This window comes from Crossiella sp. NPDC003009 (genome assembly GCF_053591555.1).
In genome coordinates, this window is record NZ_JBSFUA010000029.1 from 1 (window position 1) to 55,343 (window position 55,343).

General features: G+C 72.2%; 55 protein-coding genes (1 of these 55 running past the window's edge). 18 read left to right on the forward strand and 37 right to left on the reverse strand.

The genetic code is table 11. The annotated features are described in order from the left end of the window. Positions 1–175: 175 nt before the first annotated feature. Positions 176–1,354 carry an MFS transporter gene (locus ACWDY5_RS26255; RefSeq protein WP_449724830.1) on the reverse strand — a complete coding sequence of 393 codons (1,179 nt, stop codon included), beginning with the start codon at positions 1,352–1,354 and terminating at the stop codon, positions 176–178. A 22-nt stretch (positions 1,355–1,376) separates the two neighbouring features. Continuing rightward, positions 1,377–2,264 (reverse strand): patatin-like phospholipase family protein, encoded by an 888-nt coding sequence (locus ACWDY5_RS26260; RefSeq protein ID WP_449724831.1) that lies wholly within the window; start codon positions 2,262–2,264, stop codon positions 1,377–1,379. A gap of 265 nt (positions 2,265–2,529) precedes the next feature. On the opposite strand from ACWDY5_RS26260, the gene ACWDY5_RS26265 reads away from it, so the two are divergent. Continuing rightward, complete coding sequence (locus ACWDY5_RS26265) at positions 2,530–4,128, forward strand: ABC-F family ATP-binding cassette domain-containing protein (protein WP_449724832.1); 1,599 nt, start codon at positions 2,530–2,532, stop codon at positions 4,126–4,128. 18 nt (positions 4,129–4,146) lie between these two features. Here the strand turns inward: ACWDY5_RS26265 and ACWDY5_RS26270 are convergent, their stop codons facing one another. The 4 genes from ACWDY5_RS26270 to ACWDY5_RS26285 form a co-directional block, all read right to left on the reverse strand. Further along, positions 4,147–6,108 carry a hypothetical protein gene (locus ACWDY5_RS26270; protein ID WP_449724833.1) on the reverse strand — a complete coding sequence of 654 codons (1,962 nt, stop codon included), beginning with the start codon at positions 6,106–6,108 and terminating at the stop codon, positions 4,147–4,149. A gap of 88 nt (positions 6,109–6,196) precedes the next feature. Further along, complete coding sequence (locus tag ACWDY5_RS26275; RefSeq protein WP_449724834.1) at positions 6,197–6,508, reverse strand: hypothetical protein; 312 nt, start codon at positions 6,506–6,508, stop codon at positions 6,197–6,199. A 67-nt stretch (positions 6,509–6,575) separates the two neighbouring features. Further along, positions 6,576–7,361: a M15 family metallopeptidase gene (locus ACWDY5_RS26280; RefSeq protein WP_449724835.1), complete on the reverse strand. Its 786-nt coding sequence runs from the start codon at positions 7,359–7,361 to the stop codon at positions 6,576–6,578. Between the two features lie 12 nt (positions 7,362–7,373). Further along, positions 7,374–8,771: an ATP-binding protein gene (locus ACWDY5_RS26285; RefSeq protein WP_449724924.1), complete on the reverse strand. Its 1,398-nt coding sequence runs from the start codon at positions 8,769–8,771 to the stop codon at positions 7,374–7,376. A 96-nt stretch (positions 8,772–8,867) separates the two neighbouring features. Here ACWDY5_RS26285 and ACWDY5_RS26290 point away from each other — a divergent pair, with 96 nt between their 5' ends. Together ACWDY5_RS26290 and ACWDY5_RS26295 are read left to right on the forward strand one after the other, a co-directional pair. Beyond that, complete coding sequence (locus ACWDY5_RS26290; protein ID WP_449724836.1) at positions 8,868–9,596, forward strand: polysaccharide deacetylase family protein; 729 nt, start codon at positions 8,868–8,870, stop codon at positions 9,594–9,596. Positions 9,597–10,110: 514 nt separating this feature from the next. Next, the gene (locus tag ACWDY5_RS26295; RefSeq protein WP_449724837.1) at positions 10,111–11,208 is read left to right on the forward strand and encodes a DNA glycosylase AlkZ-like family protein; all 1,098 of its coding nucleotides are present in this window, start codon (positions 10,111–10,113) and stop codon (positions 11,206–11,208) included. Positions 11,209–11,249: 41 nt separating this feature from the next. Here the strand turns inward: ACWDY5_RS26295 and ACWDY5_RS26300 are convergent, their stop codons facing one another. Further along, the gene (locus ACWDY5_RS26300) at positions 11,250–12,767 is read right to left on the reverse strand and encodes an FAD-dependent monooxygenase (RefSeq protein ID WP_449724838.1); all 1,518 of its coding nucleotides are present in this window, start codon (positions 12,765–12,767) and stop codon (positions 11,250–11,252) included. A gap of 20 nt (positions 12,768–12,787) precedes the next feature. Next, complete coding sequence (locus tag ACWDY5_RS26305; RefSeq protein ID WP_449724839.1) at positions 12,788–13,384, reverse strand: PadR family transcriptional regulator; 597 nt, start codon at positions 13,382–13,384, stop codon at positions 12,788–12,790. 162 nt (positions 13,385–13,546) lie between these two features. Between ACWDY5_RS26305 and ACWDY5_RS26310 the strand changes: the two genes are divergently transcribed. From ACWDY5_RS26310 to ACWDY5_RS26320, 3 genes are read left to right on the forward strand one after another with little or no spacing between them, the layout of a single operon-like run. Beyond that, positions 13,547–13,867, forward strand: coding sequence for an ArsR/SmtB family transcription factor (locus ACWDY5_RS26310; RefSeq protein ID WP_449724840.1), 321 nt, complete (start codon positions 13,547–13,549; stop codon positions 13,865–13,867). Further along, positions 13,860–14,297 carry an SRPBCC family protein gene (locus tag ACWDY5_RS26315; protein ID WP_449724841.1) on the forward strand — a complete coding sequence of 146 codons (438 nt, stop codon included), beginning with the start codon at positions 13,860–13,862 and terminating at the stop codon, positions 14,295–14,297. The genes ACWDY5_RS26310 and ACWDY5_RS26315 overlap by 8 nt, the downstream gene beginning before the upstream one ends. Before the next feature lie 25 nt (positions 14,298–14,322). Beyond that, positions 14,323–15,456 carry an SWIM zinc finger family protein gene (locus ACWDY5_RS26320; RefSeq protein WP_449724842.1) on the forward strand — a complete coding sequence of 378 codons (1,134 nt, stop codon included), beginning with the start codon at positions 14,323–14,325 and terminating at the stop codon, positions 15,454–15,456. On the opposite strand, the gene ACWDY5_RS26325 is transcribed toward ACWDY5_RS26320, so the two are convergent. The 4 genes from ACWDY5_RS26325 to ACWDY5_RS26340 are packed head-to-tail and all read right to left on the reverse strand — an operon-like array spanning position 15,439 to position 19,247. Next, positions 15,439–16,758 (reverse strand): hypothetical protein, encoded by a 1,320-nt coding sequence (locus ACWDY5_RS26325; protein WP_449724843.1) that lies wholly within the window; start codon positions 16,756–16,758, stop codon positions 15,439–15,441. The genes ACWDY5_RS26320 and ACWDY5_RS26325 overlap by 18 nt on opposite strands. Continuing rightward, a complete protein-coding gene (locus tag ACWDY5_RS26330) occupies positions 16,691–17,833 on the reverse strand; it encodes a DUF6493 family protein (RefSeq protein WP_449724844.1) in 1,143 nt (380 codons plus the stop codon). The genes ACWDY5_RS26325 and ACWDY5_RS26330 overlap by 68 nt, the downstream gene beginning before the upstream one ends. Before the next feature lie 44 nt (positions 17,834–17,877). Further along, positions 17,878–18,672: an SCO1664 family protein gene (locus ACWDY5_RS26335; RefSeq protein ID WP_449724845.1), complete on the reverse strand. Its 795-nt coding sequence runs from the start codon at positions 18,670–18,672 to the stop codon at positions 17,878–17,880. Between the two features lie 8 nt (positions 18,673–18,680). After that, complete coding sequence (locus tag ACWDY5_RS26340; RefSeq protein WP_449724846.1) at positions 18,681–19,247, reverse strand: DUF3090 domain-containing protein; 567 nt, start codon at positions 19,245–19,247, stop codon at positions 18,681–18,683. Positions 19,248–19,390: 143 nt separating this feature from the next. Here ACWDY5_RS26340 and ACWDY5_RS26345 point away from each other — a divergent pair, with 143 nt between their 5' ends. The 3 genes from ACWDY5_RS26345 (at position 19,391) to ACWDY5_RS26355 (ending at position 23,773) form a co-directional block, all read left to right on the forward strand. Then, entirely contained in the window at positions 19,391–21,349 is a 1,959-nt protein-coding gene (locus tag ACWDY5_RS26345; protein WP_449724847.1) for a dipeptidyl-peptidase 5, read from the forward strand. Beyond that, entirely contained in the window at positions 21,346–22,266 is a 921-nt protein-coding gene (locus tag ACWDY5_RS26350) for a S66 peptidase family protein (RefSeq protein WP_449724848.1), read from the forward strand. Before ACWDY5_RS26345 ends, ACWDY5_RS26350 begins: the two co-directional genes overlap by 4 nt. Before the next feature lie 349 nt (positions 22,267–22,615). Then, positions 22,616–23,773: a S8 family serine peptidase gene (locus ACWDY5_RS26355; RefSeq protein WP_449724849.1), complete on the forward strand. Its 1,158-nt coding sequence runs from the start codon at positions 22,616–22,618 to the stop codon at positions 23,771–23,773. 50 nt (positions 23,774–23,823) lie between these two features. On the opposite strand, the gene ACWDY5_RS26360 is transcribed toward ACWDY5_RS26355, so the two are convergent. The 7 genes from ACWDY5_RS26360 to ACWDY5_RS26390 form a co-directional block, all read right to left on the reverse strand. After that, the gene (locus ACWDY5_RS26360) at positions 23,824–24,648 is read right to left on the reverse strand and encodes a serine hydrolase domain-containing protein (RefSeq protein ID WP_449724850.1); all 825 of its coding nucleotides are present in this window, start codon (positions 24,646–24,648) and stop codon (positions 23,824–23,826) included. A 577-nt stretch (positions 24,649–25,225) separates the two neighbouring features. Continuing rightward, a complete protein-coding gene (locus ACWDY5_RS26365) occupies positions 25,226–25,807 on the reverse strand; it encodes a dihydrofolate reductase family protein (RefSeq protein ID WP_449724851.1) in 582 nt (193 codons plus the stop codon). A 65-nt stretch (positions 25,808–25,872) separates the two neighbouring features. Then, positions 25,873–26,694: a helix-turn-helix domain-containing protein gene (locus ACWDY5_RS26370; RefSeq protein WP_449724925.1), complete on the reverse strand. Its 822-nt coding sequence runs from the start codon at positions 26,692–26,694 to the stop codon at positions 25,873–25,875. 594 nt (positions 26,695–27,288) lie between these two features. Beyond that, a complete protein-coding gene (locus ACWDY5_RS26375) occupies positions 27,289–27,978 on the reverse strand; it encodes an aspartate/glutamate racemase family protein (protein ID WP_449724852.1) in 690 nt (229 codons plus the stop codon). Positions 27,979–28,651: 673 nt separating this feature from the next. Beyond that, positions 28,652–29,962 (reverse strand): cytochrome P450, encoded by a 1,311-nt coding sequence (locus ACWDY5_RS26380; protein ID WP_449724853.1) that lies wholly within the window; start codon positions 29,960–29,962, stop codon positions 28,652–28,654. Between the two features lie 7 nt (positions 29,963–29,969). Then, positions 29,970–30,530, reverse strand: a complete 561-nt coding sequence (locus ACWDY5_RS26385) for an EF-hand domain-containing protein (protein WP_252480349.1) — start codon at positions 30,528–30,530, stop codon at positions 29,970–29,972. A 128-nt stretch (positions 30,531–30,658) separates the two neighbouring features. After that, entirely contained in the window at positions 30,659–31,801 is a 1,143-nt protein-coding gene (locus ACWDY5_RS26390) for a glycosyltransferase family 9 protein (protein ID WP_449724854.1), read from the reverse strand. A gap of 67 nt (positions 31,802–31,868) precedes the next feature. On the opposite strand from ACWDY5_RS26390, the gene ACWDY5_RS26395 reads away from it, so the two are divergent. Both ACWDY5_RS26395 and ACWDY5_RS26400 read left to right on the forward strand, forming a co-directional pair. Beyond that, positions 31,869–32,432, forward strand: coding sequence for a DUF1349 domain-containing protein (locus ACWDY5_RS26395; protein ID WP_449724855.1), 564 nt, complete (start codon positions 31,869–31,871; stop codon positions 32,430–32,432). Between the two features lie 86 nt (positions 32,433–32,518). Next, positions 32,519–33,163, forward strand: coding sequence for an L-2-amino-thiazoline-4-carboxylic acid hydrolase (locus tag ACWDY5_RS26400; RefSeq protein ID WP_449724856.1), 645 nt, complete (start codon positions 32,519–32,521; stop codon positions 33,161–33,163). Between the two features lie 52 nt (positions 33,164–33,215). Here the strand turns inward: ACWDY5_RS26400 and ACWDY5_RS26405 are convergent, their stop codons facing one another. The 3 genes from ACWDY5_RS26405 to ACWDY5_RS26415 are packed head-to-tail and all read right to left on the reverse strand — an operon-like array spanning position 33,216 to position 36,118. Then, positions 33,216–34,427, reverse strand: coding sequence for an acyl-CoA dehydrogenase family protein (locus tag ACWDY5_RS26405; RefSeq protein ID WP_449724857.1), 1,212 nt, complete (start codon positions 34,425–34,427; stop codon positions 33,216–33,218). Then, on the reverse strand, positions 34,428–35,459 hold the full coding sequence (locus tag ACWDY5_RS26410; RefSeq protein WP_449724858.1) for a phosphotransferase family protein: 1,032 nt from the start codon (positions 35,457–35,459) through the stop codon (positions 34,428–34,430). Continuing rightward, positions 35,456–36,118: an HAD family hydrolase gene (locus tag ACWDY5_RS26415; RefSeq protein WP_449724859.1), complete on the reverse strand. Its 663-nt coding sequence runs from the start codon at positions 36,116–36,118 to the stop codon at positions 35,456–35,458. The genes ACWDY5_RS26410 and ACWDY5_RS26415 overlap by 4 nt, the downstream gene beginning before the upstream one ends. Before the next feature lie 79 nt (positions 36,119–36,197). Between ACWDY5_RS26415 and ACWDY5_RS26420 the strand changes: the two genes are divergently transcribed. Beyond that, positions 36,198–36,812 carry a TetR/AcrR family transcriptional regulator gene (locus ACWDY5_RS26420; RefSeq protein WP_449724926.1) on the forward strand — a complete coding sequence of 205 codons (615 nt, stop codon included), beginning with the start codon at positions 36,198–36,200 and terminating at the stop codon, positions 36,810–36,812. Here ACWDY5_RS26420 and ACWDY5_RS26425 read toward each other — a convergent pair whose 3' ends face one another. From ACWDY5_RS26425 to ACWDY5_RS26480, 12 genes are all read right to left on the reverse strand, one after another. Further along, entirely contained in the window at positions 36,813–37,625 is an 813-nt protein-coding gene (locus ACWDY5_RS26425; RefSeq protein ID WP_449724860.1) for a helix-turn-helix domain-containing protein, read from the reverse strand. Beyond that, positions 37,612–38,484: an NmrA family NAD(P)-binding protein gene (locus ACWDY5_RS26430; RefSeq protein WP_449724861.1), complete on the reverse strand. Its 873-nt coding sequence runs from the start codon at positions 38,482–38,484 to the stop codon at positions 37,612–37,614. Before ACWDY5_RS26430 ends, ACWDY5_RS26425 begins: the two co-directional genes overlap by 14 nt. A 73-nt stretch (positions 38,485–38,557) precedes the next feature. Then, a complete protein-coding gene (locus tag ACWDY5_RS26435) occupies positions 38,558–38,962 on the reverse strand; it encodes a hypothetical protein (RefSeq protein ID WP_449724862.1) in 405 nt (134 codons plus the stop codon). 107 nt (positions 38,963–39,069) lie between these two features. Further along, positions 39,070–39,627 carry a sugar O-acetyltransferase gene (locus ACWDY5_RS26440; protein ID WP_449724863.1) on the reverse strand — a complete coding sequence of 186 codons (558 nt, stop codon included), beginning with the start codon at positions 39,625–39,627 and terminating at the stop codon, positions 39,070–39,072. A gap of 11 nt (positions 39,628–39,638) precedes the next feature. Then, positions 39,639–40,601: a phosphotransferase gene (locus tag ACWDY5_RS26445; protein WP_449724864.1), complete on the reverse strand. Its 963-nt coding sequence runs from the start codon at positions 40,599–40,601 to the stop codon at positions 39,639–39,641. Between the two features lie 56 nt (positions 40,602–40,657). Next, positions 40,658–41,275, reverse strand: a complete 618-nt coding sequence (locus tag ACWDY5_RS26450) for a pentapeptide repeat-containing protein (protein WP_449724865.1) — start codon at positions 41,273–41,275, stop codon at positions 40,658–40,660. Beyond that, positions 41,268–41,531, reverse strand: coding sequence for a hypothetical protein (locus ACWDY5_RS26455; protein ID WP_449724866.1), 264 nt, complete (start codon positions 41,529–41,531; stop codon positions 41,268–41,270). The genes ACWDY5_RS26450 and ACWDY5_RS26455 overlap by 8 nt, the downstream gene beginning before the upstream one ends. A 26-nt stretch (positions 41,532–41,557) precedes the next feature. Next, the gene (locus ACWDY5_RS26460; RefSeq protein WP_449724867.1) at positions 41,558–42,520 is read right to left on the reverse strand and encodes an ABC transporter ATP-binding protein; all 963 of its coding nucleotides are present in this window, start codon (positions 42,518–42,520) and stop codon (positions 41,558–41,560) included. Further along, positions 42,517–43,506, reverse strand: coding sequence for an ABC transporter ATP-binding protein (locus ACWDY5_RS26465; RefSeq protein ID WP_449724868.1), 990 nt, complete (start codon positions 43,504–43,506; stop codon positions 42,517–42,519). Before ACWDY5_RS26465 ends, ACWDY5_RS26460 begins: the two co-directional genes overlap by 4 nt. Positions 43,507–43,508: 2 nt before the next feature. After that, positions 43,509–44,417, reverse strand: a complete 909-nt coding sequence (locus ACWDY5_RS26470) for an ABC transporter permease (RefSeq protein WP_449724869.1) — start codon at positions 44,415–44,417, stop codon at positions 43,509–43,511. Then, positions 44,414–45,439 carry an ABC transporter permease gene (locus tag ACWDY5_RS26475; RefSeq protein ID WP_449724870.1) on the reverse strand — a complete coding sequence of 342 codons (1,026 nt, stop codon included), beginning with the start codon at positions 45,437–45,439 and terminating at the stop codon, positions 44,414–44,416. Before ACWDY5_RS26475 ends, ACWDY5_RS26470 begins: the two co-directional genes overlap by 4 nt. A gap of 4 nt (positions 45,440–45,443) precedes the next feature. Then, positions 45,444–47,267 (reverse strand): ABC transporter substrate-binding protein, encoded by a 1,824-nt coding sequence (locus ACWDY5_RS26480; protein WP_449724871.1) that lies wholly within the window; start codon positions 47,265–47,267, stop codon positions 45,444–45,446. Positions 47,268–47,366: 99 nt separating this feature from the next. Here ACWDY5_RS26480 and ACWDY5_RS26485 point away from each other — a divergent pair, with 99 nt between their 5' ends. Further along, positions 47,367–48,194, forward strand: coding sequence for a M55 family metallopeptidase (locus ACWDY5_RS26485; RefSeq protein ID WP_449724872.1), 828 nt, complete (start codon positions 47,367–47,369; stop codon positions 48,192–48,194). Between the two features lies 1 nt (position 48,195). Here ACWDY5_RS26485 and ACWDY5_RS26490 read toward each other — a convergent pair whose 3' ends face one another. Continuing rightward, the gene (locus ACWDY5_RS26490) at positions 48,196–49,410 is read right to left on the reverse strand and encodes an FAD-dependent monooxygenase (protein ID WP_449724873.1); all 1,215 of its coding nucleotides are present in this window, start codon (positions 49,408–49,410) and stop codon (positions 48,196–48,198) included. 85 nt (positions 49,411–49,495) lie between these two features. Between ACWDY5_RS26490 and ACWDY5_RS26495 the strand changes: the two genes are divergently transcribed. The 4 genes from ACWDY5_RS26495 to ACWDY5_RS26510 all read left to right on the forward strand — a co-directional run bounded on the left by ACWDY5_RS26495 (position 49,496) and on the right by ACWDY5_RS26510 (position 52,166). Next, positions 49,496–50,074, forward strand: a complete 579-nt coding sequence (locus ACWDY5_RS26495) for a TetR/AcrR family transcriptional regulator (protein WP_252480368.1) — start codon at positions 49,496–49,498, stop codon at positions 50,072–50,074. Next, on the forward strand, positions 50,067–50,600 hold the full coding sequence (locus tag ACWDY5_RS26500) for a GNAT family N-acetyltransferase (RefSeq protein WP_449724874.1): 534 nt from the start codon (positions 50,067–50,069) through the stop codon (positions 50,598–50,600). Before ACWDY5_RS26495 ends, ACWDY5_RS26500 begins: the two co-directional genes overlap by 8 nt. 101 nt (positions 50,601–50,701) lie before the next feature. Continuing rightward, a complete protein-coding gene (locus ACWDY5_RS26505; protein ID WP_449724875.1) occupies positions 50,702–51,229 on the forward strand; it encodes a hypothetical protein in 528 nt (175 codons plus the stop codon). 145 nt (positions 51,230–51,374) lie between these two features. Further along, positions 51,375–52,166, forward strand: coding sequence for a hypothetical protein (locus ACWDY5_RS26510; RefSeq protein ID WP_449724876.1), 792 nt, complete (start codon positions 51,375–51,377; stop codon positions 52,164–52,166). A 22-nt stretch (positions 52,167–52,188) separates the two neighbouring features. Here ACWDY5_RS26510 and ACWDY5_RS26515 read toward each other — a convergent pair whose 3' ends face one another. Next, positions 52,189–53,331 (reverse strand): nucleotide disphospho-sugar-binding domain-containing protein, encoded by a 1,143-nt coding sequence (locus ACWDY5_RS26515; RefSeq protein ID WP_449724877.1) that lies wholly within the window; start codon positions 53,329–53,331, stop codon positions 52,189–52,191. A 43-nt stretch (positions 53,332–53,374) separates the two neighbouring features. On the opposite strand from ACWDY5_RS26515, the gene ACWDY5_RS26520 reads away from it, so the two are divergent. Beyond that, on the forward strand, positions 53,375–54,796 hold the full coding sequence (locus ACWDY5_RS26520; protein WP_449724878.1) for an NAD(P)/FAD-dependent oxidoreductase: 1,422 nt from the start codon (positions 53,375–53,377) through the stop codon (positions 54,794–54,796). Here ACWDY5_RS26520 and ACWDY5_RS26525 read toward each other — a convergent pair. Continuing rightward, positions 54,762–55,343 carry the 3' portion of a GlxA family transcriptional regulator gene (locus ACWDY5_RS26525; protein WP_449724879.1) on the reverse strand. 363 nt of this gene lie beyond the right edge of the window, so 582 of the gene's 945 nt are visible here — the last part of the coding sequence; its start codon lies beyond the right edge, outside the window; its stop codon occupies positions 54,762–54,764. The genes ACWDY5_RS26520 and ACWDY5_RS26525 overlap by 35 nt on opposite strands.

The window sequence follows — 55,343 nt, forward strand, 5'->3', positions numbered from 1 at the left end:
GCGCCTGGGGTGTCCGGGCCGTTGGCGCGCAGCCGCCGGAGCACAGACACACGCGAAGCAAGCTTCGGAGTGTCTGGGTCACGAACGCACGACGCGAAAAAATCAACCCCACCGCCTGGTCAAGAGCCCGCCGTGTCGCTGGCGCGCCACGCCTCTTTCGTGAGCAGTTGTCGCGTCAGCGGTGCACGGCAACCGCGGGCAGGGTGCGGCCCAGCACCGGCAGCGCCGCGGTGGCCGCGGTCAGCACCGCGGCGAGCACCAGCCACGGCAGGACCGGGTGGAACGCGGTCAGGGAGATCACCGCGGGCGCGACCACGTTCGAGACGCCGAAGGAGTACTGGAAGCTGGCCACGTACCGGCCGCGCGCGCCGGGTGGGGCGCTGGCCTCGGCCAGGGCGGTGGAGGTGGGGGCGTGCACCAGGTTGGCCACGCAGTGCACCAGGGTGATCACCAGCAGGTAGGCCAGGTTCCACGGGGCAGGCACCCACAGCGCGGCCGCGGTGGCCAGCGCCCAGGTGATCCACAGCAGGCCCGCCCCTGCCAGCGCCGTGGTGCGCGGGACGTTGCGTAGCCGGTCGACCGTGGCGACCTGGAAGCACAGCCGGAAGACCGTGCTGGTGACGATGACCGCGCCGATCATCCAGGCCGGGGCGCCCAGCACCAGGCGCAGGTAGACCGGGACGCCGAGCACGAACAGGTCCACCGCCAGCGCGAAGGCGAAGTTGACCAGGATCAGGCCCAGGTATGGGCGGTCGCCCAGCAACTGCCGGAAGGCGCCGTCGCCGCGTTCGCTCGGGGTGTGCGGGGCGGGGCGCACGTAGCGGAGCAGGATGGCCGCGCACACCAGGAAGCTGACCGCGTTGCCCGCCGCGACCAGCCGGTACGGCCAGTCCCCCGCCGCCCCGGTGAGCAGCCCGGCCACCCCGGCGCCGGCGCCGAAGCACACCGACATGATCACCCCGGCCAGTGCGAACGGCCGGTCCTTGCTGGTCTCGGCGGACAGGTCGGCGATGAGCACGAACACCGAGCAGTAGAACCCGCGCTGCCCCATGGCCAGCAGCGCCGCCGCCAGGAACGCCTCCGGCACGCTGGTGGCCACCAGGTACATCCCGGCCCCGGCCGCCTGCACCAGCTGGGCGGTGACCAGCACCGTGCGCGGCCCCCACCGGTCCACCAGGTGCCCGGCCAGCGGCGGCACCAGCAGGCCGACCGCGGTGGCCGCCGCGCCGACCAGCCCGGCGGTCGGCAGGTCCAGGCCGATCACGAAGGTCAGGTACAGCACGGTGACCGGCAGGAACACCCCGGTGCCGAAGGAGTCCACCCCGAGCGCGACCAGCAGCGCGTTTCTCCCCATGCCCGCAAGACAACCAGAGTGGTCAGGGTGTGCTGGGCGTCGGCCCGGCGGGATGGCCGTACAGGCCAGGTCCGTCCACCCGCAGCGTGGCGAGGAACTCGGTGGACTCAGCGTAGGAGGTGGCGATCAGCTCGGTGGTGAACCGGAAGTCCAGCGGCGTCACCGGCCGGGCCGGCGCGCCCGGCAGGTAGACGATCGGCGCGGTCTCCGCCCAGCGGGTGGCCTCCAGCACCGCCTGGTTGCGGGTGGCCAGGGTGGCCCAGAACAGCAGCGTCTCCGGCAGCGAGGCGGGCACCCCGGGCAGGTGGCCCGGGAAGGCGCAGTCGAGCACGACCAGTGACTTCGCGCCCATGCTCAGCGCCTGCTGCACCGGCACGTTGGCCAGCACGCCGCCGTCGTAGAGCACCCGCTCGCCGATGCGCACCGGCGGGTAGATGCCGGGGATGGCCGCGCTGGCCAGGATCGCTGGAATCAGCTCGCCCTCGGCCAGCAGCACCGGGGAGGCGGTGACCGCGTCCACCGCGACCGCGCCGAAGGGCAGCACCAGGTCGCTGAACCGGCTCGCGCCGTCCAGGCCCTCAGTGAGCACCTCGGCCAGGCCGGTGTTGCGGAACAGGTGGTTGCGCCCGGCGCGCAGGGTGCGCAGCTGCCGGACCGGGCCGCCCGGGAAGACCCTGGAGCGGGTCATCAGCGCCCACATCCGGGTCAGCCTGCCCGCGGCGTGCTCGGGGTCGAGGGCCAGCAGCGAGCCGTTGACCGAGCCGACCGAGGTGCCGATCACCAGGTCGGGGCGGATGCCGTGTTCGGCCAGCGCGCGGAGCATGCCGACCTGGATGGCGCCCAGGCTGCCGCCGCCACCGAGAACGAAGCCGACCGGGGTCGGCAGACCGTGGTCCCGCACGTCGAGCATCGTCTCATGTGGACGGAGCGAAAATGCGTTGCGGCGCGGTCGCCGGGTGCCTAACGTAGCTGTCGTCCCATTGCCGTCCAGGGGAGCACAGGTTGATCGGCTGAGGTTGCGAGTCACCGCGACGTTGAGGCACGCCCGCCTCCGCCCGTGCTCGGACCCGGCCGCGACTCCCCCGTTGGACGCGCCCCTCTCCTGAGTTCCGTGTCGTCGCTGTGCGCTCGCGTGTCGCCCTCTCTTCTCGCGACGACACCTCAGGAGGTGCGCCATGTCCGCATCCGTCACCTGTTCCGCACTCGGTTTCCGCTGGCCCGACGGCGAGCCGGTGTTCGAGGAGCTGAACCTGCTCATCGGCGCCGGCCGCACCGGGCTGATCGGGGTCAACGGCTCCGGCAAGTCGACGCTGCTGCGCCTGCTCGCCGGTGAGCTGTCCCCGGTGTCCGGGTCGGTCAGCGTCACCGGCGAGATCGGCTACCTGCCGCAGACCATCACATTGGACGCTTCCAGGAGGATTGATGACGTACTCGGTATCTCGGCGCAACGCGCGGCCCTCGCGGCGATCGAGTCCGGCCGGGGCGCCGAAGTCGACTTCGGTGTCCTCGGCGAGGACTGGGACGTCGAGGAACGCACCCGGGCCACCCTCGACCGCCTCGGTCTTGGCCACCTCGGCCTCGACCGCACCGTCGGCGGAGTCTCCGGCGGCGAGTCCGTCCTGCTCGCGCTTGCCGCGCTGCTGGTGCGACGGCCGCCGGTCCTGCTGCTCGACGAGCCCACGAACAACCTGGACCTTCGTGCCCGCCGCCTGGTGCACCGCGCCGTAGCGGAGTGGCCGGGGATCCTGGTGGTGGTCTCGCACGACCGGGAGCTGCTGGACCTGATGGACCGGATCGCGGACCTGCGTGACGGCGAGGTGCGCTACTACGGCGGCAACTTCACCGACTACCAGGCCGCGGTGGCCGCCGAGCAGGAGACCGCGCTGCGGCTGGTGCGCGCGGCCGAGCAGGACCTGCGGCGGCAGCAGCGGGAGCTCATCGACGCGCGGGTCAAGCTGGACCGGCGGCTGCGCTACGGGCAGAAGATGTGGGACCAGAAGCGGGAGCCCAAGGTGGTGATGGGCAACCGGAAACGGGCCGCGGAGGTCTCCGCGGGCAAGCACCGCACCATGCACCTGGACAAGCTGGCCGAGGCCAAGGACCGGGTGCAGGAGGCCGAGGAGGCGGTGCGCGCGGACGGGCAGATCCGGGTGGAGCTGCCGCACACCGAGGTGCCGCCGGGCCGGGAGGTGCTCCGACTGTCCACAGTGGAGCTTCGCTGCGGACCGGTGGTGGACCTCGATGTGCGCGGCCCGGAACGGATCGCGCTGGTCGGGGCCAACGGCTCCGGCAAGACCACGCTGCTGCGCACCATCACCGGCGCGCTGGCGCCGGTCTCCGGTTCGGTGTCGCTGAAGGTGCCGATGCGGTGGCTGCCGCAACGGCTGGACGTGCTCGACGACGGGTTGTCCGCCATCGGCAACGTGGCCAAGGCCGCGCCGGAGGCCGGTCACCAGCGGATCAGGGCGCAGCTGGCCCGGTTCCTGCTGCGCGGCCGCAAGGCCGAGCAGGCCGCGGGCACGCTCTCCGGCGGGGAGCGGTTCCGGGCCTCGCTGGCCACGCTGCTGCTCGCCGAGCCCGCCCCGCAGCTGTTCCTGCTGGACGAGCCGACGAACAACCTGGACCTGGCCAGCGTGGCCCAGCTGACCCAGGCCCTGTCGGCCTACGCGGGCGCGCTCGTGGTCGCCAGCCACGACCTGCCGTTCCTGCGCACCCTCGGCATCACCCGCTGGCTGCTGCTCACCGACACCCTCACGGAGGTGGATCCCCTGTGAGCTGCCGAACCGGTGGCGCTACCGCGAGCGCCGGTTGCGCAGGTAGTCCGAGACCACCGCCGCGCCAAGCCCGTCCAGGTCCGGCGCGACCACGCGGCCGTTGCTGCGCCGGGCCATCAGGTCCACGAACCGGGTGAGCCGGGGATCCTCGCCGAGCCGGAACACGGTCAGGTTGCTGCCCAGCCTGGCCAGCGCGTCCAGCTCGGCGAGGGTCCGGGCCAGGGTCTCCGGCCGGGGCGGGTAGTCGAAGACCGCCTCGCCGTCGGGCTCCAGGTGCGCGGTGGGCTCGCCGTCGGTGACCACCAGCACCACCGGCTGGGCGTCGGGGTGGCGGCGCAGGTGCCGTCCGGCCAGCAGCAGCGCGTGGTGCAGGTTGGTGCCCTGCTCCCACGCGCCCTCCAGCGCGGTCAGCTCGCCGATGTCCATCGTGGCCGCTTCCCGGCCGAAGGTGATGACCTGCAAGGCATCCGCGCGGAACCGGGTGCTGATCAGGTGGTGCAGGGCCAGCGCGGTGCGCTTCATCGGCAGCCAGCGCCCGTCCTGCACCATCGACCAGGAGGTGTCCACGCACAGCGCGACCGCGGCCCTGGACCGGTGCTCGGTCTCGGCCACCTCGACATCGGCCACGTCCAGGCGCACCGCCCGCTCCCGCTGCCCCGCGGCGCGCAGCACGGCGTTGCGCACGGTCCGCCCGACGTCCCACGGTTCGGTGTCGCCGAACTGCCACGGCCTGGTGGCTCCGCTGAGTTCGCCCGCCGCGCCGGCGGCCTGGTTGTCCCGGTCGCCGCGCCGGGTGCGGACCTGGTCGAGCACGTCGCGCAGCGCGGTGTCACCGAGCTGCCGCATGGCCTTGGGTGTCAGCCGCAGCTCCCCGTCGGGGGCGCGTTCGAGCAGGCCGCGTTCGCGCAGCTGGCGTTCCAGCTCGGCCAGCCGCCGCATGTCCACAGTGGACTCCCGGCCGAGCTGGCGGGCCAGCGTGTCCAGGTCGATGTCCTCCAGCCGCGCGCCGGGGTAGGACTGGGCGAGCTGTTCGGCGAGCTGGTCCAGCTCGGCCAGGTCCTGTAACGCGGCCGCGCCCTCGGCCATGCCGAGCGGGGTGTCGCCGCGGAACCGGCCGCGCCCGGTCCAGTCCTGGCCGGGCCGCAGCTGCCGCAGCTGGTTGTCCAGCTGTTGCAGGGCCTGGGCGAGCCGGGGGTCGCCGAAGGCCTGCTGGGACAGCTGGGCGAGCTCCTGGCGCTGCTGCTGGGACAACGAGTTGAGCAGTCGCTGCGCCGCCGCGGCCCGCGCGGCCAGCAGGTCGACCAGCTCGTCCACGGTGCGCGGGTGCTCCGGGAAGAACTCGCCGTGCCTGGCCATGAACTCGGCGAACTTGGCCTCGATGTCCGGGTCGCCCTGGGCGCGCTGGCCGAGCAGCGCGGAGAGGTCCTCCAGCATCTCCCGCACCCGGGCCACGTCCTCGGGCGTGGTCGCCTTGAGCGCCTCGCTCATGCCGCGGAAGCGCTGTTCCAGGGCCTCCTGGCCGAGCATCCGCTGGATCTCCTGGTAGGCCTCGCGGGCCTCGCCGGAGCGCCAGTCGTACTCGGTGAGCTCGCGGACCGCCCCGGCCGGGCTGGCCGGCAGCGCGTCGAGCTGGAACTCCTGGAAGCGGGCGTTGTCGTCGAGGTCGCGGGCCAGGGCCTGGCGTTCCTTGGTCAGCGCCCGCTGGAGCAGCTCCTTGACCTGCTCCAGGGTGCCGTCCAGGCGGTGCCGCCGCTGCAGCTCGCTGCGCTTGCGCCACAGCCGCTGGGTGAGGTCGTCGAGCCCGTGCTGGCCGGGCAGGCCGCGGCGGAGCAGCTCGCGCAGCGCGGCATCGGGTGAGCGGCCCTCCATCACGTCCCGGCCGATCTCCTCCAGCGCGGCCCGCAGGTCAGGCGGTGGCGCCAGCGGGTCGGGCCCGCCGGAGAAGCGCCCGTACCGGTAGCGCCGAACCGGATCGCTCATGTCCGCCACCCTACGCCTGCCGATCTCGGCCCGGCACCGCAAAACGGCAGGCCACCGGAGGGATGGTGGCCTGCCGTCGGCGGCTTGGTCAGCAGGCGGTGAGCCTGGCGAAGCTCACCGGCTTGGCCCTGGACTCGGTGTGGCTCCAGCGGGGCGGGACCGTGGTGCAGGCGCCTGCCGGACCGGGCTCGTAGTTGACCTGCACCCGCACCGGGAAGTCACAGTTGTTGCGCACCACCACGGTCAGCGTGGTGGCGCCGTCCTGGACCAGGCTCTGCACGCAGCTGGGCACCGCGGCGGGCTCGGCGGCGACCGCGGGCGTGCTGACGGCCAGTGCCGCGCCCCCGGCCAGCGCCAGGCTCGCCCCGGTCACGACGAACTTCTTCATCGACTCGCGCATGCCGGCCACGTAACCAGGGCCACGACGATCTTGGCACCGGATTCGGCCATAACTGAACAACGCCGGTTCAGGGCCGTGCGCGGCGGGCCACCGGGAAGTCGAAGTAGGTGCCGGGGAACGGCTCGTCGTTCAGGGTGAAGTGCCACCACTCCTCGGCCAGGTTGCGGAAACCGGCCGAGGCCAGGGTGCCGCGCAGCAGGTCGCGGTGGACGCGGGCCGGGCCGGTGATGGCCGGGTTGTCGGTGTGGGACAACGGGTCGAAGCAGTCGTAGCCGGTGCCCATGTCCACGGTGTTGTCCGGGAACCGGGTGCCCACCGGCGCGAAGCACGGCGTGAGCGGCTCACCCGGCCGGTACGGGCGCTGCGCGCGGACCGGCAGCTTGACCAGGGTGAGGTCCACGGTGCTGCCGCGGCTGTGCCCGGACTTCTCCGCGATGTAGCCGTCGGCGAAGAGCCGGTCCTTGGCCACGTTGGGGTAGAACTCGGCCTTCATCCGCTCGTCGGCGAGGTCCTTGGCCCAGCGCACGAAGTGGTCCACCGCGCGCTGCGGCCGGTAGCAGTCGTAGACCTTGAGCGTGTAGCCCTGCCGCAGCAGCGCGCGCTGGGCGGTGCGCAGCGCGGTCGCGGCCTGGCGGGTGAGCACGCACAGCGGCCGCCGGTAGCCGTCGATGCGGTCGCCGACGAAGTTGTGCCGCCCGAAGTAGCGGATGTCGTGCCGGATGGTGGGGTCGACGTCGGAGAGCACCACGAACCCCGGCGGCAGCCCGCCCCCGGCCGCGGTGGCCGGGGGCGTGAGCGTGCCGATCGCGGCGACCGCGAGCAGGAGCGAGCCGAGAACTGAGCGCAGGGACATCGCCCTGTTCTATCAGCCCCCGTAGACCGCGTCCCCCGACTCGACGTCCTTGGCCAGGTTCCGCGACAGGTACAGCGACTCCAGTGCCAGCTCGACCACCGCGGCGATCCGGCCGGGCGGGTCGGCCGGTGTCACGCCGAAGCGGGCGGCGACCTCGTGCAGCACCGGCAGCTCCGGCAGCGCGCCCAGCACCTCGGCGGCCCGCACCCTCGGCCCGGTGCGCACCGGGTGCCCCTCGGCCACGGCCTCCACCAGCGAGCGCAGGTCGATCCCGGCCAGCGAGGTGCGGGCGGTCTCGGCCAGCGAACGCCGCAGCAGGTGGGTGAGCAGCTCCCCGGCCTCTTCCTCCAGGCCGGCGTGGAACTCCAGCTTGCCGCGCAGCACCGGGGTCACCGCGTCCAGGTCCACCGGCCGCGCCACCGCGGGCCACTCCCCGGTGCGCGCGGCGCGTTGCAGGGCCGCGGCGGCCACGGTCTCGGCGGCGGCCACCGCGAACCGGGCGGAGACGCCGGAGCGCTGGTCCACCGCGCTGGACTCGCGCAGGTGCCCGACAAACCGGGCCAGCACCTCCAGCAGTGGGTCGCCGACCTCGGCCACCAGTTCGGCTTCCTGGCGGATGAGGTTGATCTCGTCGTCGAGGTCGCTGAGGTAGTGGGTGCGGATCTCCGCGCCGAAGCGGTCCTTGAGCGGGGTGATGATCCGGCCGCGGTTGGTGTAGTCCTCCGGGTTGGCGGTGGCCACCAGCAGCAGGTCCAGCGGCAGCCGCAGGGTGTAGCCGCGGACCTGGATGTCGCGTTCCTCCATCACGTTGAGCAGCGCGACCTGGATCCGCTCGGCCAGGTCGGGCAGCTCGTTGATGGCCACGATGCCGCGGTGGGCGCGCGGGATGAGCCCGAAGTGGATGGTCTCCGGGTCGCCGAGGCTGCGGCCCTCGGCGACCTTGACCGGGTCGACGTCGCCGACCAGGTCACCCACGGAGGTGTCGGGGGTGGCGAGCTTCTCGGCGTAGCGCTGCGAGCGGTGCAGCCAGGCCACCGGCAGGTCCTCGCCCAGTTCGGCGGCGCGACGGCGGGAAGCCGGCGTGATCGGGTCCAGGGGGTGTTCGGCGAGCTCGGACCCCTCGATCACCGGCGTCCACTCGTCCAGCAGGCCGGCCAGGGTCCGGGCGAGCCTGGTCTTGCCCTGGCCGCGTTCGCCGAGCAGCACCAGGTGGTGCCCGGCCAGCAACGCGCGTTCCAGCTGCGGCAGCACGGTCTCGTCGAAGCCGACGATGCCGCGCCACACCGGGCGCCCGTCACCGAGGGCGGCCAGCAGGTTGGTCCGGATCTCCTCGGCCACGCTGCGCGGCTGGTGCCCGGCGGCGCGCAGGGCGCCCACGGTGCGCGGCAGGTCGGCGGGAGCCGTTGGCACACTGGTGTTCACCCGCGCGACGGTACGCCTGTCCGCTGGCTGCCCGCCGCCGGACATCGATGATCAACCGGAGAGCCGCTGATGCGTCTTGGGAACATGCGGAGATTTCGGCCTCGCCGGTGGCTGGTCTGGACCCTGGTGCCGGTGCTGGTGCTGCTCACCTCGCTGTGGGGGACCTGGCAGGTGAGCGACTCGCGGACCTTCCAGTTCTACGGCGGGCTCACCGACCGGGTGGACACCGGGGACAAGGTGGTCGCGCTGACCTTCGACGACGGCCCCACCGAAGGCACCCCCGAGGTGCTCAAGGCGCTGGCCGAGGCCCAGGTGAAGGCCACCTTCTTCGTCACCGGCCGGGAGCTGGCCGCCCACCCCGAACACGGGAAGGCGATCGTGCGGGCCGGGCACGAGCTGGGCAACCACACCTACTCCCACCAGCGGATGGTGCTGGTGGGCGGGGACTTCGTGCGCACCGAGGTCGAGCGCACCGACGCGCTGATCAGGGCGGCCGGGCACACCGGGGAGATCCACTTCCGGCCGCCGAACGGGAAGAAGCTGCTCAGCCTGCCCCGCTACCTGGCCGAGCACCGGCGTCAGACGATCATGTGGGACGTGGAGCCGGAGTCCGACGGCACCGATGCCGCCGATCCGGCCGCGATCACCAGGGCGGTGCTGGAGAAGACCCGCCCTGGGTCGATCGTCCTGCTGCACGTCATGTACCCGGTGCGCCAGCCCTCCCTGACCGCCGTGCCGGGGCTGGTCGCCGGGCTGAAGGAACGCGGCTACCGCTTCGTGACGGTCTCGGAGCTCTTGGCCCTGCGCCGCTGACCGGGCGGCAGCGCCACCGAGACCTGGCCCTCCACCACCCGGCCGCGCTGGGCCGCCGGCTGCTTCCACCAGCCCGAGCACCCCTGGGTGCACGGGTGGGACAGCTCGGCGAACCGGAAGCTTCCGTCCGCCTGCGGCACTGGCTGGCTCCAGGTGATGAACCCGGTGTCCGAACACCAGTGACAGCGCGGCACTAAGTCGGGGTCACTGCTTCGGGATGTCTCCGGTTCCACCACATCTCCCACACGGGCCGTAGTCGTTGTCCACGTCCACTCCGGACCCCGCACACTGGGGGCAGGTCTCGAACTCGAACCGCATCCTCTCACCCACATCCGCCTCGGAGCCGTTGCCGCGCAATCACGATCGGGTCGAAAACACGACTCAGCCCACACCACGTTTCGTGGATGAGACGAGGTCCTTTCCGGCGGATGACGACCACGACCGGGTGAACCGTGAACGACCAGAGTGGACCGCACGGCCGCGGAATGTCGGACCGGCACGGCATGCTGTCGCCATGGCCACCACGGTGACTCGAGCCCAGGCCCTGGCGTACCGGATGGCCGCGCAGGGCCTGCACCGCGCGCACCGGCACGCCCGCGACCTGGACGTGCTCGCCCTCGGCGTGCAGGACACCAGGGGCTCGGCTCAGCTGGCCCTGGCCGCCCGCCTGCCGGCGCCGCCGGAGCTGACCGAGGACCTGGCCCTGCTGTGGTCGGTGCGCGGCGCCCCGCACCTGCACCGCCGCCGCGACCTGACCGCCCTGGCCCGCCACCTGTGGCCGAGGGACGACAAGGACGCCTTCGCCCGCCTGGGCTCGGAACGCAAACCCCTCAAGGCAGCCGGAATCTCATCCCTGGATGCCTTCCGCGCCGCCTCGACCGCCCTCCGCGAAGCCGTGCCGGCCCCGATGCCCAGGGGCGAGGTCAGCGCCGCGGTCACCCGCCTGCTTCCCCCGGCGTACTCCTACGACTGCCGCACCTGCCAGTCCCACCACATCTACGGCAGCCTGTTCCAGACCATCGGCCTGTTCGCCGGCCTGCGCCACGACCTCACCGGCCCCACCCTGCTGCTGCGCCCCCTGGAAGACCGCCCACCCATCCCGGAAACATCGGCGGGCGCCACCCCGCTGATCCTGGACTACCTGCGCCTGCACGGCCCCGCCACCCGGGCCGAGGCCGCCGCCTACCTCGGCACCTCCCAGTCCGCCCTCGCCCCGGTCTGGCCCACCGACCTGGCCGAGGTCACCCTCGACGGCGCCCAGACCTGGCTCCCCGCCGACGCCCTCCCCCAGCTCCGCACCCCGCCGAAGACCCAGGTCGTGCGGCTGCTCCCGCCACTGGACCCCTACCTCCAGGCCAGGGACCGGGAGCGACTGGTGCCGGAAGCGGCCCGCCGCAAGGAGATCTGGAAGATCATCGGCAACCCGGGAGCACTGCTGGTCAACGGCGAGCTGGCCGGGACCTGGCGCCCCAAGAGCACGGCCAAGCGGCTGGAGCTGACGGTCACCGCATTCGAACCGCTGACCAAGTCCCAGCAGCAGGAGCTCCAGCGCGAGGCGGAACTGGTGGCCACGGTCCGCGGCCTGCCCGAGGTACGGCTCATCCACACCTGACCAAGCCCACCGCCGGATGTGTGCAGCGCCCAGGTGTGTCCCTACGTGACGGTGGCGGTGGAACCGGCTTGCTTGCCCAGTCCGGGTGGGGAGAGTGCCGGGGCACTGAACCAGGTGGACCAGGCGGTGGTGAAGGTGCCGGCGGGTTGTGGGTCGGTGGTGGTGGAGATCCAGGCGGTGTGTCCGTCGGGGCGGAGCAGCAGACCGTCGAGTTCGGGGTGTTCGGGACAGTGGGCGCGGTAGGTGTCCACGTTGCCGTCCGTGCTGGTGTCGGTGTCGACTGGCCAGGCACGGTCGCCGAGGTGGAGAAGTACCGGGCGTGCGGGCCGGAGCAGTTCGGCGACGCTGGTGTGCTTGTCGCCGATGGTCAGTTTCAAGTTCGGGGCGAGTTTGCCCAGCCAGGGATGGTCGCCGGGGATCTTGGGGTCGTACCGGGTGCTTACGCCGGTGGTGAGTTCGGCCAGGTAGGTGCTGACCGGTGGCAGGTCGGTGAGTTCGTTGAACAGGTCTCGGACCGGATCGAGGTCCGGTCGACGTCGTCCGAGGATCATCTGGGCGCGGGTGGTTCGCAGCACGCGTGCCCCGGCCTCGTGCCGCTCGTGGTGGTAGCTGTCCAGCAGCCCGTCCGGTGCGTGGCCGAGCGCGGTGGCGGCCAGCTTCCAGCCGAGGTTGACCGCGTCGGCCAACGCCACGTTCACCCCCACTGCTCCTGCCGGCGGGTGGATGTGTGCGGCGTCGCCGGCCAGCACGACCCGGCCGGCGACGTAGCGATCCGCCTGCCTGGCCGCGTCGGAGAACCGGGTGAGCCAGCGCGGGTTGCGGAGTTCCACCGGGCGGCCGAGCGTCTCGTTCAGGATCTGCTGGAAGTAGGCCGGCCGCACCGGTTCGTCGCGGTCGGCGGGTGGGGTCGGCTCGTCGAGCACGATCCGCAGGTAGCCGGGTCGCGGGATCACGAACACCGTGCCGTGCTCGCCGTCGGTCATCCCGAACGGCAGGTCGGCGGGGTCGGCCAGCTCCACATCCGCGAGCAGGCCGAAGGTGGTGGCCGCGGTGCCCGGGAAGCCGATCCCGGCGAGTTTCCGCACGACACTGCGGCTGCCGTCGCAGCCGGCGAGGTAGTCGACCCGCCGGTGCTGGTGCTGACCGCCGACCCGGAGGGTCACGTCCACCCCGTCATCGTCCTGACCGAGGCCGATCACCTCGTGCCCCCAGGACACCGCCACACCCAGCTCGGCCAGCCACTGCTCGAGGAGTTCTTCGACCCGGGTCTGCGCGATCCCGAGCACGTAGGGGTGGTCGGTGTCCATCGCGCCCAGGTCCAGGGGGTGGCTCGGATCGGCGAACATGCCGTAGGGCACCGTCGGGCCCTCGGCCAGGAAGCGGTCGGCGATGCCGCGCCGGTCCAGCAACTCCAGGCTGCGGGCGTTGAGGGTGAAGCCGCGGCAGAACGGCGACCGCTCCGGCAGCCGGTCCACCACCGCCACCTCGGCCCCGCCCAGCGCGAGCTCCGCCGCCAGCATCAACCCGGCCGGTCCCGCCCCGGCCACCATGACCTTCATCGAACCTCCACTCCCGGTCGTCATCGGGTCTCGTTCTGGACGCGGACCCAGCCGGTCACCGGTTCCGGCCAGGCCAGCCGACCGGTCGTGATATCGCCGGTGATCTCCTCGAGCCAGCCCAGCTCGGCCTCCAGCATCCGCACCGCGTACTCGGCCTCCACCACGAACAGGCGCGGCACCTCACCGGCCTCCAGCACCTCGCGGTGCCCCTGCCGGATCTCCGCCAGCGACGCGCGGATCCGCTCGGCCCGCTCCCGCAACGCCGCCACCGCGCCCTCCGGCCCGAGCGCGCCGAGATAGCTGACCGCTGACAAGAACTTCGGGTACTCCTCGGCCGGGACGCGGATCAGCTCCTCCACCCAGCGCACGAACTCCTGCCACCCCAGCGGCGTGTGCTGATAGATCGTCCGTTCCGGTCGGGCACCGACCCTGACCGTCTCCCGCGCCGCTATCCACCCGGCCCGTTCCAGTGCTCGGACCACGTCGTACAGGGAGCCGGTGGTCACCTTGAACGCCCGGTCCATGCCCCGTTCCCGCAGGGTGGCGGCCATGGCATGGGGATGCGTCGGCGACTCCATCAGCAACCCCAGCACCGCCAGCCCGAGCGGGTTGGACACCACCCGTCTGCTACTCGAACTCAATCGCTCGCCTCCAATCAGTCGGCACCGAGTATTTGGTGGCGACTGTTAGTTGTCAAGATATGGCCTTGACAGGCAACCCCTCGGTTGCCTATTTTCTCCTCGAAAGGCAGCCAAACAGTTGCCATTGGAGGGTGCCTCATGGACTACGACGCGGTGTTCAAGGCCCTGGCCGACCCCACCCGCCGCCGCCTGCTGGACGCCCTGCACGCCCACAACGGCCAGCGCCTGCACGAGCTCTGCGCGGGCACCGACCTCACCCGCCAGGCGGTGACCAAGCACCTGGCCATCCTCGAAGCGGCCAACCTGGTCGCCACCACCCGCTCCGGCCGGGAAAAGCTGCACTACCTCAACCCGGCCCCGCTCAACGACATCAGCGCCCGCTGGCTCGCCAAGTACGACCAGCGGCAGCTCAACGCCCTGGCCACCCTCAAACAGGCCCTGGAGGACGACCGTGAGTGACCTCGACTTCATCTACGTCACCTACATCCGGACCACCCCGGAACAGCTGTGGACCGCGCTGACCAACGGCGAGTTCACCGAGCAGTACTACGGCGTGCACCTGGTCTCGGACTGGCAGCCCGGCTCGCTCATCCACTGGCGCAACGAGGACGGCACCCTGGGCACCTCCGGCGAGACCGTGCTGGCGGCCGACCCGCCGTACCTGCTCAGCTACACCTTCAAGGTCGGCGCGGACTACCCGGACCTGCACGCCGAGGACGCCTCCCGGGTCACCTTCACCCTGGAACGCGACGGCGAGACGGTGAAGCTCACCCTCACCCACGACCGGTTCGACCCGCGCGGCCAGGTGCGCGAGTCGGTCTCGCACGGCTGGCCCGCGATCCTCTCCGGCCTGAAGACCCTGCTGGAAACCGGCGAGCGCCTGCCCTGACAGGGGTCGCGGCTAGGGTGTCGGCGTGCTGACCGAAGTCCTGCTCACCCCGCCTGACCAGGCCGTTGACACCGCGACGATCGTGGACGGCCTGCTGGAGCCGGGTGCGCAGGCCGCGCAGGCGCTGCTGGTGCTGGGCAAGATCGCCCGCACCCGGTTCTGGGTGCACCCGTCGATGCTGAGCAGGCTGCTCGCCGAGTCCGACCCGGTGTTCACCGCCGACGGCGCCACCCTGCGCGCCGAGTCCTTCTCCCCGTGCTGCGGGGTGCACGCCCGCCTCGACCTCCGGCCGGTCGGCACGGTCGGCCGCGGCTGCACCAACGTGGACCTCTCCGCCGACACCCGCGCGGTGCTGGCCGGGGTGGCCGGCGAGGAACCGCTGCACCTGCGGGTGCGTGGGGACGGCATCCGGTTGCGCACCCTCGACGGCGATGGCGCCGAGGACAGGGTGCCGCTGCCAGAGCGGTGGGTGGCCGGGTTCGCCGAGATCGCCGCGGTCACCGCGGGCGCGACCCGGCGGGCCGAGCTCGACCAGGCCGCGGCCCGCTCCTTCCTGCGGCAGCTGCCCGCCCAGGACACCGCCTCCTGGGTGGTCCCCTCCGGCCGGGGCCTGCGCCTGACCGCCCGGCGCACCGCCGAGGCGATCCCGGCGGCCGGGCTGCACCGGCTGCGGGTGGCCGACCCGCTGGTGCGCTTCACCCGCGGCCTGTCCGTCTACGCCGCGCCCGGCGCGGAGACCGCCAGCTGGGTGCTGCACCTGGACCGGGCCCGGCTGACCGTCACCCTGTCCCCCGCGCCCTCCCGAGGCTTCTCCGGCGAAGGCGGCTGGCTGACCACCCTGGTCGGCGGGGCCGCGGACCCGGACCTGGTCACCGGCCGCCGCGGCCACGACGTGGTGGACGGCGTGTGGTTCGACCGCCCGCTGCCCAGCGGCCGCGCCCCGGCCAACGGCCGCCTGACCAAGGCCAGGACCCTGGTCGCGGCGGGCGCGGTCCGCGCGCTGCCCGGGGGCGGCTACGAGATCGCGCACGGCTCCTCGGTGCAGCGGGTCCGGCTGTCCCCGGACGGCTGCACCTGCGCCTGGTGGGCCGAGCACCAGGACCGCAGGGGACCGTGCTCGCACGTGCTGGCGGCCCGGCTGTCAGCGGAGCAGTCGTAAGGCCGCCTTCGCCGCCTTCGAGGACCCGGTCAGCCCGGCCAGCCAGTCCCTGGTCGCCGGACTGACCTGTCCCGCGCCGCGCTCGGCCAGGTCCACGGCCAGCTCCAGCAACGCCGACAGCCCGCGCGCCGACCGGTCCAGCAACGGCAGCAAAGCGTCCACTGTGGACAGAACGGCGGCCGGGTGCTCCCCTGCCAGCACGGACAACCGCTTGGTCAGCCGGGTCAGCGTCAGCTCGCCGCCGAAGACGCCCAGTGCCTCGCCGAGCGCCTTGGGGCCGAGCAGCCGGGCGTCCAGCAGGGACAGCGCGGCGTCCACCCCGAGCTGAGCGCCCGAGGCGCGCTGGGTGTTCAACGCGGCCGCGATCATCAGCAGGCCCGGGTAGGACGGCACGGCCGGGCGGTCCAGGAACGGACTCAGCCCGTACACCTCGCTGGGGTAGCCGACCTCAATGTCGTTCTCGAACAGGTCCCTGGCCACCTCGGCCTCGTGCACCGCCCGGTCGTACGGTGCGCCGACGACCTCGTGCGGGCTGGTGAACCCCTCCCACCCGGTGTCCACGGTCGGCGTGTTCAGCGTGCCCAGCCACGGCGTGTCCGGCTCGGTCTCCGCCGGTGTCCTGGTGAACTCCAGCCTGATCAGGTCGAAGCTCCCGGTCACCAGCCGCGCCGACCAGCCGAACGGCTCGTCCGGCTCGCCACGCAGCACCGCGACCGGGTCGGCGGCCTCCGGGTGCCGGGCCTTCGCCGCCGCCAGTCCCAGCCAGTCCTCCGCCGGTGTCTCCGGTCCGCCGAGGGCGAAGCGCACCGCCACCGCGTACGGCCCGGTCAGCTCCGCCGCGAGCTCGAGGGCCTCGGCCCTGGTGTCCGGGGCCAGCCGCAGCAACCCGTCCACCACGTCGTCCAGGGCCGCCCCGGGGTGCCGGAGCAACCGCCGCACGAACACCACTGGATCCAGCCAGCCGCCCAGGTGCGTGGCCGCCGACACCGGCGTCGCGTTCCCGGCCAGCAGCGCTCGCATCCGGTGCCGCAGCGGCCTCGACCACCCGTTGACCAGCTCCGGCGGTTCGACCTCCCGCCCGGCCAGCCCGCGCACCAGCACGCTGAGCAGCTTGGGCATCAGCTGCGCGTGTTCGGTGTCCGCCTTGATCGCCCGCTTGACCAGGGGCTTGAGTGCGTCCCGCAGCTCGTCTCCGGCGACGCGGCGCGCCCCGTCGAGCGCGGCCAGCAGCAGATCACCCTGGTAGTGGTCGGCCAGCAGCGCGGAGAACGCCTCGGCCACCGCCGCGGGCGAGTCCGGCACCTCCAGCGGCCAGCAGCAGCCGCCGCTCGGCGAAGGGCGGCAGCACCGGCTCCGGGTAGGCCACCGGCTCCACCCGGGCAGGCGTCTCCACCCGCGTGCCCAGCCGCGCGGCCGCGAGTTCGCGCACCTCGGCCGACTCGTGCGTGGCCGCCGCCGCGAACACCTCCCCGGCCAGCCCCGCTGCGGCCTGCCCGGCCTGGGCCGCCAGCCGCACCGCGAGCTTGGCCGTGCCGGCCCCGCGGCCGGCGGCCGCGGCGGGCAGGTGCCGCAGCGCCACCTCGGCGTCGAGCAGCCCGGCCTGCTGCACCGCGGCCAGGGCCTTCACCGCGAAACCCACCGTGCTGGGCACCCCGCTGCCGCACAGCCGCGCGTACCCGTGCTGCCATGCGGCCCGCTCCGCCGGACTCGGCGTCAGCGCCTCGTGCAGCGCCGCGTGCCACCGGGCCCGGAACGCGGCGAAGTCCCTGGCCAGCACCTCCAGCGTGGTGCGCAGTAACCGCGCCCGGTCCAGCTCGCCGGTGCGGCTCAGTTCGACCAGGGCGGTCGAGAACTGGCAGTCCACCGGCACGTACTTGTCGAAGGCGGCGAAGCTCGCGTCCCCGGTCCCCTCGACCGGCAGCAGCTCCCACACCTCGTCCAGGGCCCCCGGTTCGGCTCGCAGCCGCTCGGCCAGTGGTGTGGTCAGGTCTCGCCGCGACCACCGGAACCAGCCCGCGAAGTACTCCGGCGTGCGCACCGGTGCCAGCTCGCCCGCGCGCACCAGCTCCCGGACCGCGTCCCACCCGCTCTGCCACTCCACCAGCCGGCCGGCCAGCGCGACCCGTTCCCGTGGTGGCCGCGCCAGCACGATCCGCTTGGTCAGCTCGGGTTCGGGTGGCCGGAGCTCGCGCAGCAGCGGATCGCGCGGGGGCACTGTGGCCAGCAACGCGACCGCGGCCCGCTCGGCCGGCTCCAAGCCGTCTCGCATGATCGCGGCCAGCTCCGGCACGAAGCCGCGCCGCTGCTCGCCGGGGAGCCCGAGCACCCTGGTCAGCACGTCGCCGGGGGTCCCGGCCAGCAGTTCGGTCACCAACACGGGGCCAACCTAACCCGGGCCGCCGACAGCGTTCGGCAGGCGAACTAGAACGCGGGCCAGGGGATCGGCGGCCAGTCCCCGGTCGGGGCCGGGAACACTCCCGCGCCCAGCAGCTTGTCGGTGCGTTCGGTGAGCATCCGGACCTCGGTGATGGTCAGGTGCTCGTGCAGCGCCTCGCCGAACTGTCCGTCCAGCCCCGCGCGCAGCCGCCGCAGCCCCTCGGCCGCCTCCTCGCCCAGCGGCTCGCCGAGCCAGCCCCACAGCACGGTGCGCAGCTTGTCCTCGGCGTTGAGGCAGATCCCGTGGTCCACCCCGTACACCGCGCCGCCGAGGGCGTGCAGCACGTGCCCGCCCTTGCGGTCGGCGTTGTTGACCACCACGTCCAGGGCCGCGAGCAGCCGCATCCGCGGGTGGTCGGCGTGCGCCAGCGCCGCAGGGTCGCCGAAGCGGTCGTGCGCCCTGAGCACTTCTTTCCAGCCCTGCGGCACGTCATCGGGCGGCAGCAGGTCGACCAGGTCGGCCTCGGGCTCGGTGTCCACCCACAGCTGCACCATGCCCTCGCCGAAAGGGCCTGGCCGCAGCACCGTGGGCGGCACCAGTCCAAAACCGGCCGCCTCCGACACCAGGTAGGTGGCCACCTCCCGCCCGGCCAGGGTGCCGTCCGGGAAGTCCCACAGCGGGCGCTCGCCGCGCACCGGCTTGTACACGCACTCGGCCTGCACACCCTCGTGCTCGATGCCGCAGAACAGCGTCGCGTTGGAGGCGTCGACCAGCCGTCCCCGCACGTCGAGCGTGCCGTGGGTGAGCAGTTCGATCGCGCCGTCGTCCCCAGGGCGCACCGGCGTGCTCAGCTCGGCTCGCCGCGACGGTAGCCGTTCTGCCGCGGGCACACGTGGCCCTCGGCGTCCAGCGGCTCGTTGCACAGCGGACAGGGTTTGCGACCAGCGCTGACCACCCGTTCGGCGCGCTGGGCGAACGCCCTGGCCTGCACCGGGGTGAGGAAGACGCGGACGGCGTCGGGCCCCTCCTCGGTGTCGTCGAGGACGACCGACTCGTCGATCTCCTCCTCGGTGGCGGCGAGCAGCTCGACGACGACGGCGCTGGAGTCGGCGTCCCAGCCGAGCCCCATGGTGCCGACCCGGAACTCCTCCTCGAGGGGCACCTCGAGGGGTTCGGTGTCGACGGCGTCCTCAGGCGCGTCGGGCGGCACCTCGGCGCCGAAGCGCCGGTGCACCTCCTCGAGCAGCGCGCCCAGCCGTTCGGCCAGCACCGACACCTGCTGCTTCTCCAGCAGCACGCTGACGGTACGGCCGTTTTCGCTGGCCTGGAGGTAGAACGAGCGGTCGCCTGGTTGCCCGACGGTTCCGGCTACGAACCGTTCGGGCTGGCGGAAGAGGTGAATGACACGTGCCATGGCACCACTGACCCTAGGCCACGCCCGCGCGGACGGCAGAGGCATCCCCGACATCCGGGATCGAGGACGTGAATTCACCTGCCGGCGATCTTTGTGGTGATCTTCTGTCGGCCCGTCGGCGGTGGCCGGTTACCCTCGGCTTCGTGGTCACCGTACTGGGGTATGGCAACTGGACATCGCCGATCAGCGCCGCCGACGCGAGCGCCGTCACCGCGCCGCCGCACTGGGTGCGCGCGCACGGTGGCTTCACCTACTGGACCGAGGGCAGGCCCACCGAGGGCGGCCGGGTCACGCTGCTGCGCGGCAAGGCTGGCGAGGCGGCGCGGGAGGTGCTGGCCGCGCCGTGGAGCGCGCGCAACCGGCTGCACGAGTACGGCGGCGCGCCCTACACCGTGCTGGCCACCCCGGACGGTGACCGGGTGGCCTTCACGCACTGGGCCGACCAGCGGATCCACCTGCTCGAGGCCTCCGGTGGCGAGCCGGTGCCGCTGACCCCGGCCCCGGACCGCGAGCACGGCCTGCGCTACGGCGACCTGCACCCCAGCGCGGACGGCACCGAGATCTGGTGCGTGCGCGAGCGGATCACCGGCGACCGCCGCACCGACCTGGTCCGCGAGCTGGTGGCCGTCCCGGTCTCCGGGGCCGCGGCCGCTGATCCGGCCGCGATCCGGGTGCTGGCGGCCAGCCACCGGTTCATGAGCGCGCCCAAGGCCAGCCCGGACGGCCGCCACCTGGCCTGGATCGGCTGGGAGCACCCCGCGATGCCCTGGGACGGCACCGAGCTGTGCGTGGCCGAGCTCGTCGGCGGCACCGCCGGGCCGCACCGGGTGGTGGCGGGCGGGGCGGCCGAGTCGGTCTGCCAGTTCGAGTGGGCCGACGACGACTCGCTGTACGCGATGACCGACCCGGACGGCTGGTGGAACCTCCACCGGGTGAACCTGGACGGCACTCAGCGAGCCCTGCACCGGGCCGAGGCCGACTACGGCGGTCCACTGTGGACACTCGGCGCGACCTGGTTCGTCCCGCTCGGCGGCGGACGGCACCTGCTGCGCGGCAGGCTCGGCCTGTCCCTGCTGGCCGAGGACACCGGCGAGCTGACCCCACTGGACCTGCCGCTGCCGGTGTGGCGCACCACCTTCGCCCACGACGGCGACCTGGTCACCGGGGTCGCCGCCGGGCCGGCCGCCGCGCCCGCGGTGGCCCAGGTCGACCTGCGCACCGGGCAGCTGAGCACGCTCACCGCCCAGCCCGCCGGGCTGCCCGACCCGGCCTACCTGCCGCCGGTGGTCGAGCGGGTGTTCACCGGCCAGGACGGGGTCGGCATCCCCGCCTACGTCTACCTGCCGCACAACCCGGACTTCACCGCCCCCGAGGGCGAGCGGCCGCCGTTCCTGGTGCACGTGCACGGCGGCCCCACCGGCGAGGTCTCCCCCGTCCTGAGCGCCGACTTCGCCTACTTCACCAGCCGGGGCATCGGCGTGGTCGCGGTCAACTACGGCGGCTCCAGCGGCTACGGCCGCACCTTCCGGGACCGGCTGCGCGAGGCCTGGGGCGTGGTCGACGTGCAGGACTGCGCCACCGTGGCCGAGGCGCTGGCCGCCGAGGGCACCGCGGACGCGCTGCGGCTGGGCATCAGGGGCGGCAGCGCGGGCGGCTGGACCACCGCGGCCTCGCTGACCTCGGTGGCCACCTACCGCGGCGGCGCCGCCTACTTCCCGGTGCTGGACCTGCTCTCCTTCGCCGCGGGCGGCACCCACGACTTCGAGTCCCGCTACCTCGACGGCCTGGTCGGCGCGCTGCCCGCGGCCGAGTCCCGCTACCGCGAACGGTCCCCGGCCAACCGGGTCGACCAGCTGGCCGGGCCGATCCTGCTGCTGCAAGGCCTTGAGGACCAGGTGTGCCCGCCGGAGCAGTGCGAGAAGTTCCTGGAAGCGTTGTCCGGCAAGGGCATCCCGCACGCCTACCGCTCGTTCGAGGGTGAGCAGCACGGGTTCCGGCGGGCGGAGAACATCCAGGCCGCACTGGAGGCGGAGTTGTCCTTCTTCGGCCAGACCCTGGGCTTCAGCCCGGCCGGGGTGCCCGCGCTGGAGCTGCGCTCATGAGCGGGCTGCGCCGCCCGCCCAGGGTGCCCCGGCACGGCCACGTCGCGGTGATCGCCCCCGCCGGGCCGGTGTCCCCCGCCCAGCTGGACATCGGGATCGAGCAGCTGCGGTCCTGGGGGCTGACCGTCTCCGAGGGCGCGCACGTCCGGGACAAGCACCCGGAGATGCGGTATCTGGCCGGTCAGGACGCCGACCGGGCGGCGGACTTCGTGTGGGCGTGGACGCGGCCGGAGTTCGACGCGGTGCTGTGCGCCCGCGGCGGCTACGGTTGTCAGCGGATGGTGGACCTGGTGCCGTGGGCGGAGCTGAAAGGCTTGCCGCCCAAGGTGTTCGCCGGATCCAGTGACGTCACCGCGCTGCACACCCGGATCGCGGGCGAGCTGGGTCAGGTCACGCTGTTCGCGCCGATGACCGGCAGCGCGATGTTCACCGACGACCTGCCGGCCCGCGAGCACCTGCGCTACTCGCTGCTGGACCCGGCCTCGGTGACCAAGCTCGGCCGCGGCGCCGAACCAATCACCGGCGGCCAGGCGCGAGGGGTCACCGTCGGCGGCACGCTGAGCCTGCTCGCCGCCGAGGTGGGCCTGGGCCGGTGGCGGCCGCCGGCGGGGTCGCTGGCGGTGCTGGAGGATGTCACCGAGGACCCGTACCGCCTCGACGGCTTGCTCACCCACCTGCTGCGCGCGGGCTGGTTCGACGGGGTCACCGGCATCGCGCTGGGCTCCTGGACCTCCTGCGGCCCGATCGAGCAGGTGCGGACGGTGCTGGCCGACCGGTTGGGCGGGCTCGGGGTGCCGATCGCCTGGGAGGTCGGGTTCGGGCACTGCGCCAACCAGCTCACCGTGCCGCTGGGGGTCGCCGCGCTGCTGGACGCCGACGCGGGCACCCTGGTGCTGGAGGAGCCCGCGCTGACCTAGAGACGAACCGGGTGGTTGCGCCACGTGAGCGGGGCTGCCGCCGACCGGCTCAACCGGGTGGTGACCCAAGGTCAGCGACGTCGGTTCCCGCGGTCTCCCCGGCCGCGTGAACCCTCTCGGCTAAACCTGCCTTTCCGTGCGACCACCGCCGCGAGTTCCCCGCACCGGGTGACCACGCCTCCCTCGGCCGTCATCCGGTGCGGTGGTCTTCTCCGCACGCTCCGCGATGAACACCGGTGTTGCGTTACTCCGCGTCCTACCCCGCTCCGTCGGGGAATGCCCAGTTCGCCCCGGCGAGACCACGCTCAGTGGTGGGTGAAAGCCCTACCGCCGATCGATCGGGGAAGTCATGAAACGCACGGCCCGGATACTCGCCGCCGCCGCGCTGCTGATCGCCGCCACCACCGGCACCGCGACCGCGTTACCCGCCACACCAGCCGTCGACGGCCAGTTCATCGTCTCCCTGACCAAGGGCGGCACCGCGGACACCGTGCTGAAGCTGGTCAACCGGTTCAACATCGACGTCAAGTTCAGCTTCGGCTCCCTGTTCGTCGGCTTCGCCGCCAAGCTCAACCCCCTGGTCGTCAGCGCCCTGAAGTTGCTCCCGGAGATCGAGTCGGTGGTCCCCGACGCGGAGGTCAAGCTCGAGCTCCCCGGCTCCACCGGCGGCTCGCCCCGCGCCGTCGGCTCCTGGGGCCTGGACCGCATCAACCAGCGCGCCCTCCCGCTGGACGGCTCCTACACCCCCAGCCACACCGGCGCGGGCGTCACCGCCTACATCGTCGACACCGGCATCCAGTTCAGCCATCCCGAGTTCGGCGGGCGGGCCAGGCCAGGGTTCGACGCGATCGGCGACGGCCGCAACGGCGAGGACTGCAACGGCCACGGCACGCACGTCGCGGGCACCGTCGGCGGCACCCAGTTCGGCGTGGCCAAGGCGACCAGGCTGGTGGCGGTGCGCGTGCTCGGCTGCGACGGCCGGGGCTCCTGGTCCGGCATCATCGCCGGCCTGGACTGGATCGGCGCGAACGCGGTCCGCCCGGCCGTGGCCAACCTGTCCCTCGGCGGCACCCCCGGCATCGCCCAGGTCGACGAGGCGGCGAACCGGTTGTCCGACCGGGGCGTGTTCGTCGCGGTGGCCGGCGGCAACGCCACCGACGACGCGTGCAAGTACAGCCCGGCCCGCGCCGCCCGCCCGATCACCATCGGCGCGACCACCCGCACCGACGGCTTCGCCACCTACAGCAACCGCGGCAGTTGCGTGCAGCTGCTGGCGCCCGGCACCGACATCACCTCGGCCTGGCCGGGCAGCCGGGTCAACACGATCAGCGGCACCAGCATGGCCACCCCGCACGTGGCGGGTGTGGCGGCGCTGTTCACACAGGCCCACGGCGACCAGCCCCAGAAAATGATCATGAACTGGCTCTGGCAGACGGGCACCCCGGACCGGATCTCCGGCATGCCGGCGGACACGCCCAACCGACTGCTCTACACCGGCGGCCTGTGATCAGGCGCGGCGCCGGGGCGGAGGCGCGACCACCCGCGCCTCCGCCCCCCTCACCGTCCCAGCTCCGCTAGCACCCCGTCGTTGAACGGCGTCCACGCCTGCACCGCCCACGGCCCGAAGTCCCGATCCGCCAGCGCCGCGCACGCGACCCCGGCCTCGGGATCAACCCACAGGAAGGTCCCGGACTGCCCGAAGTGCCCGTAGGTCCGCGCCGAGTTCCGCGTGCCGGTCCAGTGCGGCGACTTCTCCCCCCGGATCTCGAACCCCAGCCCCCAGTCACAGGGCTTCTGCATGCCATACCCCGGCACCACCCCGTTGAGCCCGGGAAAAGCCACCGAAGTCGCCTCGGCCACGGTCGCCGCGGACACCAAGGTCGGCCGCTGCAACTCCGCCGCAAACCGCACCAGATCCGCGCAGGTCGACACAGCCCCCGACCCAGCCGACCCGGTCAACGCCGACCCGGTCATCCCCAACGGCGCGAAAACGGCTTCGTGCAGGTAGTCCGCGAACCCGATCCCGGAACTCTTCTCCAGCGTCTCGGCCAGCACCTCGAACCCGGTGTTGGAGTAGATCCGCCGGCTTCCCGGCGCCGCCTGCACCGCCGCGGAGTCAAAAGCCAGCCCCGAGGTGTGCGCCGCCAGGTGCCGCACGGTCGCCCCGTCCGGCCCCGCAGGCTGATCCCACTCCAGCGCCCCCTCCTCCACCGCGACCAGCACGGCATAGGCGGTCAGCGGCTTGGTCACCGAAGCCAGCCGAAACGCCCGCTCCTGCTCCCCGGCCACACCGAGCACGGCCCCATCCGCGCGAACCACAGCCGCCGCGGCATGATCCACCGGCCACTGCGCAAGGACACCCAGGCTCGTCAGGCTGCTCATACCCCTCAACCTAGGCAAGCCGCTCCGCCCACGCCCGCCCGGGGTCAGCGCGGTCGCCCGGCACCGTGGACAACCCGGTCCGTGATCGGCCTCGGACTGGGCGCCGCTGCTGGCCCCGGGGGCGCATCGAACCGCTGAGCTCCTGCGGGCGGACACCGTGGTGTCGGTGCCGATCGCTGGCGGCGGCGACGAAATCACGGACGGGATCCGCGCACGCGGGGCACTGGCCGAGAACCTGAGGCTGACCGGCGAAGCGCTGGCGGAGATCGATGACTTCACGATCACCGTGGGCGGTGACTGCGGGGTGGACATCGCACCGATCGCCGCCGCACGTCAGCGTTACGGCGACCAGCGACCTCTGGCTCCAGCACAGGTGGTTCTCGCCGGGGTCAGGGCCGGCGGCGCCAGCGAACGTGAGTACCTCCGCAAGACCGGCCTCCGTGTGCACGGCGTCGACCAACTGGGGCAGGCCTTCGACGGACTCTCACGCCCCGGCCGGCGACAACCCCGGCGAAGCCGACATCATCCGACGCCTTGGCGCCGCCCTTCATCGGTGCGGCCGACCCGCTCAGATCGGTCAACGGCGCACCCGATAGCGCAGGTGAAGCACCCGGTTGCCCTGAATCACCACGTCAGGGTCTGCCAACAGGTGTTGCGCGTCGACCGACCCGAAGTAGCGCTTGCCGGACCCGAACACCACGGGCACGACGTCCATGCGCACCTCGTCGACCAGGCCCGCGGCAAGCACCTGGCCACCGACGTCGCCGGCGGCGACCTCGACCATGCGGTCCCCCGCGAGCTCCTGCGCCTTGGCCACGGCTGCCTCGATGCCGTCGACGAAGTGAAACGGCGCTTCGGGGTCCCAGCCCTCGGGCTCCGGCCGGTGTGTCACGACGACCACGTGGTCGATCCCGCTCGGCGGCTTCCCGTCCCAGCCGTCCGTCAGGTCGAAGACGTGGCGGCCGGCGATGGTCACCCCGATCTGGTCCCAGTACGGCCGGGTGTAGTCGTAGGAGGTCTGCGACACCTTCAACCCGCCGCTGTCGTCCAACGGGACGTCACCGCTGGACAACCAGTCGAACAGTGGCCCGGGCTGGTCATTCTCGTCCGCGATGAAGCCGTCCACCGACACCGAGCTGTACATGACCACCTTGCCCACGGGGCTCTCCTCTGCGTTGGGGTGCCCCAAGTTAGCGCGTGGTGAGCTGTCGCTCTTGTAAGAAATCAATCGGCCGGCAGCGGCCAGCTGTCCAGCACGTGGCCGGGATGTTCGCGCAGGAACCGCCGACGGACTTCGACGTACCGGGTCGGCGTGAGCCCGGTGAACGCCCGGAACTCGTGGCCGAAGTGGGCCTGGTCGAAGTAGCCCGCGCCACCGGCGAGCTCGCCCCAGTCGACCGGTCCGGCGGGGTTGATCGCGAACACGGTGGCGGTGAAGCGGTAGGTGCGGGCCAGCCGCTTCGGCGTGACGCCGATGAGCTCCTTGAACCGCTGTGCCAGATGAGTGCTGCTGACACCGGCTGCCACACTCAGGTCGCCGATCGCCACCGCCCCGCTGGCCGCCGCGATGACGCTGCTCGTATGGCGGACCAGCCCCAGGCCGGCGGTCTCGCACAGCCGTCGCATCAGCTCCTCCTCGAGCAGCGTCAGCATCTCGTGCGGTCCGTCCGCCGTGGCCAGCCGGTCCCGCAGCTCCGCAATGGCGGGCCGGCCCCAAACCTGCTCCACCGTCACTGGCCGGTCACACAGCTCGGCCGCGGGCATCGGCAGGAACGGCGCCAGCCCCCACGGCTTGAAGTGCACGCCGACGGACCGGGTCCGGAGTGGGTAGCCGAACTCCAATGCGCGGGTGCGCATGGTGACCACGCATCCGTCGGCGTACTCGGCCGTCTCGATGTCGGTGCCGGCGCGGATGCGGAACGGCGCCCCGAGGTTGACGATCAGCAACGCCGACGGCGCCGGCGGCAGCGTCAGCCGGGCGTACGGCGACGCGCCCTCCAGGTAGTAGAGGTCGTCGATCAGCCCGTCCAGCGGCGGTCGCGGCACTCTGGACACGTACTCCACGCGCACAGCATCGCCGACGCCCCGCCGGCATCGCGCGCGGGGATGCGGCGCCACACCGCGTGAACAGCTTCGTGGCATCGACAACAAGAGCTCCGCACTCCAGAACGCCCGGTCGCGCAGCTCTTGGTCGATGCTTCCTCTTGCGACAGAAGGAAGTTCGACTCAAGGGCCGCGGGGGTTGGTGTGCATGATGGCGGGCGCGAAGGCGCGCTCGGGGAACTGGCGGCGTTTCGTCAGGAGTTGTGTCACTGCCTCACCGCGGGCGGATGCGTTGTTCGAGCCGCCGAGGCGGTGCTGTGCACCGACGGCCCGGTCCGGTCGCTGGCCGGGTTGTCGCTGCCGCCCGAGCACCGGCGCGGACATGGCGATCTCTACGACGCGGTGCACTGCGGCCGGATCGATCTCGCCCGGCTACGGACTGCGCTCGCGGGTTTGTCGCTGCCCGCGCCGCTGATGGCTGGTTGGTCCTCGCTGTCGATGTGTCACCGTGGCTGCGGCCAGACGGTGCTACCTGCCCGGATCGCTCGTTCCGTCATGCCTGAGGTCGGGGCCCAGGCGAAAGGTTTGATGACAAGCTCAGCGCAACGCCTCCGCGACCGCCGCCACCGCGTGCAGCCGCGTGGTCGGGAACTGCGGCAGCTCCGAGTCCCCGTCCCCCACCAGCATCTCGATCTCGGTGCACCCCAGGATGATCCCCTCCGCCCCAGCCGACGCCAGCCGAGCCATGACCTCCCGGTAGCCCGCCCGCGACTCCTCCCGCACAACCCCCTGGCACAACTCGTCGTAGATCACCCGGTGCACCAGCTCCCGGTCCGCCGCCCCCGGCACGATCACCTCAAGCCCATGCCCCGCCAACCGATCCCGGTAGAACTCCTGCTCCATCGTGAACGCGGTCCCCAGCAACCCCACCCGCCGCACCCCGCGGGCGAGCACGGCCGCCGCGGTGGTGTCGCCCAGGTGCAGCAACGGGATGTCCACCGCGCCGGCGACCTGGTCGGCCACCTTGTGCATCGTGTTGGTGCACAACACCAAGAACTCCGCCCCAGCCTGGTGCAGCGCCTTCGCCGCCTGCGCCAACCGCACCCCCGCGGCATGCCAGTCCTGGGCGCGCTGCAACTCCTCGATCTCGGCGAAGTCCACCGAGTACAACACGCAGCTGGCCGAGTGCAGGCCACCGAGCCGCGCCCGGACCTCCTCGTTGATCAGCCGGTAGTAGATCGCCGAGGACTCCCAGCTCATGCCGCCAAGCAGGCCGATGGTGCGCATGGCTCCACGTTAGCCGCGGCGCCGCACGCGAGGGACGCTCCGCGCGTCATGCGCCGGTCGCCCGGCGAGCGGTGTGCCCCGAGGCGCGGCACCCCGCGGCCTCACGGGCACACCTCACGGGCACGCCGCACGCGACACTCGCCGCACCGCGCGGCGCGGGCACCCCGCTCAAGGCGCGGGCGCTCCGCACGCGGTGCGGTGCTCTGCGCACGCGGTGCTCTGCGCGCGCCCAGCGCCTGCCGTACCGCGCACCTCGGGCGCGCGAGGCCCGGGCACTACGCGTGCTGCCGCCCATGCCGACAGCCATGCCTGCGCGTCAAGCCCCGCGCTGCGGCTCCCCGCGGCGGCTTCGGGCTTGCCGGGCAGGCTTGGTGCCTCGGCTCGCCTGCAGCCGGAGTCGCTCGCCAGCACCGGGAGCCCGCTCGTCGCGCACATCGGCCGGAAGCCACTCGCCACCGCCACTCGCACCGGGCACCGGGCGGATGCCACTCGTCGCGCACACCGGGCGGAAGTCACTCGCCGGCGCGTGGGCCTGGCTGTGTCCGATCCGTGCCTCCGGCCCTCCGCCCCGCCACCGCTCTCTAGCGGAACGCTCAAACCCCCGTTTTGGTTGCCTTCGCGTTTTAGCTGCCCACCCCATCGGGTGATCCGCCCCGCCCTCGCCACGCCTGGCTCACCGCTTTTCGATGATCATCGGCAGTGAAACCGGGTGGTGGGTGGCGTAGGCGACTGAGCGGACCCGGTAGCCGGGCAGTGCGCGCAGGCGCCATTGGCTGGCGATTGTCGCTGTGGCGATCATCATTTCCGCGATCGCGAAGCGTTCGCCGACGCAGCGGTGTCTGCCTCCGCCGAAGGGCAGGTAGGTGCCGGGGGCGGGTGGGGTTGTCCAGCGGTCTGGGTCGAAGTGCAGGGGGCGGGGGTGGTGGCGCGGGTCGCGGTGCAGGGCCAGGGGGCTGTAGACGACCTCGGTGCCGGGGTGGGCTGTGGCTGGGCCTAGGCGGATGGTCGTTTGGGAGGCACGCATGGACATGGGGACGGGGTTGTGCAGGCGGAGGATTTCGTCGATCACTTGGCGCAGGTAGGGCAGGTTGGGTAAGTCGGCGAAGGTCACCGGGCGGCCGGCCAGGGTGGTGTCCAGTTCGGTGTGCAGGCGGGCTTCCACGGCGGGGTGGCGGGACAGTTCGTGGAACAGCCAGGACAGGGTGACCGCGGCGGTTTCGGTGCCTGCCACCAGCAGCGTCATGATCTCGTCGCGGACCTGTTGGCGGCTCATGCCCTCGCCGGTGTCCTCGTGGCGGGCGGTGAGCAGCATGGACAGCAGGTCGCCTCGGTCGGTCTCGTCGTGGGCGTAGCTGGCCAGGATGCGGTCGATGATCGCGTCGAGCCGCCGGCCCGCTTGGTCGTAGCGGCGGGACAGCACAGCGGGCAGCCAGGGCAGGGGGTTGAGTGAGCGGGTCACCGCGCCGCGCAGCATCAGCGGCAGGGAGCGGTGGATCTCCGTGGCGGCCTCCTCGCCGAGGTCGCTGTGGAACAGGGTTTTGGCGATGATGTGCGGGGTGACCGCGTACATCGCCTTCTCCCAGGCGATGCGCTGGCCCGGCGCCCAGCGCGCGGTCATCCGCTCCACCTCGGCGCGCATCACCTCGCCGTAGCCGGCCAGCCGCCGCTGGTGGAAGGCCGGACTCATCAGGCGCCGCTGCCGCAGGTGGAACTCGCCGTCGGAGGTGGCCACCCCGTTGCCGAAGAACGGCCGGGTGTTGCGGAAGATCCGGCCCTTGGTGAACTTGTCCGCATCGGTGACCAGCACCTGGTGGATGAGCGCGGGATCGGTCAGCAGCAAGGCTTCCATCGGGCCGAAGTAGATGCGCACCACCGGTCCGAGCTCGCGCACCGAGGAGTAGAAGCCGATCTGGTCGCGGGCCAGGTAGGGCAGGTGGCCGAGGCCGGGCAGGCGGCCGGGGGCGACGGGAAGCGTGCTGGTCATGGCGGATTCAGGTCTGGGCCAGCCAGTTCTGCGCGAGGGTGCTCGCGCCGACGCCTGCCGGATCGTCGCCGACGTAGGTCTCCCGGCTGGCGGCCAGCCACTCCTGGCGGCTGATCTTGCCGTCGCCGTCGGTGTCGATCTGCTGGAACAACGCGATCGCGCCTTCCTTGGGCAGACCGCTGGCCACGTAGAGCGTGACGAGCTCCTCCTCGTCCAGCACTTCGTCACCGTCCGTGTCCGCCGCGTCGAAGGCGGTCAGGCCGACCGAGAGCACCCGGTCCAGGTAGCCCGGCTCGGCCATCATGCCCTTCTCGAAGGCGGAGATGAACGAGGGCCGGTCCACCCAGCCGATGTCCCCGTGCCCGGCGTCGTGCTGCAGCTGCGCCCACCACCGCCGGTAAGCCTGCAGGTAGAGCACGCACTTGGGGTCCTCGGTGGTCATCCCGAGGCGAGCGATCACGGTCAGCGCGATGCGCTCCATGTCCGCCCACTCGATGCGGCCGAGGCCGCTGTGGTCGAACACGTCGAACAGCGCGCCGATGTTCTCGCGCTGCAACGCACTGAGCATGGTCGTCTCCTGAAGCCGTGGCGAAGTGGTCACGCAGAGATACAGCATGCCAAGACTCAGTGACGTGTTCGAGCGCTGAGCGGGTCAACCGCGGCATCCGCCCGCATCAGGTGAACATGGGTCCACGATCAGCTTAGGAACGGCTGGTGCGCGCCATCCAGGGAGAAGAACCACGTGCTCCAGTCGGGAAAACGGCAGCTCAGACGTCGGAAGTGGTCACTGAGCGCATCTGGATAGGGCCAGTCGCCGAGCAGCAGCCCGGCTCCGGTCAGGATTTCCGGCAGGTCGGCGACGAACCGGGCGTGGCTCATGCTGGGCGCGCGCGGCCCGCCGGGCTCGGTCACCAGCTCCGGATCGGCCTCGAACAGGGTGTAGCAGGGGAACCTGGCCGGGTCGGGCAGCACCGAGTAGAACGGGACGCCGTTGAAGTAGTACTCGGGCCAGCGGTTGCCCGACAGGGCCAGCCACGGCACGCCGAGGGTGGAGGCGGTCAAGGCGAACCCGGAGTGCGGGGCCACCAGCAGGTCGCAGGCGGCCAGCGCGGCGAGCTGTTCGACCACCGGCACGTCGACCGCGGCGACGCTGGGGAAGGCGGTGCGCAGCCGGTCGAGCTCGCCGGGGCCGAAGCTGGTGCCGGTGCGGCCGTCGCTGCTGTCGAGCTTGCCCAGGAAGCAGAACCGCGTGCCGGGGAACTTTTCCGCGAGCGCGCCGAGGATCAGCTCCCAGGACTCGGTGGCGGGGTAGAGCTCGCGCGGCGCGCTGCCGCCGGGCAGCACCGCGATGGTCACCGGCGCGTCCCCCACCAGCGACTTGCCCCGCGCGGCCTCGGCGGGCGGCAGGGTCAGGCGCAGCTGCTGGTGCGGCTGGTAGGCGGGTCCGACCTTGGTCAGCCCGGCGAAGCCGATGCCCTTGGCCGGGCGGAAATGCGTGGCAGCAGCGTCGTAGTAGTGGGCCAGCCCGGGAAACAGCTGCCGCTGCAAGTCCTGGGTGAAGCGGACGTCGCCGACCACCCAGTCCCAGTCCCGGGGGATCCCGGCCAGCGCGGCCGCGGCGTCGAAACCGCCGTCGAAGAGGTCCACCTCGACCGGGTACACCTCGTCCACGCAGTCGCAGAGCGCGGCCAGCTCCACCGGCGTGTTCTTGTTCAGCGCCACCGCGATCCGGCGATCCGGCCCGGCCAGGTGGTAGCCGTGCGCGTAGTGCAGCGCCTCGATCGCGTGGCCGACGTTGTGCGCGTAGACGTAGTTCACCAGAACCGACTCGGTAGCCATCGCCGCCGATCATGCTCCCGCCGTCCGGCCGGAGCCAACCGAGTTTTCGCGGACCTAGGATCGCGGGATGAGTGCGGCGGACTTCGGCAGCAGTGACTGGGCCTGGCTCAACGAGCCGCCCAAGTGGAGCGTCTCGGACGGCCGGCTGACCGTGCGCGCCGCACCGGACACCGACTTCTGGCGGGTCACCCACTACGGTTTCATCCGCGACACCGGGCACTTTCTGGGCCGCCGGATGCCGGGTGACTTCACCGCTTCGGTGACCTTCCGCGCCGACTATCACGACCGCTACGACCAGGCCGGGCTGATGATCCGCCTGGACGAGCGGAACTGGATCAAGACCGGTATCGAGCTGGACGGCAGGCTGTGGCTCAGCGCTGTGGCGACCAGGGAGTTCTCCGACTGGTCGGTGCTGCCCGCGCCCGCCGGGCTGCGTGCGGTGCGGCTGTCGGTGCAGCGCGCCGGCGACGCGGTGACCATCCGCTACGGCGTCGACGGCGCGGCCCCGGAGACCATGCTGCGGCTGGCCTACCTGCCGCCGAAGCGCCCGGCCTGGATCGGCCCGATGTGCGCCTCTCCGGACGGCACGGGTTTCACCGCCACCTTCACCGATTTCACCCTGACGACCTGACCGCTGTGCCATAGTGGTCGCCGTCAACCATTAGTCAGCGCCAGGTCGGTTGGTGGAGCGCGCTGGGACCTTGAGAGAGGACCAGTATGTCCACCAACCAGTTCGAACCGCTCGACGCCGCCTACGTGCCGGATCCGGCGAGCGAGATTCCCCCGCTGATCGACGGTTTCCTCACCAGGCTCGCCGAGCTGGTCCCCGGCTTCGACACCGCCGCAGCCAGGACGACAGGCGCGGAGCTGGCCGCCGAGCAGGCCCACCGGATCGTCGACGAGGCGGCCCGGCACAACCTGGCCCTGGTCACCGTGCTGGTGGCCGCGTTCCGGGCGCTGCCTGCCGATGCCGACCGCCACACGCTGTTGCGGCGGGCGCTGACCGAGCCGTTCGCCGAGCAGGTCGCCCAGGGCACGAGGTACGCCCTGGACTACGCCGAGGACGCCTTCGCCACCATGGTCGCGATCAGCAAGGCCCGGGAGGAACACGCCTTCGGCGCGGGTTTCACCTTCCACCGCGCGGCCGACGACGACCGCGCCTACCTGCTGGAAGTGCGGCGGTGCTTCTACCACGACGTGCTCGTCGCGCACGAGGCCGCCGAGCTGACGCCGGTGATGTGCGCGTGGGATGAGAGCTGGATCGGCGCGATCGATCCGGACCGGCACGGCCTGAGCTTCGAGCGGCCGACCACGCTGGGCCTGGGCGGCACGCACTGCCCGTTCTCGTTCCGGCGCGGCTGACCACGTGACCGGGAGCGGTGTGTCCACTGTGGACGCACCGCTCCCGGCTCGGCTAGCCCTGGTACTTCTTCAGTTCCCGCCGTGCCAGCGAGGCCAGGTGCACCTCGTCCGGCCCGTCGGCCAGCCGCAGCGTCCGGCCCTGCGCCCACAGGTGCGCCAGCGGCGTGTCCTGGCTGACTCCCCCGGCGCCGTGTGCCTGGATCGCCTTGTCCACCACCCATTCGGTCATCCGCGGGGTGGCGATCTTGATCGCCTGGATCTCGGTGTGCGCGCCCTTGTTGCCGACGTTGTCCATCAGCCACGCGGTCTTGAGCACCAGCAGGCGGGTCTGCTCGATGCGCACCCGGGACTCGGCGATCCACTCCCGCACCACGCCCTGCTCGGCCAGTGGCTTGCCGAAGGCCACCCGGTCCCAGGCCCGGCGGCACATCAGTTCCAGGGCCCGCTCGGCCATGCCGACCAGGCGCATGCAGTGGTGGATCCGGCCGGGCCCGAGCCGGGCCTGCGCGATGGCGAACCCGTCGCCCTCACCGGCGACCAGGTTCTCCACCGGCACCCGGACGTCGGTGAAGACGACCTCGGCGTGCCCGCCGTGCGCGCCGTCGGTGTAGCCGAAGACGTGCATGCCGCGCTTGATGTCCACCCCCGGCGTGTCCGCGGGCACGATGATCATGCTCTGCTGGCGGTGCCGGTCCGCGGCCGGATCGGTCTTGCCCATGACGATGAGCACCGCGCAGTCCGGGCTCATCGCCCCGGAGGCGTACCACTTGCGGCCGTTGACGACGTAGTGGTCGCCGTCGCGTTCGATCCGGGTGGCGATGTTGCTCGCGTCGGAGGAGGCCACGTCCGGTTCGGTCATGCAGAACGCGGAGCGGATCTGCCCGCCCAGCAACGGTTCCAGCCACCGCCGCTGCTGCGCCTCGGAGCCGAACTCGGCCAGCAGCTCCATGTTGCCGGTGTCCGGCGCGGCGCAGTTGAGCGCTTCGGGGGCCAGCGCGGGGCTGCGCCCGGTGACCTCGGCCAGCGGCGCGTACTGCAGGTTGGTCAGCCCCGCCCCGTGCGCGCCGGGCAGGAAGAGGTTCCACAGACCCCGTTTGCGCGCCTCTTCCTTGAGGTCCTCCATCACCGAGGGCCGGTCCCACTCCGCGCCGGGCGCCGGCTCGGCGCCGAGCAGTTCGCGTTCGGCCGGGTAGATGTGGGAGTCCATGAACGCCAGCAGCTTCTCCCGCAGCTCCAGGGTGCGCTCGTCGAGGGCGAAGTCCATCTAGCTCTCCTCTGCCAGTGCGGTCAACCCGCTGCTCACCAGCAGGGGCGTGAGTTTGCCGATCTTGTCGAAGCCCGCGCCGACGGTCTGGCCGGCCACGAACCGGAAGTGGATGCCCTCCACGATCACCGCGAGCTTGAAGAAGCTCAGCGCCACGTACCAGTTCAGCCGCCCGACGCCCCGGCCGCTGCGCTGGGCGTAGTGCGCGATCAGCTCCTCGGTGGCGGCCAGTCCCGGCACGGAGTTGCTGCCGGAGATCTCCTCCCCCGCGGCGCCGAGGTCGTGGTTGTAGACCGCCAGCAGGCCCAGGTCGGTCAGCGGATCGCCCAGGGTGGACATCTCCCAGTCCAGCACCCCGGTGATGCGCACCGGATCCTTGCCCACCAGCACGTTGCCCAGCCGGTAGTCCCCGTGCAGGATGGCGGGCGGCCCGGAGTCCGGGATCCGTGCCCCCAGCTGGGCGTGCAGCTCGTCGATGCCGTCCAGTTCTCGGCTGCGCGAGGCGTCCAGCTGCTTCTTCCACCGGTTGACCTGCCGGGTCAGGAACCCTTCCGGCCGCCCGAAGTCGCCAAGCCCCACCGATTCCGGGGCCACGGCGTGCAGGTCGGCCAGCACCTCCACCAGCTCCAGCGACAACGCGCGCGCCTGCTCCGGCCGCAACCACGCCGCGTCGCCCCGGGTCCGCAGCACCTGCCCCGGCGTGCGTTCCATGAGGTAGAACGGCGCGCCCAGCACCTCGGGGTCGGCGCAGAGCAGCACGGTGGTCGGCACCGGCACCGCGGTGTCCCGCAACGCGGTGATCACCCGGTGCTCCCGGCCCATGTCGTGCGCGGTGGCCAGCACATGTCCCAGCGGCGGCCGCCGCAGCACCCACTCGTGCACCCCGTCGGTGACGGCGTAGGTCAGGTTCGAGCGTCCGCCCGCGATCAGCTCGGCCCGCAGCTCTCCGGCCCGCAACCCGGGCCGCTGCTCATCGAGGTAGTCCCGGAACCGCCCAAGGTCAAGCCCTGGCAACTCCTCCGCGCCGCTCATACCGCTCCTCCCGCCAGTCCGGGCGCCAGCGCGGCCACCGCCGCGATGGTGCTCTCCGCGTCGGTGTGCCACACCGCGTGCATGCCCACCGCTCGCGCGCCGAGCACGTTGGGCTCGGCGTCGTCGACGAAGACGCACCGATCCGCGGGCAGTCCCAGCAGCCGCACGGTGTGCTGGTAGATCGCCGCGTCCGGCTTGCGCAGCCCGACCTCGCCGCTGATCACGATCACCTCGCACAGCTCCCGCAACCGCGCCATCGGGTAGCCGCCGCCCCAGCTGTTGGACAGCAGCGCGGTCCGCAGCCCGGCCTGGCGGGCAGCCCGCAGCAGGCCGAGCATCGCCTCATCCGGCCGCACCCGGGCGAACATGCGCCGGATCAGCCCGTCCGGCTCGATGGCCCGCCCGTCCACCGTCTCCAGCCGGGCGGCCAGGTGCCGCTCGAACTCGCCGGTGTCCAGTTCGCCGGTCTCCAGCAGGTGGATCGGGTTGCCGGCCTCGGCCCGCGCGCCGAGCCAGTCGCCGAGCAGCCCGCGCAGGCTGTCCTGGGTGATGCCGTCGGCCGCGCACCAGTCGCGGAAGGACGAGCGGATCGAGGTGGTCAGCACCCCGCCGTAGTCCACCACCAGGGCGTCGACCTCTCGGGTGTCCGTCAGTGCCACCTCACGGAGGTTACCGACCAGTTGGAATGTCGGCAATGCCGCTCATCGGGTGCAGCCAATCGGCTGCTTTGCTGGCATTATCAGCACTGTGTCCGCACGATCCGCACCCGAACCTACCGACCGGTTTGTGCCGGAGCGGCTGGTCGAGGCCGCCACCCGCCTGTTCGCCGAGAAGGGTTACCCGGCCACCTCGGTGCAGGAGATCTCCGATGCCGCCGGCGTGACCAAGGGCGGCCTGTACCACTACTTCAAGTCCAAGGCCGAGCTGCTGCACGAGGTCTACCGGCGCCTGCTGTTCCGCCAGACCTACCGCCTGGAAGAGATTGCCACCAGCGCCGGCTCCCCTGCCCAGCGCTTGCGCGCGGCCGCCGAGGACGTGGTGACCAGCAGTGCGGGCAGCCTGCGCGAGGTGACGGTCTTCTTCCGGGAGATGCACCACCTGCCGCCGACCACCCTGGCCACGGTCCGCGCCGAGCGCCGCCGCTACCACGAGCGCTTCCGCGGCCTGGTCGAGGAAGGCCAGCGCACCGGCGAGTTCCGCCCGGACATCTCGGCGGACCTGGTGACGCACTCCTTCTTCGGCGCCATCCACCACATGGCGGTGTGGTACCGCCCGAGCGGCCCGAAGAGCGCGGCGGAGATCGGCGCGGACTTCACCGAGCTGCTGCTCAGCTCACTGCGCCCGACCTCCTGACTACCCGCGCAGCGCGGCCGCGGTCGCCGCGTCGGCGGGGAAGAAGGACTCGATCGCCAGTTCGGAGACGGTGATGTCGGCCGGGGTGCCGAAGGTGGCGACCATGCTGAAGAAGGTCAGCTCCCGGCCCTGGTGGCGCACCCGCAGCGGCACCACGACCTCGCCCGGCCCTGGCAGCTCGACCTCCGGTTCCGGCTCGGCGCACGGATAGCCGGACAGCTCGGCGTACAGCTCGGTCAGCACCGGATCGGCGGTCATCGCCACCTGCCGCCGCAACCTGCCCAGCAGGTGCGCCCGCCACTCCCCCAGGTTCGCGATCCGGGGCGCGAGCCCGTCGGGGTGCAGGCTGGCCCGCAGCACGTTCACCGGTGGCGTGAGCAGGTCGGGCCGCACGCCCTCGGTGAGCACGCCGATGCTGGCGTTGGCCTCCACCATGGTCCAGGCCCGGTCGATGACGACCGCCGGGTAGGGCTCGTGGGCGGTGAGGATCTGCCGCACCGCGGTCCGCACCGCGGCCATGTGCGGGGCGTCCAGCTGCGATTCGGCGTAGACCGGGGCGTAGCCGGCGGCGAAGAGCAGGTGGTTGCGTTCCCGCAGCGGCAGGTCCAGCTGCTCGGCCAGGTGCAGCAGCATGTCCCGGCTGGGCTTGGACCGCCCGGTCTCGACGAAGCTGAGGTGCCGGGTGGAGATGTCGGCCTGCACCGCCAGCTCCAGCTGGCTGAGCCGCCTGCGGTCCCGCCACCCGCGGAGCAGTTCGCCGACCGGCCGGGTGGCCCGGTCACCGGCGTAGGTCCTCGGCTTACCGGAAGTCATCTGCATGATCGGCGGCCCATCGCGCGTAGGGGTGAGCGGGGCGTCCCAGCACCCGCTCGACGTCATCGGTCAACTCCGCGGCCCCGGCAAAATCCGACTCGGCGAACGGGGCGTCCTCGGGTCCCAGCATCCAGTCGATGAACGCCGGGTCGTGGCCCTGAGCCTGCCAGTTCGCCCGCGCCTGGGCCGGGCTGATCGCCTCGAACCGCAGCTCCCGGCCGATCGCCGCGGCGATCGCGGCGACCTGTTCCGGCGGGGTGACCAGCTCTGATCCGGTGAGCACGTACTTGGCTCCGTGGTGCCCGTCCTGGGTCAGCGCGGCGACCGCGACCGCGGCGATGTCGGCCTCGTGCACCATACCGCTGGCGATCTTGCCGAAGGGCGAGCTCACCACGCCGGTGGTGCGGATGGCGTGCGCCCAGTCCAGGGTGTTGGCCATGAACTCCCCGGCCCGCACGTGCGTCCACTCGACCCCGGCGGCCTCCACCGCCCGTTCCACGGTCACCTCGGCGGCGTGGTGGTAGCCGGCGTCGTCGACCCCGGGTTCGTCGTCGACCACCGCGCCCGAGGACAGCGTCACGATCCGCCGCACCCCGGCGTTGGTCGCGGCGGCCACGACCTGCGCCGCCGTGCTCGTCAGCGCGAAGGCGGGGGCCAGGAACATCCGGTCCACGCCGGTGAACAGCCCGGTGAGGCTGTCCGGCTCGGCCAGGTTCCCGGCGACCACCTCGGCGGCTTCGGGCAGGCCGGCCCGGGCCGGGTCGCGGGTGAGCGCCCGCACCGGGTGCCCGGCGGCGAGCAGCTGCCGGAGCACCTCGCCGCCGATGGTCCCGCTGGCTCCGGTGACCAGAATCCGCATGACGTCCCCCGTTACTCAAGTTTGAATGGAGCGCCACTGTATCCAGCACCGGAGCCTTCGGCAAGTCACCGGGCTAGCGGGCGGCGCGGCGCAGCCCGACCACCTGGAGCTCGGCGAACACGGCCACCGTGGCTGCCTGGACCAGCACGAACGCCAGGCCCAGGCCAGTCATGGACACCGTCGCGGCGACCGCGAGGCTGGCGATCACCCACAGCGCGTTGATCACCACGATCTCCCAGGCGCCGACCCGGCTGAGTCGCCGCCGCATACCCACGGTGGCCACACCGGCGGCGAAGACGACCAGCACCGCGCCCGCGCCGAGCAGCAGTCCGGCGGGCAGGCCCAGCAGCTCGGTGAGGAAGGAGCTGCCCAGCAGCAGGAGCAGGCCCATCCCGCCGGAGGCCACCGCGTCCAGGCGCAGCGCCAGGCGGAGCAGGCCGTGCGGGTTGGCAGCGGTGGCGGTGGTCTGAGTGGTCATCGTGACTCCTCGGTCGGAAGATCGTCGTTCGTGCTTGCCGGCATGACGATCTCCCGACCGGGGTCACGCTGTCGATTACCCCAGAGGTAATGCCCCAGGTCAGCGCCTCACAGGTTTCTGATCACCCGGCAGGGGTTGCCCACGGCCAGAACCCGCTCGGGCAGGTCCCTGGTCACCACGCTGCCCGCGCCGACCACGGTGTTCGCGCCGATGGTGACGCCGGGGCAGACGATGACGCCGCCGCCGAGCCAGGCGTTGTCGCCGATGGTGATCGGCGCGGCGGTCTCCCAGCGCTGGCGCCGGAGCTCGTGGTCCTCGATCGGGTGCAGCGAGGTGAGCAGCTGGGCCCGTGGCCCGATGGAGACGTCGTTGCCGATGGTGATCGGCGCGCAGTCCATCAGGATCGCGTCGTAGTTGATGAAACTGTTGTCCCCCAGGCGAATGAGGTAGCCGTAGTCGCACTGCAACCGCGGCATGATCCACGATCCCGTGCCGATGCCGCCCAGCAGCTCGGCGAGGATCCGCTGCCGTTGTTCGTCTTCACCGGAGCGGGTCGCGTTGAACTCATCGACCAGGCGCTGGCAGTGCCGGCGTTCGGCGAGGAGCACCGGGTCGTTGTCCCGGTACAGCTCGCCGCGCAGCATGCGTTCCTTCTGCTCGCTCATGATCACCCACCCTAGCCATCGCCCAGCTCGGCCAGGGTGCCGGTGAGGCCGGTCCAGGCCTGTTCGGTGTCGGCGGTGCGGGTGTGCGGGGCGCGGAACCAGGTGAGGAAGGCGGCGACGTCCTCCAGCGCCCAGCGCAGCCGGTACAGCTCCAGGGCCGAGTGGTCGACCGGGCGGCCGCTGATTTCGGTGTAGCGAGCCAGGTCCTCTGCGTCCCGGGCGAGCAGCCACAGGTCGCGTTCGGGCACGGCCAGGGCGACGGTGTCCCAGTCGAGCAGGTAGCGGCGGTGCTGGGCGCGGAGCAGGTTGCCGGGGTGGGGTTCGCCGTGGGTGAGGACCGGTCGGCCGCGCAGGGCGGCGGCCCGGTGGTCGAACTCTTGGAGCCGGCGCTGGAGGGTGGCGGCGTGCCGGGTGAGCAGGTCGCGGGCGGGTTCGGCGAAGGGGCCGCCGGCCCAGGGGTCGCGGAGGGTCTTGAGGGCGGAGTTGAGGTGGGACCGGGAGGGGAGGTCGGGGCGGTGGTGCGGAGTGGTTGGCGGGGGCGGGGTGTGGTGGAGGCTGGCCAGCAGGTCGAGGAGTTCGGCGCGGTCGTCGGGGGTGACGGGGTCGCCGAAGTCGCCGGTGGTGCCGTCCAGGTAAGGGAAGACGCTGATGGCGTAGTGGGGTTCGAGGCGGCGCAGGGTGTGGCCGTCGGGGGTGCGGAGCGGGGCGGCCACGAAGTCCAGGGGCAGGGCGGCGGCGGTGGCCATGGCCTGGTGGAGGCCGTGCCAGGCGCGCTCGGGGGTGGGGCCGCAGTGTGGTTTGCCGGTCAGGTCGGCGACGGTGATGAACCAGCGGCGGGTGTGGTTGTCGGTGGCGGTCCAGTGGTGGTCGCCGAAGCCGACGGGGGCGTGCGTGAGGGTGGTGGGGGTGATGTGCCAGGCGTGCAGGGCTTCGCGCAGGACCTCATCGGTCAGGGTGGGTGGCCGGTCCTTCATGGCGGGCAAGCTAGCCGCTGCGGGTGTGACCGGTCGCGGGATTTCCGGCGGGCGGGTCAGCCGACGCGCAGGCCGAGCGCGGTGACCAGCACCAGGGCCTGGTCCGGGTCGATCCGCGCGCCCTGGAGCTCGGCGTTGCGGGGATCGAGCGCGGTCAGGTCGGTGCCGCGGAGGTCGGCCTGGGTCAGGTCGACCCGGTGCAGCAGCGCATCGGTGAGGTCGACGCGGTGCAGGGTGGCCTTGCGCAGGCGGGCGGCGGTGAGGTCGGCCTCGCGCAGGCGGGTGCCGGTGAAGGTGGCGCGGCTGAGGTTGGCGCCGGGCAGGCCCACGTAGGACCAGTCGCCGCCGGTGACGGTGAACAGCTCGTAGGTGCAGCCGTCGAACATGCTGCCGGTGAGCTTGCAGTCGAGGAAGCGGGTGTCGAAGAAGCGGCAGCGGGTGAAGGTGCAGTTGAGGAAGGCGCTGCCGGTGTGTTCGCTGGCGTTGAACCGGCACTGCCGGAAGGTGCAGTCGGTGAAGGTGGCCTGGCGGCTGGACATCTCCGAGAGGTCCACGTCGAGGAAGGCGACGCGGGTGAAGCTCTGGCCGGAGAGGTCCTGCTCGACGTCCCAGTCCCGGTTGTGCACGGTGGTGTCGGTGGCGGGCGCGGGTCTGCCGCCCAGGCGCTCAGCCATGGGCGTGGACGACCCGCAGGCCGGTGGGGCTGTCGGTGAGCGCGGTCAGCGGGTCCGGGGTGGCCAGGGTGAGGTTGTACTCGGCCAGGGACCGGAGCAGGCGTTCGGCGGCGTTGCGGCGGCCCGCGGGGCTGACCGCCATCACCAGGCTCACGGTCACCCCATCGGGGGTGGACTCCAGCCGGTAGGTGCCCGCGCGCATGGCGCGCAGCGCGTGCTGGACCAGTTCGACGGGGATGGCGGGTTCGGCTGGCACGGGTTCAGCATGCCCTTCCCGGCTCGTCAGCGGTGCACGGGGGCGGTGGCCAGGTGGCAGGCGACCTCGGTTCCGGTGTCGGCGGTGAGCACGGGCAGGTCGATCCGGCGGCAGGCCTGGGCCACCGGCGCCGCGGCTCCACCGGCCAGGGCGGGGCAGCGGGGGTGGAAGCGGCAGCCGCCCGGGATGCGCGTGGGGTCGGGGGCCTCGCCGGTCAGCACGGTGCGGTTCTCCCCGAGCACGGACAGCAGCGCCTGGGTGTAGGGGTGCCGGGGGCTGGTGAGGACCTGTTCGACCGGGCCCGCTTCCACGATGCGGCCCAGATACATCACGGCGACCCGGTCGGCGATGTTCCAGGCCAGGCCGAGGTCGTGGGTGACGACCAGGGCGGCCAGGTCGAGGTCGGCGCGGAGCTTGAGCAGCAGGGCCAGGATCTCGCCGCGGACCGAGGCGTCCAGGGAGGCCACCGGTTCGTCGGCGATGAGCAGCCTGGGGTGCAGGGCCAGCGCGCCGGCGATGACCACACGCTGGCGCTGGCCGCCGGAGAGCTCGTGCGGGAAGACCCGGAAGAAGCGTTCCGGCGGGCGGAGCCCGGCCCGGGACAGGGCGTCGGCGACCTGCTCGGCCTCGTTGCCGGGGGTGCGGTGGATGCGCAGGCCCTCGGCGACGGCCTCGTAGACGGTGTGGCGCGGGTTGAGCGCGCCGGTGGGGTCCTGCAGGATGAGCTGCACCTGGCGGCGGTAGGCGCGCAACCCCTTGGTGGAGCGCGGCAGCGGCGTTCCTTCGAAGCTGACCTGGCCGCGGGTGGGGCGTTCCAGGCCGAGCAGGGTGCGGGCCAGGGTGGTCTTGCCGCAGCCGGACTCCCCGACCAGTGCGGTGATCTCCCCGGCGTTGACGGTCAGGTTGACCCCGTCCACGGCGCGGGCGGTGGCGCCTGCGCGGGAGCGGAAGTGCACGGCGAGGTCCTCGGCGCGCAGCAGCGGGCTCATCGGGCGGCCTCCGGGACGTGGGCGTGCACGCAGGCCGCGGCGTGGTCGTCACCGGCGGGCCGCAGCTGGAGATCGGTGGTGGCGCATTCCGGTTGGGAGACACCACATCTGGGGTGGAACGGGCAGCCGCCGGGCAGGTCGGCCGGGTCGGGCGGGTCGCCGGGCAGGCCGCGCGGGGCCATCCGGGAGGCCGGGTCGCCCACGGTCGGGAAGGCCGCGGACAGTGCGGCGCTGTAGGGGTGCACCGGCGCGGTGGTGACCTGCTGGGCGGGGCCGAGCTCGACGATCCGCCCGGCGTACATGATCGCCAGCCGCTGGCAGGTCTGGGCCAGCACGGACAGGTCGTGGCTGATCATCATCAGGCCGATGCCGCGTTCGGCGACCAGTTCGGCCAGCAGGTCCAGCACCTGGGCCTGCACCATGACATCCAGCGCGGTGGTCGGTTCGTCGGCGATGACCAGTCGCGGTGAGCAGGCCAGCGCGAGGGCGATCATCACGCGCTGCTTCTGCCCGCCGGAGAGCTCGTGCGGGTAGGCGCGGGCGTGCCGGGCGGGCAGTCCGACGCGTTCCAGCAGCTCGGCGACGGCTCTGTCCACATCGGACTGCCGGCTGGAGGCCGCGCCCGCGCCCTTGTGCACCAGGATGGGTTCGGCGATCTGCTCGCCGATGCGGCGCACCGGGTTGAGCGCGTGCATGGCGCCCTGGAAGATCACCGAGGCCGCGGCCCAGCGCACCGCGCGCAGCCGGCCCCAGGACATGCCGGTGACGTCCTCGCCGTCGAGCAGGATCTGCCCGCTGATGGTCGCGCTGCGCGGCAGCAGCCGCAGGATGGACATGGCCACGGTGGACTTGCCACAGCCGGACTCCCCCGCCATGCCGAGGGTCTGCCCGGCGTCCAGGGACAGGTTCACCCCGCGCACCGCGGGCACCGGGCCGCGTGCGGAGGCGTAGGTGATGGTGAGGTCGCGCAGTTCCAGCAGGGTCATCTCTAGCGTCCCCCCGGGTTGCGCAGCCGTGGGTTGAGCACGGCTTCCAAGGCCCGTCCGCACAGGGTGAAGGCGAGCACGACGAGCATGATGCCGATGCCGGGTGGCAGCACGTACCACCAGGCCCCGGCGGAGACCGCGCCGCTGTTGAGGGCGGCGCGCAGCATCGATCCCCAGGTGACCACGGTGGGGTCGCCCAGGCCGAGGAAGGACAGCGTGGACTCCGCCACGATCGCGCTGGCCACCTGCAGCGTGGTGTCGGCGAAGACCAGTGGCGCGGTGGAGGGCAGCACGTGCCGCAGGATCAGGTGGCGGTGGCCGCCGCCGAGGGCGCGGGCGCGTTCGATGTAGGGCCTGGCCTCCACCGCGAGGGTCTGGGCGCGGACCAGGCGGGCGGCGCTGGGCCAGGAGGTCAGGCCGATGGCCACCACGATGGTGAGCAGGCTGCGGTCGAGCACGCTGCTCAGCGCGATGGCCAGCACCAGGGAGGGCAGCACCAGGAAGAAGTCGGTGAAGCGCATCAGCACCGCGGCCACCCAGCCGCCGAAGTGCCCGGCCAGCAACCCGACCAGGGTGCCGATGACCATGGTCAGCACCGCCGCGGCCAGGCCGACGGTCAGCGAGACGCGCGCGCCCCACCAGACCAGCAGCAGCACCGAGCGGCCGGTCTCGTCGGTGCCGAGCAGGTAGTCCGCGCTGGGGCCCTGCAACGGCCGTCCGGTGGTCTTGGTGACATCGAGCTGGGTGGCGTCGGTGACCAGCGGGGCCAGCAGCGCCAGCAGCGTGATCAGGATCAGCCCGCACAGCCCGGCCAGGCCGCCGCGGTCGAGCCGGAACTGCCGCCAGGCGCGGCCGGCGGCCTCGCGACGGCGGGCCCAGGCCAGGGAACGGGGCGAGACGGGGGCGCTCATGCCGCACGCACCCTGGGGTCGAAGACCCGGTAGAGCAGGTCGGCCACGACGTTCATCGCCACCACGCTGCCGGCCAGCACGGTGAAGACTCCTTGCAGCAGCGGCAGATCGGGCACGCTGAGCCCTTCGTAGAGCAACAGCCCGAGACCGGGCCAGGTGAACACGGTCTCCACGGTCACCGCGCCCTGCACCACCAGGCCCAGGCGCAGGAAGATCAGGGTGATGGTGGGCAGCATCGCGTTGGGCACGGCGTGGCGGCGGCGGACCTCGTCGTCGGTGAGGCCCTTGGCGCGGGCGGTGGTGAGGTAGTCCGCGCCGGTCTCCTCCAGCAGCGCCGAGCGCATCACCAGCTGGTACTGGGCGAAGACCACCGCGACGAAGGTCAGGCAGGGCAGGGCCAGGTGGTGGGCGATGTCCAGCAGCTTGGGGAAGAACTCGTTCGGCACCGAAGGGTCTTCCATGCCGCCGGAGGGGAACAGCTTGCCGGAGGCCATCATCAGGATCAGGCCGAGCCAGGCGGTGTGCGCCGACCACAGGGTCAGCGCGCTGCCGGTGGCCAGCTTGTCGAAGCGGCTGCCGTGCTTCCACGCGCTGCGCACGCCCAGCCACAGCCCGATCAGCACCGCGATCAGCGTGCCGGTGCCCACCAGCAGCAGGGTGGGCCCGAGCCGGTCCAGGATCAGCTCGCCCACCGGCCGCCGGTAGGTGTAGGACACGCCCAGCTCGCCCTGGAACAGTCCGCCGAAGTAGTCCAGGAACTGCATCCACAGTGGACGGTCCAGGCCGAACTCGATGCGCAGCTGGGCCAGCTGCTCGGCCCCGACCGGGCGGCCGCGGGTCATGGTCTGCACGGGGTCGCCGGGGATGACCCGGAACAGCAGGAACCCGAGCACGATCACGAACAGCACGCTGATCAGCGCGCCGCCGAGCTTGCCGAGCACGTAGCGCAGGGTGCCGGTGGACTTCCTACCGGTCTTGCCCGCTGGTTCCAGCTGCTCGGCCGGGGCGAGCAGGTCGGTCACGAACTCACTCCCGATCGTCGGCGGAGGCCTTGCGGCGACGGGCGAGGAGCACCACGGCGATGCCGCCGACCACGACCACGGCGATCACGATGCCGATGATCAGCCCGGTGTTGCCGCCGGAGCCGGTGTCGCCTGCCACGCCGACGGGGGTGGCGCTGTAGTAGCCCCACATGCCGTTCTGCTCGCGGATCACGCCACCCTCGCTGGGCTGGGTGGTGAAGGCGGCGAACTTGTCGCTGCGGTAGGCCTCCATCGCGTTCTCGTAGTACAGGACCACGCTGGCGGCCCGGTCCACCGCGACCTTCTGCATCTGCTTGACCAGCTCGCCGCGCTTGGCCCGGTCGAACTCGCCCAGCTGCGCCTTGTACAGCCGGTCGTACTCCGGGTCGCAGAGGAAGGAGTCGGTGGTGCCGCCCTTGCCGTCGGCGCCGGGACGCTGGTCGCAGGTGTGCAGGCTGAGGATGAAGTCGGGGTCGGGGTTGGTGCCCCAGCCGGAGAAGGCGATGTCGTACTGCCCGCCGGTGGTGCGCTCGTTCATCTGGTTGGCCGAGATGGTCTGCAGCTCCACCCCGACGCCGATGTCGGCCAGCCAGCGCTTGACGTACTCGGCGCTGGTGATGTCGTTGGGCCGGTCGTTGCGGGCGAAGAGCCGGAAGGTCAGCGACTTGCCGTCGGCGCCGGCCCGGATGTTGTTGGCGCCCTTGCGGTATCCGGCGGCGTCCAGGGCGGCGTTGGCCGCGGCGGGGTCGAAGGCGCTGCCCGCGGCCTCGGGGGTGAGGTGGAAGTCGGGGTAGACCGGCGGGATGAAGCCGCCGCCGACCTGGCCGAAGCCCTGCAGCACCCGCTCGACCAGCTGCTTGGGGTCGATGGCCTTGGCGATGGCCTGGCGCACCTTGACGTCCTTGAGCGCGGGGTGCCCGTCGCCGATGGGCGCGCCTTCCTTGGTGGCCGCGCCGGGGTTGAGCACGAGCTCGGAGAAGCGGCGGCCGTTGGCCTTGTTCAGCTTGACGCCGTTCTCGTTCTGCAGGGCCTGGTACTGCGCGGCGGTGAGCCGGTTGACCAGGTCGATCTCGCCCTTGCGCAGCGCCTGCACGGCGGCGTCGCTGTTCTTGAAGTAGACGAAGTGCAGCTCGTCGATCTTGGGCGCGCCGCGCCAGTAGCTCTTGTTGGCCTTGAGCTTGACGTACTGCTCGGCCTTGTGTTCCAGCAGGGTGAACGGCCCGCTGGAGACCACCGGCTGCTGCTCGTTGGTGTAGTCCTTCAGGCCCGTGCCGACCTTGGACCAGACGTGCTCGGGCACCACCGGCACGTCCAGGGCCAGCATGGTGGCCTGCGGCGTCTTGGTCTTGATCACGACCTGCTTGCCGTCCGGCGAGGCGGTGACGGTCTCGAAGTTGGTCACGAAGCTGCCGTTGGCGGTGGCCGCCACCGGGTCCTTCATCATCAGGTTGTAGGTGAAGGCGACGTCCTTGGCCGTGATCGGCGTGTCGTCGGACCACTTCGCGTTGTCCCGCAGGGTGAAGGTCCAGGTCAGCTGGTCCGGCGAGGCGGACCACTCCTTGGCCAGGCCTTCACCGGGGCTGTTGTCCTCGGCCTTGTAGGAGGTGAGGAAGTCATACATCAGCCTGCCGATCTCCGTGGAGGACTGGAGACTGGCCAGGAACGGGTTGAGCGAGTCGATGCCCTGCAACAGGCCCACCCGCAAGGTGGTGCCCGCTTGCTGCTGCGCGGTGGCCTGCGGCGCCGCCGCGAGCATGGCCGGCGCGGCCACCACCGCGCAGGCGAGCAACGCGCCGAGCAGTCCGCGCACCCTGCGTGCCGAGGTCATCGACTTCCCCTTCCAGCTGGTGCCAAGAAATAACCATCTCGCCACATAACAAGTCAACGAGTACCGCGAAGAACTGTCCAGGTCGTAACGTGATCAACCGTGCGCATTCTGATCTCGGCCGATATGGAAGGTGTCACCGGGGTGACCTGGGGCGCTGACGTCAAGCCCGGCACGCCCGGCTGGGAGCGGTTCCGGCCGGTGTTCACCGGCGATGTCAACGCCTGCGTCTCCGGCCTGGTGGCCGGTGGTGCCACCGACATCCTGGTCAACGAGGCCCATTCCTCGCAGCGAAACCTGTTGATCGAAGAACTGGATGTGCGGGCCAGGATGCTCACCGGGCGGCACAAGCCGCTGTCGATGATGCAGGGCATCGACTCCGGCGTGGACGGCGTGGTCTTCCTCGGCTACCACGCCGCCGCCGGCCAGCAGGGCGTGCTGGCGCACACCTACCTGGAAAACTCGATCACCGGGGTGTGGCTGGACGGGGTGCTGGCCAGCGAGGGCCGCCTCAACGCCGCGCTGGCGGCCGAGCACGGCGTCCCGGTGCTCATGATCACCGGGGACGACCGGTGCTGCGAGGATGCCGCGGCCTACGTGCCGGAGGCCGAGCGGGTGGCGGTCAAGGAGTGCGTGAGCCGCTACGCCGCGATCTGCCTGCCACCCACCCGATCGTGGGAATTGATCATCAGCGCGGCGCAGCGGTCGATGAACCGGGCCGGGCGGGGTGACCCGGCGCCGGGCCCGCACCGGATCGAGGTGGAGTTCGACGCCGCGCACCTGGCCATGGCCGCCGCGGTGATCCCCACCGTGGAGCAGGTCGACGTGCTGCGGGTGGGTTTCGACGCCCCCGACATGACCGAGGCGATGAAGTGCTTCAAGATCGTGACCGCGATCGCGGCCGGGGCGACCGAGCCGGAGTGGGGCTGACTCACACCCTGGTGCTGATCGGGTAGTCGGGCAGCTCGATCGCGTGCGCGGCGCGCTGGATCTGCTCGTGCATCTTGGCCGCGATCCGGTTGCGCGCGCCCTGCGGGGTGAACTTCATCATCCGCAAGGACAGTCCGCGCAGCCTGCGCTGCCAGGCGGTGTCGGTGATCATGCCCTTGGCGCCGGTCACGCCGAGCTGCTGGTTGGCCGTCACGTAGGGCCGCATGATCCGCTCGTAGGCGGCGAAGGCGGCGGTGTGGCCGGCGTTGCGGGCGAGTTCACCGGCCAGCACGTAGGCGCCGACGAGTGCGAGGCTGGTGCCCTGCCCGGAGGCCGGTGAGGCGCAGTAGCCCGCGTCGCCGAGCAGCGCGATCCTTCCGGTGCTCCAGCTGGGCATCTCGATCTGGGCCACGGCGTCGAAGTAGAAGTCCGGCGCGGTGGCCAGGTCGGCGAGCAGGTTGGGCACCTGCCAGCCGATCCCGGCGAAGGCCGCGCGCAACGCCTGGTGCTGGGCCTGGACATCGCGGCCCAGGTTCAGCTCGCCGGCGCCGAACATCAGCAGGCCCTTGGCCGCCTCGCGCGGGCTGGTGCGGTAGATGCTGGCGGTGCCGCCGACGCCGTTGTGGAACAGCTCCCAGCGGTCGAGGTCCATGTGGTGGCGGGTGGTGAAGATGGAGATGTAGCGGCCCAGGTGCCGCAGGTAGTCCGGCTCGGGGCCGAAGGCCAGCGCGCGGGTGGTGGAGTGCAGGCCGTCGGCGCCGACCACCAGGTCGAAGGTGCGCGGCGCGGCGCGCTCGAAGACGGCCTCGACGCCCTCGGGGGTCTGGGTCAGCGCGGTGACCGAGTCGCCGTAGATCCACTCGACCTCCTCGTCGCAGGCCTGGACCAGGATGCGGCTGAGGTCGCCGCGCCAGAGCTCGGCGTCGCCGGTGCCGCGGCCGTACATGAAGTCGGCGTCCATGCTCGCGATCGGCTTGTTGCCCTCGGTGACGAAGGTGACGCCGCGGACCTTGGTGTCCACCGCCTCGATCGACGCCCGGATGCCCATCCGCTCGCACACGGTCATCGCCGCACCGCGGACGTCGATCTTGTAGCCGCCTTCGCGCGGGGCCGGGGCGCGTTCGACCACGGTGGGCCGGAAGCCGTGGCGGCGCAGCCAGTAGGCGAGGGCGGGGCCGGCGACGCTGGCGCCGGAGATGAGCACGGTCTTGGTCATGCCGAGGACTGTACAAGCGTCTCAAACGTGTGTCTAGAACAGTTGTGCAAGACAGCTGTCTCAGACGCGGGTTAGGATGGTGACCATGGGAAACAACCGCGAGGCCCTGCTGGCGGGGGCGAAGCAGTGCCTCTACGACAAGGGCTACGCGCGCACCACCGCCCGCGACATCGCCGGCGCCTCCGGGGTGAGCCTGGCCGCCATCGGCTACCACTTCGGCTCCACCCAGGAACTGATGAACCAGGCCCTCTACGCCGCCATCCAGGAGTGGGGCGACGAGGTCGAGGCCGCGCTCTCCGCCGAGCTGGACCCCGAGGCCACTCCCCTGCAACGCTTCGAGAGCTACTGGGAACGGGTGCAGGCCAGCTTCCGCACCCACCGCCGGATGTGGGTGGCCACCTTCGAGATCTTCCCCCTGATCGACCAGCTGCCCGAGGTGCGCGCCTCCCTGGCCCAGGGCATGGAACACGCCCGTCTCGGCCTGGCCGAACTCCTGCAGAACATCGGCGCGGCCAGCGGCGACGCCCGCCAGGTCGGCGCCATCCACCAGGCCCTGCTCAGCGGCGTGCTGGCGCAATGGCTGATCGACCCCGACGCCGCGCCCACCGCCGCCGACCTCTCCGCAGGCCTGCGCCGCATCGCCCAGGACATCACCCATGACTGATCTCCGCCTGCTGCACACCGCCGACCTCGACGCCACCACCCGCCGCGACCTGCGCGCCCTGCTGGACCTGGCCTTCGACGGCGACTTCCCCGATGCGGACTGGGAACACTGCCTCGGCGGCCTGCACGCCCTGCTCTACGCCGGCCACACGCTGATCGGGCACGCCGCCGTGGTCCAGCGACAGCTGCTGCACCAGGGCCGCGCGCTGCGCACCGGCTACGTTGAAGGCGTCGCCGTGCACCCCGCCCACCAGCGCCGCGGCCACGGCGGCACCCTGATGGCCCCACTGGAACGGGTCATCCGCCACGGCTACCAGCTCGGCGCCCTCGGCGCGGCCCAGGACGCCCAGCCCCTCTACCGCGGCCGGGGCTGGCTACCCTGGCTCGGCACCACCGCGGCCCTGACCCCCGAGGGCATCGTGCCCACCCCGGAGGAGACCGACGCCGTGCACGTCCTGCCCGTGCACGGCGAGCTGGACCGCACCGGCCTGCTGACCTGCGACTGGCGCGACGGCGATCTCTGGTAGAAGTTCACCCGATCGCCGGATGTACGTAGTTACACCGACGCGACTCCCCACCGGATGCGGCCACTCTTCCCTGGCGCCACCTTTCCGGGAGGGGACTCGCCATGACCAGCACATTCATCGGCCACAACCTCGCCGCCCTGCGCCCGGTCCCGCACGTGGGCGACTGGGCGCCGATCGGCTGCCCCGGCCTGCCCGACCAACCACCGCTACCGGGCGTGCTCGGCGAACACGACGGAGTCCACTACACCGTGGATCCCGCCGCCCCGCGGTGGCTGCGCGCGCACGACCCGGCCACGCACACCCCGGACCCCGGCCGCGACATCCCGCTCGGCCCGGCGCCACTGCCGCTGACCGGCGTGCGCGGCGGCCTGTTCACCCCGAGCTCCCGGGTGCTGCTCATCGCCGACGACCCGAACACTGTGTTCTGCTTCGACCTGCTCCACGTGCCGGGCGAACCCCGCCTGATCGGGGTGTGCACCGGCGCCCGCCCGCTGCCGGAGCTGCCCGGCCGCACCACCGGACTGGTGCTGCGGTCCTGGTGGCACGACGGGAAGTTCACCCCACTGCACGTGCTCACCGCGCACGGCGGCGCATACGGACTGGCGGTGCCCGAGCCGATCGAGCTGTAGCACCGCCGAACACGCGCCCGATGTCCGTAGTTTCCACGACGCACGGGCGCACACCGATGACAGAAGCTTGATGAGGTGGGCTCGCCCGCGTTTTGGGGGTCGCGGGCGATCCCACCACATCGCGCCGGCGCGGAAGGACCCGTCCATGGCCCACACCAGAACCCAGCACCAGAGCCCAGGCCTGGCACCCCCGGACGTGGCCGCCTGGACCGAGGTCCGCACCGAGGCCACCACCTCCTGCGAACACGTCTGCTGGTACCTGCCCACCACCTCCGGCGGCCACCCCGCCCTCGGCGCGCACGCCCACGACGGCGAACAACTCGGCCTGCTGCACCCTGCCGCCCCGGTGCCCGCCACCGCCACCGGCTTCGGCGCCCCGGTCTCCCACCGCGGCCACCTCGACGTGCCCGTCACCGGCCCAGCCGGGATCTGGCGACTACGCCCCGACGGCACCGACCAGAGCTGGCTGCCGGCCAAGGAACTGCCCGACGCCGACCTGTTCACCTGGTGCGGCAGCCAGCTCGGCCTGCTCTACACCAGCGCCGCCTGCCACCCGCGCACCCTGCGCGCCTACGACCCGACCACCCTGGCGCACCTGCCGTACTGGGACATCGACCTCGGCCCCAGCCCCCTGCCACTGACCCACGTCCGCGGCGGCGTGTTCACCCCCAACCGCCGCCTGCTCCTGGTCTCCGGCGCGCCCGGCGAACCCAGCACCCTGTCCTGCTTCGACCTGGTGCAAAACCCCCGCCACCACCGCCGCCCACTCTCCGCCCGATGCAGCGGCGCCCGCGCCCTGTCCGAGATCACCGGCGAGATCACCGGCCTGGCCATCCGCCCGGTCTGGATTGGCGACACCTACGCACCCCTGCACATCCTGTCCACCGCGGGCTTCCCCGCCCACAGCTTCCGCGTCCCCGACCCCGACAACCTGTGAACCAGGCCTGACCACCACCGGCTCAGCACACCCGGTCAGCGATCAACCCCGCCACCCGCCCGGCCGCACCGGCCACCGCGATCCGCGCCCCCAGCTCCGCCGCCCGCGCCCGCATCCGCTCATCCCCCGCCACCCGGCGCACCGCCCGGTACAGCGCCGCCGCCCGCACCGGCTGCGCCACCGGCACCGCCAGCCCCAGCCCGGTCAGCCGCCGCGCCGTGCCCCGCTGATCACCCAGCCGCGGCGCCACCACCATCGGCACCCCGGCCGCCAGCGACTCCAGCACCGAGTTCATCCCGGCGTGGGTCACGAACACCGAGGTGTGCGCCAGCACCGCGCGCTGCGGCAGCCGCCGGCGCGCGATCACGTTGTCCGGCAACCAACCCAGCTCAGCCGGATCGGTCGCGCCGGTGGCCAGCAACACCAGCCAGTCGGTGTCCGCGAAAGCCTCCGCGGCCGCCTGGAAGAACCCCGGACCGCGCGCGAACACCGTGCCCGGCGAGACCAGCAGCACCGGCCGCGCCTCGATCTCCGCCCACGGCAAAGGTTCCCCGCCCCGGTCAGCTTCACCCAGCAGTGGACCCACGAAGTGGAAGCGGGACGGGAAGCTCGCGCGCGCCGGTTGCAGCTCCGGCAGGGTGGTGACCAGCACCGGATCCGCCCCCCTCGCCGCGGGCGCCAGCCGGGCCAACCGGGCGCGCCGGGCCAGCGTGGCGGCCAGATCGCCGTAGCGGTGCCGGGCGGTGCCGGCCAGCACCGCGTCGTTGACCGCGTAGGTCGTGCTCCACACCATCGCCGGCACCCCGGCCGCCCTGGCCAGCCGACCGGCCCACCCACTCATCGCGTCCCACACCACCACATCCGGCCGCCGACGCTCGATCTCCTGACGCAGCAACGCTTTCCCCGCCGAGTCCGCCCGCAACCGGGTCCGCGCCGAGCGACCCAGCCGCCGCAGCTCCGCCCACCGGAACCGCTCCGGCACCCAGGTCTCGAACCCCACCGGCACCGCCACCACCTCCGCACCGGTGGCCGCCACCACCTCGGCGAACGCCGGCCCCACCAGCACCCGCACCCGGCAGCCACGCGCGTGCAGCTCCCGCAGCACCGGCAACAGCGGGTTCACATGGCCGTGCGCGGCATACGGCACGAACATCACATCGATCACAACCACCGACGGTAACGAGTCGATCCCCCAAAGGTGGCAGGATGTGCCAGTGCCGACTCACCACGCCGTTGTTCTCGGGGGCGGACTCGCCGGGATCCTGGCCGCGCACGTGCTCGCCGAGCACGTCGACACGGTCACCATCATCGACCGCGACGACCTGCCCGAAGGTCCCGAACACCGCAAGGGCACCCCACAAGCCCGCCACACCCACGTCTTCGTCGAAGGCGGCTACACGGCACTGGAAGACCTGCTGCCCGGCATCACCGACGAGCTCACCGGCCTCGGCGCCCGCCAGCTGCACCACCCCGCCGACATCCTCGTCCGCCGCCCCACCGGCTGGCGCGACCGCAGGTCACCCGAGGTCGGCATCATCAGCGCCAGCCGCGCCCTCACCGACTGGGCGATCCGCCGCCGCGTGCTGGCCCACCCCCGCATCACCGTCGCACCACCGGCCACCGTGGTCGGCCTGCTCGGCGACCGCCGCCGGATCAGCGGCGTCCGGCTGCGCGACCGCGGCGCCACCGACACCCGCCGCCTCACCGCCGACCTGGTCATCGACGCCACCGGCCGCTCCTCGCACACCCACGACTGGCTCACCGAGCTGAAACTGCCCTCCGTGCACCGCGAGCACATCGACTCCGGCATCCGCTACGCCACCCGGGTCTACCAAGCCCCGCCCGGCACCCCGGCCACCTTCCCCCTGCTGCTCATCGAGCCCGACCCTGCCTCCGGCCGCCCCGCCGTCGCGGGCATGCTCTCCCCCATCGAGGACGACCGCTGGATCCTCACCCTGGTCGGCCCGAAACACGACCCGCCACCCACCGACGAGGACGGCTACCCGCCGTTCCTGCGCAGCCTGGCCGACCCGATCCTGGCCGACCTGATCGCCGCGGCCACCCCGCTGACCCCGCCCTACGGCTTCGCCAACACCGCCAACCACCGCAACTTCTACGAACGCGCCCGCTTCTGGCCGGACGGACTGCTCGTGCTCGGCGACGCCTACGCCACCTTCAACCCCATCTACGGCCACGGCATGGCCACCGCCGTGCTCGCCGCGCACGCGCTGCGCCGCCGCTGGCAGCGCCACCACCCGCTGCTACCCGGCTCGGCCCGCCGCTCCCAGCGCGCCATCGCCAAGGTCACCGAACCGGCCTGGCGGATGGCCACCGCCCAGGACCTGCGCCTGCCGCACACCACCACCACCGGCCGCCACCCCGGCCGCCTGGCCAAGCTCAACAACCGCTACGCCGACCGCATGATCGCCGCCACACCCGGCCGCCCCGGCCTGCTGCGCGCCAGCCTGCGGGTCTTCGCGCTGCTGGACTCCCCGCTGCGGCTGTTCACCCCGCGCGTGCTCTGGCAGATCCTGCGCGGCCCCCGCGGCCAGTACCTGCCCGAAGCGCCGCTGACCCCGGAGGAACGCCGCATCCTCACCCCGGCGAGCGGAACGACCGCCGATAGCTAGCCGGAGACACCCCCACCAGCTGCCGGAACCGGTCCCGGAAGGCCGTCGGCGAACCGAACCCCACCTGCGCGGAGATCCGGTCCACCGAATGACCGGTCGTCTCCAGCAGGTGCTGGGCCCGCCGCAACCGCTCCCGCATGATCCACTGCAACGGCGTGGTGCCGGTCTGCTCGCGGAAACGGCGGCTCAGCGTCCGGGTGCTCAACCGCGCCTGCCTGGCCAGATCAACCAGCGTCAACCGGCGCTCCAGGTTCTCCGCCAGCCACACCAGCAGCGGCTGCAGCGAACCGCCGTCCGGGGCCGGATCGGAGTGCACGATGAACTGCGCCTGCCCACCGGCGCGCTCCAGCGGCATCACCGAGAGCCTGGCCACGTCGGCGGCCACTGCCGCGCCGTGGTCACGCCGCACCATGTGCAGGCACAGGTCCATCCCCGCGGCCGCGCCCGCCGAGGTCAGGATCTGCCCGTTGTCCACGAACAGCACATCGGGGTCCACCTCGATCGTGGGATACCGCCGGGCCAGCGCGGCCGCACCCAGCCAGTGCGT

What these genes read in the sequence shown, in the direction of transcription:
- ACWDY5_RS26280 (WP_449724835.1), bottom strand. Translation starts at nt 7,361, where the DNA reads ATGTCCCTGCGCTCAGTTCTCGGCTCGCTCCTGCTCGCGGTCGCCGCG.
- ACWDY5_RS26425 (WP_449724860.1), bottom strand. Translation starts at nt 37,625, where the DNA reads ATGACTTCCGGTAAGCCGAGGACCTACGCCGGTGACCGGGCCACCCGG.
- ACWDY5_RS26350 (WP_449724848.1), top strand. Translation starts at nt 21,346, where the DNA reads ATGAGCGGGCTGCGCCGCCCGCCCAGGGTGCCCCGGCACGGCCACGTC.
- ACWDY5_RS26390 (WP_449724854.1), bottom strand. Translation starts at nt 31,801, where the DNA reads ATGGCTACCGAGTCGGTTCTGGTGAACTACGTCTACGCGCACAACGTC.
- ACWDY5_RS26265 (WP_449724832.1), top strand. Translation starts at nt 2,530, where the DNA reads ATGTCCGCATCCGTCACCTGTTCCGCACTCGGTTTCCGCTGGCCCGAC.
- ACWDY5_RS26460 (WP_449724867.1), bottom strand. Translation starts at nt 42,520, where the DNA reads ATGAGCCCGCTGCTGCGCGCCGAGGACCTCGCCGTGCACTTCCGCTCC.
- ACWDY5_RS26375 (WP_449724852.1), bottom strand. Translation starts at nt 27,978, where the DNA reads ATGCGCACCATCGGCCTGCTTGGCGGCATGAGCTGGGAGTCCTCGGCG.
- ACWDY5_RS26445 (WP_449724864.1), bottom strand. Translation starts at nt 40,601, where the DNA reads ATGAAGGACCGGCCACCCACCCTGACCGATGAGGTCCTGCGCGAAGCC.
- ACWDY5_RS26405 (WP_449724857.1), bottom strand. Translation starts at nt 34,427, where the DNA reads ATGGACTTCGCCCTCGACGAGCGCACCCTGGAGCTGCGGGAGAAGCTG.
- ACWDY5_RS26450 (WP_449724865.1), bottom strand. Translation starts at nt 41,275, where the DNA reads ATGGCTGAGCGCCTGGGCGGCAGACCCGCGCCCGCCACCGACACCACC.
- ACWDY5_RS26500 (WP_449724874.1), top strand. Translation starts at nt 50,067, where the DNA reads ATGACTGATCTCCGCCTGCTGCACACCGCCGACCTCGACGCCACCACC.
- ACWDY5_RS26480 (WP_449724871.1), bottom strand. Translation starts at nt 47,267, where the DNA reads ATGACCTCGGCACGCAGGGTGCGCGGACTGCTCGGCGCGTTGCTCGCC.
- ACWDY5_RS26465 (WP_449724868.1), bottom strand. Translation starts at nt 43,506, where the DNA reads ATGACCCTGCTGGAACTGCGCGACCTCACCATCACCTACGCCTCCGCA.
- ACWDY5_RS26410 (WP_449724858.1), bottom strand. Translation starts at nt 35,459, where the DNA reads ATGAGCGGCGCGGAGGAGTTGCCAGGGCTTGACCTTGGGCGGTTCCGG.
- ACWDY5_RS26380 (WP_449724853.1), bottom strand. Translation starts at nt 29,962, where the DNA reads ATGACCAGCACGCTTCCCGTCGCCCCCGGCCGCCTGCCCGGCCTCGGC.
- ACWDY5_RS26510 (WP_449724876.1), top strand. Translation starts at nt 51,375, where the DNA reads ATGGCCCACACCAGAACCCAGCACCAGAGCCCAGGCCTGGCACCCCCG.
- ACWDY5_RS26505 (WP_449724875.1), top strand. Translation starts at nt 50,702, where the DNA reads ATGACCAGCACATTCATCGGCCACAACCTCGCCGCCCTGCGCCCGGTC.
- ACWDY5_RS26490 (WP_449724873.1), bottom strand. Translation starts at nt 49,410, where the DNA reads ATGACCAAGACCGTGCTCATCTCCGGCGCCAGCGTCGCCGGCCCCGCC.
- ACWDY5_RS26275 (WP_449724834.1), bottom strand. Translation starts at nt 6,508, where the DNA reads ATGCGCGAGTCGATGAAGAAGTTCGTCGTGACCGGGGCGAGCCTGGCG.
- ACWDY5_RS26395 (WP_449724855.1), top strand. Translation starts at nt 31,869, where the DNA reads ATGAGTGCGGCGGACTTCGGCAGCAGTGACTGGGCCTGGCTCAACGAG.
- ACWDY5_RS26340 (WP_449724846.1), bottom strand. Translation starts at nt 19,247, where the DNA reads ATGGCACGTGTCATTCACCTCTTCCGCCAGCCCGAACGGTTCGTAGCC.
- ACWDY5_RS26430 (WP_449724861.1), bottom strand. Translation starts at nt 38,484, where the DNA reads ATGCGGATTCTGGTCACCGGAGCCAGCGGGACCATCGGCGGCGAGGTG.
- ACWDY5_RS26295 (WP_449724837.1), top strand. Translation starts at nt 10,111, where the DNA reads ATGGCCACCACGGTGACTCGAGCCCAGGCCCTGGCGTACCGGATGGCC.
- ACWDY5_RS26290 (WP_449724836.1), top strand. Translation starts at nt 8,868, where the DNA reads ATGCGGAGATTTCGGCCTCGCCGGTGGCTGGTCTGGACCCTGGTGCCG.
- ACWDY5_RS26435 (WP_449724862.1), bottom strand. Translation starts at nt 38,962, where the DNA reads ATGACCACTCAGACCACCGCCACCGCTGCCAACCCGCACGGCCTGCTC.
- ACWDY5_RS26255 (WP_449724830.1), bottom strand. Translation starts at nt 1,354, where the DNA reads ATGGGGAGAAACGCGCTGCTGGTCGCGCTCGGGGTGGACTCCTTCGGC.
- ACWDY5_RS26385 (WP_252480349.1), bottom strand. Translation starts at nt 30,530, where the DNA reads ATGCTCAGTGCGTTGCAGCGCGAGAACATCGGCGCGCTGTTCGACGTG.
- ACWDY5_RS26495 (WP_252480368.1), top strand. Translation starts at nt 49,496, where the DNA reads ATGGGAAACAACCGCGAGGCCCTGCTGGCGGGGGCGAAGCAGTGCCTC.
- ACWDY5_RS26310 (WP_449724840.1), top strand. Translation starts at nt 13,547, where the DNA reads ATGGACTACGACGCGGTGTTCAAGGCCCTGGCCGACCCCACCCGCCGC.
- ACWDY5_RS26440 (WP_449724863.1), bottom strand. Translation starts at nt 39,627, where the DNA reads ATGAGCGAGCAGAAGGAACGCATGCTGCGCGGCGAGCTGTACCGGGAC.
- ACWDY5_RS26360 (WP_449724850.1), bottom strand. Translation starts at nt 24,648, where the DNA reads ATGAGCAGCCTGACGAGCCTGGGTGTCCTTGCGCAGTGGCCGGTGGAT.
- ACWDY5_RS26260 (WP_449724831.1), bottom strand. Translation starts at nt 2,264, where the DNA reads ATGCTCGACGTGCGGGACCACGGTCTGCCGACCCCGGTCGGCTTCGTT.
- ACWDY5_RS26355 (WP_449724849.1), top strand. Translation starts at nt 22,616, where the DNA reads ATGAAACGCACGGCCCGGATACTCGCCGCCGCCGCGCTGCTGATCGCC.
- ACWDY5_RS26300 (WP_449724838.1), bottom strand. Translation starts at nt 12,767, where the DNA reads ATGAAGGTCATGGTGGCCGGGGCGGGACCGGCCGGGTTGATGCTGGCG.
- ACWDY5_RS26270 (WP_449724833.1), bottom strand. Translation starts at nt 6,108, where the DNA reads ATGAGCGATCCGGTTCGGCGCTACCGGTACGGGCGCTTCTCCGGCGGG.
- ACWDY5_RS26470 (WP_449724869.1), bottom strand. Translation starts at nt 44,417, where the DNA reads ATGAGCGCCCCCGTCTCGCCCCGTTCCCTGGCCTGGGCCCGCCGTCGC.
- ACWDY5_RS26400 (WP_449724856.1), top strand. Translation starts at nt 32,519, where the DNA reads ATGTCCACCAACCAGTTCGAACCGCTCGACGCCGCCTACGTGCCGGAT.